The sequence below is a fragment of the Variovorax saccharolyticus genome, from assembly GCF_030316765.1.
GTDB classification, from domain to species: domain Bacteria; phylum Pseudomonadota; class Gammaproteobacteria; order Burkholderiales; family Burkholderiaceae_C; genus Variovorax; species Variovorax saccharolyticus.
The window spans coordinates 1-56,167 of sequence record NZ_JASZYT010000013.1 but is presented as its reverse complement, the minus strand read 5'-3'; the positions used below and the strand labels follow the sequence as shown (position 1 = coordinate 56,167).

The window sequence follows — 56,167 nt, the reverse complement described above, 5'->3', positions numbered from 1 at the left end:
CCCGGGCCCGCAAAAGGCCATGGCAACCGCCGCGTACCCCTGGAAGGGCACGGCGATCATCATGATCCAGAGGACGAGCAGGCGAAGCCGATGCATGCGGCGCATTCTAGATGCAGCGCCCAGATGCAGCGCCGCAAGCAGGGTCTTGCGTCGCGGCGTCCTGGTCCGCTGCGGCTCGCCTGACAATCTTCAGCGTTGCACCTCAGGGGATGACCGTGCCAGCTTCTCTCCGTCTTCGGCTTCTTGCCTGCCTGCCGCTGCTGGCCCTCGCGCTGGCGGGCTGCGCGACCGACCCGTCGCGGCTGCCTCTGGGCAGCTCTCGCGCGCAGGCCCTGCAGCAGCTCGGCCAGCCCACCGCCACCTACCCGATGCCCGGCGGCGGCGAGCGGCTGCAGTACTCGCGCCAGCCTTCGGGCTACCAGGTCAACAACGTCGACCTGGACAGCGGGGGGCACGTGGTGGCGATCGTCCAGGCGCTCGACGATCCGGTCTTCAACAGTCCGATCGTGATCGGCAAGTGGCGCGAGGCCGATGTGCTGCGCGCCTACGGCAAGCCCTACCAGGTCACCCGCGTCACCTCTTTCGACGGGCCCGTCTGGAGCTGGCAGTTCATGGACTTGAGCACGCCGCGGCTGTTCTATGTCTTCTTCGACCCGGATGGCGTCGTGGCCCGCTTCTTCGCCGGCGACAACCCCAACATCCTGAACGTCTACTGAGCGCCTGGTGGCGCTACAGTCTGCGTCACCATGAAACGGCTCACATTTCCCATCTTCCTCGCGGCGGCGCTGGCAGGCTGCGGCGCCCCTTCCCATGAAGTCGTCCGCATGAACGACGGCGTGATGCGGGCGACCACCTCGGCCGAGGCCGCCGCCTACTGCCAGAAGGACCGGTCGAGCCTGCGCATGATCGGCAAGGCGCCGGCGGAAACCGGCGTCCTGTTCCGCTGCGAACGCTGAAAGCGCGCTGACCGGAGCGCCCGATCGAAGGCCCGGCTCTTGCTTGCAGGCCTCTGGCGAGGCAAGCTCAGGCATCGCGAGTCCATGACCACCCACGAAGGAGCTCCCATGTTCGGATTGACACCGCTCGGAACCATTCATACGGCCATCAGCTTGGTGGCGCTGGTCGCGGGCTTCGCATCGCTGATCCGCTTCGGCGAGATCGCGGCCCGCCACCCGCTCGGCCGCACTTACGTGTGGGCCACGGTGCTGACCTGCCTGACCGGCTTCGGCATCTTTCAGCGCGGCGGTTTCGGTGCGCCGCACGCGCTGGGCATCCTGACGCTGGCGGTGCTCGCGATCGCGGCTCTGGCCGGGCGCGGAAAGCTCTTCGGACGCGCCTCCCGCGCGATCGAGATGATCGCCTACTCGACCACGCTGTTCTTCCACATGATTCCCGGACTGACCGAGACCTTCACGCGGGTTCCGGTCGGGGCACCGTGGTTCACGGGGCCCGAAGACCCGAGCCTGCAGAAGGCGGTGGGCGTCCTGTTCGTGGTGCTGGTGATCGGCTGCGTGTTGCAGGTGCGCGGACTGGCGAAGCGGTCGCCGGCGCCCCTGCCGGGCGGCGTGGGCGGGTAGCCCGACACCGTCCGGCTCAACGGCCGGTGTCTTCCGACCGCTTCCTGGCCGCGGCGAACAGCCGCGTGCGGACCAGCTGGACCGCCTGGCCCCGGCGCTGGCTCTCGGCCGAGACGGTCGAGCTGACCGCGATCACCAGGTCCAGGGGCGGATAGACCCAGATCAACTGCCCGCCGTAGCCGCTGGCCATGAAACCCCGGCGCGGCGTTTCCGTGCGCAGCACCCACCACATGTAGCCGTAGGGCATCGACACCGGCGGCCCGCCTGCGTTCTGCGGCCGCGTGGCGTCGATGACGAAGGCCTCGGGCACCAGTTGCCTGCCGTCCCAGACGCCCTTCTGCAGGAACAGCTGGCCGAGCCGGGCCATGTCCTCGGTGCGCATCTGCACGCCGCGCCGGTACGAAGGCTCGCGCATCGCCAGGGGCGTCACGAGCGCCTGCCTGGCGTAGTCGGCCAGCGGCATCCCGCAGGCCTTCTCGAGCACGGCCGCCAGCATCGGGACCAAGGCGTTGTCGTAGGCGAAGGTCTGGCCCGGCGCGCTGCCCAGCGGCCGGGCCCAGGCGTCCTGCGGGCGTCCGGCGGGCGCCGTGCCGGCGGCGTCGTCGACCGCGAAGCCCGCGGTCATCGTCAGCAGGTGGCGCAGCGTGATGGCGGCGGCTCGCGGGTCGGGATTCAGGGCGGCCCACTCGGGCATCAACGCGACCACCGGCTGGTCGAGGCTCGCCAGCCGGCCTTGTCCCAGGGCGATGCCGACCAGGGTCGAGAGCGCGCTCTTGGCTGCCGATTGCACATCGTGCAGCGTGTCGGGGTTGCCGTCGCGGTGCCAGGTGTAGACCCGCCGGCCGCCGAGCACGGCCACCACGCTCTTGACGTCCGGGAACTGCTCGGCCATGGCCGCATCCATGCCCTGGAAGGCAGCGGCGTCCAGGGCCTGCTCGGCCGGCGATGGGTCGCGCACCTGCGCCCACCCGTGGAGCGGCGCCAGCAGCGCCGGCAGCATCAGCAGTGCCAGCGAGCCGGTACGGAGCGCTTGTCGTGCGAGGCAGGTCATCGGGTCTCCTTCTTGGGGTCTGCGGCGCCGTGGGCCGGCAGCCGCCCTCTTCTCGCCAAGCCTTCGCGCAGCATGAACTCGACCTGCGCGTTCGCGCTTCGCAGCTCCTGCGCGGCGAGCCGCTCGATCTCGGCCCAGAGCACCGGATCGATGCGCAGCGGAAAGGACTTCTTGCCGGGACTGGCCATCGAAAGAATCTGCCGGCCCGGCGCTCAGGTGTAGAGCGTGCCGGTGTTGATCACGGGTTGGGCGTCGTTGTCCGAGCACAGCACGACCAGCAGGTTGGACACCATTGCGGCCTTGCGCTCGTCGTCGAGCGTCACCAGGTTGCGATCGGACAGGCCCTTGAGCGCGGCCTCGACCATGCCCACCGCACCCGCCACGATCTGGTGCCGCGCGCTGACGATGGCCGTGGCCTGCTGGCGCCGCAGCATCACCTGCGCGATCTCGGGCGCGTAGGCCAGGTGCGTGAGCTTGGCGTCAAGCACCTCGACGCCGGCGCTGGCGAAGCGCTGGTTGAGTTCCGCCTTCAGGGCATCGGCGACCGTGTCGAGTCCGGCGCGCAGGGTGGTTTCGTCCTCGTCGAGATCCTCGCCGCTGTCGTAGGCGTAGAGCGTCGCCAGGTGGCGGATCGCCGCCTCGGCCTGGATGCTGACGAACTTGGTGTAGTCGTCGATCTCGAAGATCGCCTGTGCCGTGTCGTGCACCCGCCAGACTACCGCGGCGCCGATCTCGACCGGATTGCCGCGCTTGTCGTTGACCTTGAGCGGCGGCGTGTTGAGGTTGCGCGCGCGCAGGGAAATCTTCTGGCCGCTCAGCAGAGGGTTGGTCCAGCGCAGCCCTTCGGAACGGTCGGTTCCCTTGTACTCGCCGAACAGCGTGAAGATGATGCCCTCGTTGGGCTTGAGCATGTAGAAGCCCGGAACCAGTACGCCTCCGGCGAGCACCAGCGCCACGCCGACGGCCGGGTACGCCAGATGGCGAGCAATCACCAGTGCGCCGAAGGCGAACAGCAGCAGCGCGGCCAGGACCATCGCATAGCCGCTGATGGACTGGTAGCGGCGTTCGCTGCGGACGACGCGCTGGTGGACGGGGGGCGCTGCTTCGGTCATTCGGTCTCCTCCGGAAAAGTGATATCACTTTAATATCTTATGGAGGCGCAGTCAACGCGTCCTGGTCCGGCGCAGATGCATCGCGCCGGGTCAATTTGCCATCGACGGTCGCACCGGCGTCCATGCGCAGCTGCTGGTAGTCGATGTTGCCCGTGACATGCGCGTTCGCCTGCAGTTCGACGAAGTGGTCTGCCACCACGTCGCCGATGATCTTCCCGTTGATCACGATGTCATGTCCGTGGACGTTGCCCGTGACCGAGCCGCGATCGCTCAGCACCAGCAGCGTCTGGCTGCCGGCCTTGCCTCTGATGTTGCCCTGCACGTGGCCGTCGAGGCGCAGGCCCTCGCTGAACTCGAGGTGGCCGGAGAGCTGCACATCGTGTGCGATCAGGGTCGCGAACTTCGCTTGGCGGATGCCCGCCGATTTCTTCTTGCCGAACATGGACGATTTTCTTCGCTGGGTGATGGGATGGAGGGTGCGGCGCCGCAGCGCGCGGCAGCCGGGCCGGGTGGCGGCTCAGCGCCGCTTCGCCCCCTGCCCGCGCAGGAAGCGCAGTTCGGTGCTGAGGCGGGTGACTTCGGCGGCCGCCTCGTCGGCGGTCTTCTGCAGGGCGCGGCGCGTGGCCTCTTCCTGTGCCAGTGCGAGACGGGTGCGTGCCAGTTCGGCCTGCACGAGGTCTTCGGAAGGCGGTGGCGCCATGCAGGGCGCGGGCGGCGTCGCATCGTGCCGTGCTTGCCAGGCCGCCGCCGCCGCGCCGACCGCCAGGCAGGACGCGCACACGAGGATCCAGCTTGCCGCCCGGGCCGGCCCGGAGCGCACCGGGCGCGGTGCATAGCTGCGCGTCGCGAGTCGGCCCGTGCGGCCGGCGCCGCGCTGCTCAGCCATGGGATTTCGCCGCGAACAGGCTCAGATAGAGCGCCGGATCGATAGCGTCGCCGTTCTCGAGCACCTCGAAGTGCAGATGCGGGCCGGTCGAGCGGCCGGTCGAGCCGACGTCCGCGATGTGCTGCCGCGGCAGCACCAGGTCGCCCTCGCGCACGAGCAGGCGCGAGGCGTGGCCGTAGCGGGTCGCGAGGCGGTTGCCGTGGTCGATCTCGACCACGTTGCCGTAGCCGGGCTTTTGTCCGGAGAAGACCACGCGGCCGCCTGCCGTGGCGAAGATCGGCGTGCCGGTCGGCGCGGCGAAATCGACGCCCGAATGAAAGCTCAGGCGGCGGTCGAAGGGATCGAGGCGGTTGCCGAAGGGCGAGCCGAGGTTGGCCCCGGAGACCGGCATGCGTCCCGGCAATGCGGCCCAGGCGACCGAGTGCGAGACGGCCTCCTGTTCGAGCCGGGTCAGCAGCTCGGTCATGCATTCGAGCTGGCGGCGGGTGCTGTGGACCTCGGTCCCGACGGGCGCCGCCGCGGCGTCGGTGCAGCGTCGCGGCGGCAGCGCCGGGCCGCCCTCGCCGGCGCGGGAGCCTGTGTCCGCGGCGGCGCTCGACGGCGGCCGCGGCGAGGCGGGTTTGGGCGCCTTGAGGCGGGCCTGAAGGCCGCGCAGTTCGCCTACATGTTCTGCCAGGCGCGCGATGCGCGGTTCGATCTGCGCGACCGATGCGTTCAGCTTGCCGAGTTCGTCGACGACGTACTCGCGCTCGACGCCGTTCGACTGGCGGCCCGCGGCTTCGCGTTCGGCCCACTGCATGCCGATGAGGGCGCCGAGCGAGATCGCGACCACCGAAGCCAGCGTCGCGCAGGCCAGCGCGACCGTGACCGCCGTGCGGCGCGTGACGAAGCGAATCGAGCCGTTGCTGAGGTGGAAGTCGCGGCCGAAGGGGAGCAAGGGGCGTATTCGCATGAAAAGAAGGTTCGAGGTCGCAGGCCTGCGCCACCGCCGTGCGCGAGACGGCATCCGGAGGACGGGGTGTTGCTGGACCGGGGGAAGACCAGGTGCGATTCAGGTGTTCGGCCGCCGGGCAGTCCGAGCGGCGCAGCCACCAGGGCGCGATGGCGCCGCGAGTGATCGAGCCGGAATTGTCCCAGCGCGGCCGGGCCTGGCCTATGGGAAATATCTGAAAGAGCCGTCAACGCATCCGAGGCGCAAGGGGGATGGCGGGCTGGGTTGCTGCGTTCAGGATGCCGGCGGCGCCAGCCCGCCACGCCGCGCCGCCCAGGCCTCGAGCCAGCCCCCCACCTGCTCGGCCGGCATCGGTCGGCCGACGAAATAGCCCTGGGCCAGGTCGCAGCCGACCTCCTGCAGCAGCCGCCAGTCGTCCTCGGTCTCCACACCCTCGGCCACCGACTGCATCCCGAGCCCCCTGGCGATCTCGATGCTGCCTTCCAGCAGCGGCCGGGTGACCGGGTTGGAGCGCGCCCCGCGCACGAATCCGCGATCGACCTTCAGTTCGGTGAACGGGATGTCCCGCAACTGGGCCAGCGACGAGTGCCCGGTGCCGAAGTCGTCGATCGACAGGCCGAAGCGCTGCACGCGCAGCCGAACCAGGTTCTCCAGCGGCGTCGCGGAGGGCGCGATCAAGCGGCTTTCGGTGATCTCCAGGATCAGGTCCTCGGGCCGCATCGAGGCCTCGCGCACGATCTCGCCGAAGCGGCTCGCGAAGTCGGGGGCGTCGAGGCTGAGCATCGACACGTTCAGCGCGACCCGCGTGTGCAGGCCGGCGCCTTGCCAGCGGGCGATCTGCGCCAGCGCCTCGCGCAGGATCCATTCCGTCATCCCGACGATCAGGCCGCTGGTTTCGGCCAGCTCGATGAACCGGTTCGGCATCACCAGTCCCTGTTCGGGATGCGCCCAGCGAATGAGGGCCTCGAGGCTGGCGAGCGACCCGTCCCGAAGGCTCACCTTCGGCTGATAGTGCAGGACCCACTGGCCCCGGTCGTGCGCCGTCCGCAGCTCGTCTTCGCTGAATGGCGCTGGTTCGGGCGCCGCGGGCGTCGCAGCGACCGACGGCTCCCAGCCCGCGAGCAGTTCGTCCAGTCGCTCCCGGCTGGCCGGCTTCTGCAGCGCCCCGAGCAAGGCCAGCCGGCCATGTCCGAGCAGCCGCTGCACGGTCTGCAGCACGCGCTCGCCCTCCCCGCTCAACAGGATCACGCCGCCTTCGAATCCCTCGCTGTCGAGGATGCGCAGGAACTCGATGCCGTCCATGCCCGGCATGTTGAGGTCGCAGATCACCACGTCCACCGCGCTGGGGTCGGCGCGCATCAGGCGCAGGGCGGCCTCGGCGCTGGCGGCAGTGCCGATGCGCCGGTAGCCCATGCTGGCCAGGAGCAGGGCCTCGGTGGCGAGCGCGAAAGGATGGTCGTCGACCAGCAGGATGGCGGGGCCCCGGCTGCCGTCGTCGCCGGCGTCGAGGCGTCGGGGCAAGTGGTCGTCAGGATTCGACAGGGTGCTCATGGAGACTCCTGGCTGCGAAAGCTCGCGCAGCATCGGCAGAGACATAGTGTAGGGGGCTCGAATTGGGAGGGGGGCCGAATTCCAGTCTGTCAAGAGACGGTTAAAATCCACCTCACATGCCCCGCTGGCTCTTTCCCGCTGTTCTCGCCTTCGTGCTTTGCTGCCTCGGCTTTGCGGCCGCCGCACAGGTCCACGCGGGTGTCCGCCAGCACGGATGCGACGCCACGTCGCTGAGCCAGACCCAGTGGGTGACGGCCTCTCACGCGGTCGACGCCGGAGCCCCGGCCGAAAGCGGTGACGAGACGCCCGGCAATGACGAGCAGCGTCACGATTGCAGCGAGATCCTGATCGGCCTGCCGGACCCCTTCGTTCCGGTCGCCATGGTGGGGAGCGCAGCGCCACCGCCGCCCGCGCTCGGGGCCTCGCCCTTCCTCGAGCATCCGAAGCGCCCGCCCCGGGCCTAGGCCTTCACGCCCACAAGGCCCGCTGCCGGCGGGAGCCCGTTCTCCCGCACGCCAGCGCTCCGCAGCACGACGTCTTGCACGTCGGCCTGCAACCCCCTCGGCGGCGCCGGATCGCCCCAACACAGAAAGAATCATCGATGCGTCTCACCACCAAAGGCCGCTTCGCAGTCATCGCCATGATCGACGTGGCACTCAACGGCCGCAATGGCCCGGTCAACCTTTCGTCCATCCACCAGCGCCAGCGGATCTCGCTGTCCTACCTGGAGCAACTCTTCGGCAAGCTGCGGCGCCAGGGCCTGGTCGAATCGACCCGCGGCCCGGGCGGCGGCTATTCGCTCGGGCGCAGCGCGACCGAGATCAACGTGGCCGACATCATCCTGTCGATCGACGACGAGGCCGAGCTCAAGTCCAGGCCGCAGCGTCCCGACGCACCGGGCGCGGTGCACCGGTGCACCACCGACGAACTTTGGGATTCGGTGAACCGCCGGGCGGTCGAGTTCCTGCAGTCGGTCAGCCTCCAGAGCCTGGTCGACGAACAGATCAGCAAGGGCATCACGGCGGCACGCAAGATCAGCGTGCCGGTGGTCCCGGGCCGGGTCAAGTCGCCGCCGGTCAATGCGCCGAACTCGGTGTTCGCGATGGGCGCCTTGCTGGCCAAGAGAGGCTGAGCACGCCGGCGAGGCGGCTGCAACGCCCCCTCGCCGGGGACTTTCAGCCGCCGGCCGCGAAGCGTGCCAGCGCGATCAGCCCGGCGACCAGCAGCAGCACGAGCACCAGCGCGATCACGATGGTCGGGATCACGCCGGCTTGGCCGACCCGCTGGTCGGCATCGGCACGCCGGCCGCCCAGGCCGATGAAGCCCCACAGGACGGCGCGCAGGTAGCGAAGGTATTTGGACATGGCCCACTGTGGCGCATCGTCCCGCGCGCGTAAAGAAGCAGTTCGCGCCGATCCGACCGTGGCAGATGTCGCCGAGCCGATGAGATAACCTGCGGGCCCGTTCATGATCGACGACGCCCGCCCCGACCCCGACGCCCTGCTCGCCCAATGGCGCGCCGACCCCGCGCGCGTGCAGCGCGGCAAGCTGCGCATCTACCTCGGCGCCAGCGCCGGGGTCGGCAAGACCTGGGCGATGCTCAGTGCCGCGCAGCGCGAGCACGCGGCCGGGCGCGATCTGATGGTCGGCGTGGTCGAGACCCATGGCCGCAGCGAGACCGCGGCCCTGCTCGCCGGGCTCGGGGTACTGCCCTTGCGCCAGATTTCCCATCGCGGCCGCACGCTCGGCGAACTGGACCTCGATGCCGCCCTGGCGCGCCGGCCGGCGGTGCTGCTGGTCGACGAGCTGGCGCATGCCAATGCGCCGGGCTCGCGCCATGCCAAGCGCTGGCAGGACGTGCAGGAGCTGCAGGCCGCCGGCATCGAGGTCTGGTCGGCGCTCAACGTGCAGCATCTGGAAAGCCTCAACGGCACGGTGGGTGCGATCACCGGCGTGCGGGTGCACGAGACCGTGCCCGACACGGTGTTCGACGAGGCCGAGGAGGTCGTGCTGGTCGATGTCACGCCCGATGAACTGATGGCACGGCTGGCGGCCGGCAAGGTCCATCTGCCGCAGCAGGCCGAGCGGGCGGCGCAGGATTTCTTCCGCAAGGGCAACCTGATCGCGCTGCGCGAGATCGCGCTGCGGCGCACCGCCGAGCATGTGGAGGACGACGTGCGCGGCTGGCGGATCGAGCAGTCCGGACCGCAGGGCGACGCCGGACCACCGGCCTGGAACACCTCGGGCGCCCTCCTCGCGGCCGGGCGCGCCGAACCGCGACGGGGCTGGGCGCGCTGGTGGCCGTCGGCGGGCGTGGTGCGCGAACTCGCTCGCCAGGCGCCGGCGGTCAACCTCGTCGAGGTCGCGCGGGCCGACAGCGAGCAGGCCGAAGAGGCCGACCCGCGCCGGCCGCGCTGGCCCGGCTACGCCTGGGCGGCAGCGGCCGCCTGCGCGATCACGCTGCTGGCCACGCCGCTGGCGGGCGTGCTCGAGCCGAGCAACATCGTGATGCTGTTCCTGCTCGGCGTGGTCGGCGTGGCGATGCGCTTCGGCCGCGGGCCGGCCGCCTTCTCCGCGCTGCTCAACGTGGCGGCCTTCGACTTCTTCTTCGTCTCGCCGCGCCTCTCGCTGGCCGTCAGCGACGTGCAGTACCTGGTGACTTTCGGCGTCATGCTCGGCGTCGGCCTGCTGGTGGGACAGCTGACGGCGGGCCTGCGCTTCGCCGCGGGCGTCTCGACCAGCCGCGAGCGGCGCGCCCGCTCCCTGTTCGAGCTCACGCGCGAGTTGTCCGCGGCGCTCGAGAGCGCGCAGGTGGCCGCCCTCGGCGCGGCCGCGGTGAAGGGTCATTTCGGCGGCAGTGCGCTGGTGCTGCTGGCCGATGCCTCCGACCGGCTGGTCGTGCCCGAGACGGCCCCACCGGGTTTCGATGCCAGCGTGGCCGACTGGTGCTTTCGCCAGGGCCAGCCGGCCGGCCTCGGGACCGCCACGCTGGCAGCGCAAGCCTGGCACTACGTGCCGCTGCGCGCGCCGATGCGCGTGCGTGGCGTGCTGGCGCTCGCGCCGGCCGAGCCGCGCTGGCTGCTGATTCCCGAGCAGGCCCAGCAACTCGACACGCTGGCCCGGCAGATCGCTATCGCGCTGGAACGCGTGCACTACGTCGAGGTGGCGCAGAACGCGGTGGTCGAGATCGAATCGGAACGCCTGCGCAACGCGCTGCTGGGCGCGATCTCGCACGATGTGCGCACACCGCTGACGGCGCTGATCGCGCTGGCCGAGTCCTTGCAAGCCCTTCCCGAGGGGACGCAGGCGCAGCATGCCGCGGCGCGTGCGATCGTCGCGCAGGCTCACCAGCTGCACGCGCTGGTCAGCAACCTGCTGGACATGGCGCGGCTCGAAAGCGGCATCGGCGGCGGGTCGGTCAAGCTGAGGCGCGACTGGCAATCGGTCGAGGAAGTGGTCGGCTCGGCCATCCGGGCGGCGCGGCCGGCGCTCGGCGACCGGGAGGTGCGGGCCCTGCTGCCGGCCGACCTGCCGCTGGTCGAGTTCGATGCGGTGCTGATCGAGCGCGTGCTGGTCAATCTGCTCGAAAACGCCGCCAAGTACGGCGCGGCGCCGATCGAGCTTGCTGCCCATGCCACGGGAAGCGCACTGGTGCTGCGGGTGCGCGACCACGGCCCGGGGCTGCCGGCCGCGCTGCGGGGACGCGAGCAGACGCTGTTCGACAAGTTCACGCGCGGCCAATCCGAATCGGCAACGCCAGGGGTCGGGCTCGGGCTGGCGATCTGCAAGGCGGTGGTCAGCGCCCATGGGGGCGAGATCACGGCCGCGAACGCGCCGGGCGGCGGGGCAGAATTCACGGTCACGCTGCCGCGGCGCGAACCGCCGGACCCGGCCGAAGCGATCGTTTGAACCCTGAACCTGAAGAACCATGCCCACTCCCGTTGCCATCGTGATCGAGGACGAGCCGCAGATCCGCCGTTTCGTGCGCGGAGCGCTCGAAGCCGAAGGCTGGCAGGTGCACGAGGCCGGGACCCTGCGCGACGGCCTCGCCGCCGCCGGCACGCGCCAGCCCGACCTGCTGGTGCTCGACCTCGGGCTGCCCGACGGCGATGGCGTTTCGCTGATCCGCGACGTGCGCGGCTGGTCGGCGGTGCCGATCATCGTGCTGTCGGCGCGCGTCGACGAGGCCGACAAGATCGCCGCGCTGGACGCCGGCGCAGACGACTACCTGACCAAGCCTTTCGGCACCGGCGAGTTGCTGGCGCGGGTGCGCGCCAACCTTCGGCGGCCGCGGGCCGCCGCGGGCGGCGAAGAGCCCGAGCCGGTGTTCCGCTTCGGCGAGATCGAGATCGACCGCGGGGCTCGGCTGGTGCGCCGCGCCGGGACCGAGGTGCACCTGACGCCCACCGAGTACCGGCTGCTGTCGGTGCTGGTGGCCAACGCCGGCAGGGTCCTGACCCAGCGCCAGCTGTTGCGCGAGGTCTGGGGGCCGTCGCATGGCGAGCAAGGCCACTACCTGCGCATCTACATGGGCCACCTGCGGCAGAAGCTCGAGCGCGATCCGGCGCAGCCGAGGCACCTGATCACCGAGATCGCGGTGGGGTACCGGCTCGTGCCCTGAGAGGGCGGAGCCGGCCCGCCGCGCGATTGACGAAGCTCAATGAGCGGTCGCCCGCCGGCGCGCATGCTGGCGATGCATTCCACCCCTGGCCGGAGTTGATCGATGACACAGCAAGCGGAAGAAGCTGCGCGCGCTCCGGTGGCCGACCCTGGCGTGCGCGGCTGGCGCGCCGCCTTTCCGCCGGCGCAGTGGCTGGCCGGCTATCAGCCCCGGTGGCTGGCGAAGGACGCGATCGCGGGCGTGACCCTGGCCGCCTACGGCATCCCCGTGTCGCTCGCCTATGCCTCGCTGGCAGGCCTGCCGCCGCAGTACGGCATCTACGGCTACCTGGTCGGCGGCCTGTTCTATGCGCTGTTCGGCTCGTCGCGCCAACTGGCGATCGGGCCGACCTCCGCGATCTCGATGCTGGTCGGCGTGACGGTCGCCGGCATGGCGCAGGGCGACGCCGAACGCTGGGCCAGCATCGCCGCGCTGACCGCCCTGCTCATCGCGGTCATGTGCGTGCTGGCGTGGCTGCTGCGGCTGAGTTCGCTGGTCAATTTCATCAGCGAGACCATCCTGCTCGGCTTCAAGGCCGGCGCGGCCCTGACGATCGCGCTGACCCAGTTGCCCAAGCTGTTCGGCGTCCAGGGCGGCGGCGAGGGCTTCTTCGAGCGCCTGTTCATCCTCGGCGGCCAGATCCCTGAAACCAATCTCGCGGTACTGAGCTTCGGCCTGGTCGCGCTGGCCCTCCTGCTGCTGGCGGAGAAGTTCCTGCCGGGGCGTCCCGCCGCGCTGTTCGTGGTCGTCGCCTCGATCCTCGTGCTGTCGCTGACCTCCCTCGGCGAACTTGGCTTCAAGGTCGTCGGTGCCCTGCCGCAAGGCCTGCCGGACTTCAAGCTGCCCGGCTTGAGGGCGCGCGACGTGGAAGGCGTGGTGCCGCTCGCCTTCGCCTGCCTGCTGCTGTCCTATGTCGAGAGTGTCTCGGCCGCGCGGGCCCTGGCCGAAGCGCACAAGTACGAGATCGACCCGCGCCAGGAATTCCTGGGCCTGGGTGCGGCCAACCTCGGCGCGGCGCTGTTCCAGGCCTATCCGGTGGCCGGCGGGCTTTCGCAGTCGTCGGTCAACGACAAGGCCGGCGCCAGGACGCCGCTGGCGCTGGTGTTCGCCTCCATCACCATCGGCCTGTGCCTGATGTTCCTGACCGGAGGTTTGAAGAACCTTCCGAACGTGGTCCTCGCCGCCATCGTCCTGGTGGCCGTCAAGGGGCTGGTCGACATCGGCGGCATGAAGCGGCTGTGGCGGGTCAGCCGCTACGAGTTCCTGGTCTCGATGATCGCCTTCGTCGCCGTGCTGCTGCTGGGCATCCTGAACGGCGTGATCGTCGCGGTGCTGGCCTCGCTGGCGTTGCTGATCCGGCGCGTGGCGAACCCGCACGTGGCCCTGCTCGGCCGGATTCCCGGCACCCGCAGCTTCTCCGATATCGAGCGCAACCCCGACAACACGCCGGTGCCGGGCGTGCTGGCCTTCCGTGTCGATGCCGCCTTGCTCTACTTCAACGCCGAGCAGGTGCGCGACGCCGTGCGCGCGATGCAGCGCGCCGCCACTGGACCGCTGAAACTGGTGATCTGCGACCTCTCGACCTCGCCCCAGGTCGACCTGGCGGGCGCCAGGATGCTGACCAAGCTGCAGCAGGAACTGGCGGCGGCGGGCATCCGGATGCGGCTGGTCGCTGCGCATGCCCCGGTGCGCGACATCCTGCGCGCCGAAGGCCTGGAAGAAAGCGTGGGCTATTTCGGGCGCCGGATCTCGGTGGCCGACGCCATCGACGAGTTCGAGGGGCGCGACCCGGCTCGGGCGGGGGGCTGAGGCCTGTGCGCGCTAGCGGTAGATCACCGCCCGGCGATAGCCCCGGCGCGCGGCGCCGGCATAGGACAGCGGCGTCAGCGGCATGCCGATGACATCGATGAACACGGAGACGTCGGCACCCTTGGCAGGCATGTTGCCCTGGATCACCTTGACCGTGTAGTTGAGGGCGTTGCCTTTCAGCACTGGCGTCTGCAGCACCACCACCACCTGCCGAAGCGACTCGTCGTCGACGATGGAGATGTCGGCATTGGGCGGGTCCGACAAAAAACTCTGCCTGCCCCGGCTCCAGAACGGAACGAAGGCCGCGGTCTTCATGTTCCCGGCGATGCGCTCGGGACGGTCTGAGAAGAACACCGTGATCGGGCTCACCCTTTGCAGCGTCAGCTTGCCGGTGGCCTTGTCGTAGGTCATGCCGCTGGCCGTCTGGACGAACAGGAAATCGGCCTGCTTCGCGCCCGGACCGGCCTCCTGTGCCCGGGCGGGTTCGAGCAGCGGCGCCGACGCCACCAGGGTGGCGGAGCTGACGAAGGCACGTCGATCGATCATGAGACTCTCCTCATGGCGCGAGTGTTCGCTGCACCGCCCGGGCAGGGAATACCACCAAGGAGCTATGCCTGGACGCGATGGCGGCGGTTCTGGCGGCGGCCGTGCTGGCGCAGAAGCGGCAAAAGCCCGGGAGCCGCTTCGCGACCGATTTCTCGCTGGACGACGCCCTGCTCGGCGCCGTACGATGAACATCGCAAATGCTCGTGAACCAGCGAGCGGATCGTGAGGAAGAATGCGGACCTTTTATTGTTCAGTAGTCAGTGCGTCTGCCATCTGGATGCTGGCGGCATGCCAGCATCCGGCGCCAAGTCCATCGATCGGCGTCGGCAATCCGTACCCAGTCAGCCACTACGTCTGCGACGGAACGCGCCTGGCCGTGCGCTTGATGGGAGAGCGCGCCTCGGTCTCCGTTGACGGGGCGGCCGCCGTCGATCTCCCGGCGATGGGCCAGTCGGGGACCAGGTTCTCCAATGGACGCCAGACGCTGCTCATCGAGCAGGGTCGCACGTCGTGGGCCGTGGGGCGGGCCATGCCGGTTGCGTGCACCGGCGGATGAAGCGGGAGCACGCATCCGGGGACCTTCGTGAAGGGCTTGGCGAACGCGACATGACCCTCGTCGGGCGCGTCCAGCGCAAGCACGTTCGAGCCTCACGAGAGGGACAGCGACGGCCGCCTAGCCAAGCTCGAAGCTCGTGATGCCGTAGACGAGCCTCAGTTCGCAGGCTGGCGCCGGGCCCGCGTACATGCGCGCTGTCTCGAAGACGCTGCGCAGGCCCTGCGCCTGCGCGAGGGCCACGGCGGAAGCGTTGGGCAATGGCACGTCAAGGTACACGGTGTTGCCGTCCGGCACGGCTGCGCACAGCGCGGCGTACAGCGCGTTCGCGATCTCTGGCGTGTCGGCGACCAGCGGGCCGATCTTGTGCCCCTCGCGGCAGCGGCGGATCAGACCCCATCCCGCCAGCTTTCCATCCGCGAGCCAGGCCAGTCCGGTGGCGTCTGGCATCGCGGTCCAGCAGTGTAGGAAGGCGTCGCGCGGGGCCGGGAAGACGCGACGGTCGTCGTCGCACAGCGCGGCGAAGTCGACGTCGGCGAGTGGCACGATGGGCGCGTACGCGTCGAGCATTGCGGCACCGGCCGTACCGGCGAAGCGGACGTTGTTCCAGGCCAGCACGAAACCGCTCTTGCGATAGTTGTCCTGCTGCGCGGGCACGCCGTCCAGGCCCACGACCTGGCCCGACAGCCGCTGCATCCCTGCCGTCCAGAGGCGAAGCCCGATGCCGCGCCCGCGCCAGCCGGGGCGCACGATGTACAGGCCGATGAAGCCGAAGCGGCCGGCATACGAGACGGCGGAGATGCAGCCGACCGCTTTGCCGTCGCATTCGGCGACCAGGAAGCCATCGGGGTCGGCGGCGTGGAAGCAGGCGTCGTCGTGCAGGCCGGGATTCCAGCCTTCGTCCGCGGCCCATTCGATGGCCATCGCGACTTCGTCGCGGCTCATGCTGCGGATGGTGCATTCCATGCGCGTCATTGTCGCGCGGCTTGCGTTCGCCGTACCCGGGAGCTGCCGCGTGGGGCCAACGACGGAGTGCCCAGGATTGCGCCGCCATCGTGAATTCCACCCCCTCGCCCTCTACTTCGCCATCATGGGAAGGTCAAATCCAAACCGAGCATCCAGCTGCCCGAAGGTCAGGAGCAAGAGGCCCAGGAGCGCGTCGGTCGCGTTCGTCTTCACTCAGTACATCGCGAGCATGAACTTTCTCGTCACACTCGACTCTCTACGCACAGTCGAAATTGATACCCGATCCGCGACAATACCTGCCATGCCACCCACCAAGCAATCCGCACTCCTTTCATCCCTCTCCCTGGTCTTCACCATCGCCACGGCGGCACTGCTGCCGTACGCTGCGTCCCAGGCGGCCGAACACCACGCCCCCAAGCAGGCTGCCCAGAAGAAGCCCGCGGCCAAAGCGCCTGCCGCGGCGCCAGCAGCCGCACCGACCGCTGTGGCTGGCGGCGCACCGGTACTGCCCGCCAAGGCATGGCTGCTGATGGATTTCGACTCCGGTCAGGTGCTCGCCTCGGAAAATCCCGATGAGCCGCTGCCGCCGGCGTCGCTGACCAAGATGATGACCAGCTTCCTGGTCGAGCAAGCGCTGCGCTCGGGCAAGCTCAAGAAGAACGACCTTGTCTCGGTCAGTCAGAACGCCTGGTGCCGGGGATCGAGTACCGAGTCGTGCATGTACCTGCCACTCAACGGCCAGGCGACGGTGATCGACATCCTTCGCGGCATCATCGTCCAGTCGGGCAACGACGCGTCCAAGGCGATCGCCGAACATATGGCCGGCACCGAAGAGAACTTCGCCAAGCTCATGAACGCCGAGGCCCAGCGCCTCGGCATGACGCACACGCGTTTCGTGAACGCCACGGGCCTGCCCGACCCGGGGCACCAGTCGTCGGCGCGCGACCTCGCGATCCTGGCGCGAGCCATCATCCGCGACAGCTCCGAGTTCTATCCGATCTACGCGGAGCGCGAATTCAAGTACAACGGCATCAAGCAGGGAAACCGCAACGCCCTGCTCTACACGGATCCCTCGGTCGACGGACTGAAGACCGGCCACACCCAGGAAGCGGGCTACTGTCTCGTCACGTCATCGACGCGAAACGGGATGCGCCTCATCACGGTGATCCTCAACACCAACAGCGCGCAGGCGCGTGCCGACCAGACGCGCACCTTGCTGGGGTGGGGCTTCAGCAACTTCGAGAAAGCCACGCCCGTTCAGCCGAACACGGTGGTGGCCGCGGCCAAGGTCAGCTTCGGCAAGGCCGACACGGTTCCCGCAGTTCTGGGATCGTCATGGGCGGTGACCGTCCCGCGCGGCCAGCAGGTGCAGACCTCGGTGCAGATCAAGCCTGACCTCCAGGCCCCGGTGGCCAAGGGTGCGGTGATCGGCAAGGTGGTCGCGAGCTCGAATGGCAAGCCGGTGGGAGAAGCCCCTCTGGTCGCCCAGGCCGATGTGGAGCGCTCGGGCTTCATGCTGCGTTCATGGCAGCACGTGACCAAGCTGTTCGGCAAATAAGACTGGCCGGTGGCGTCGGCGAAGGGGCGAAAGCCTGCCTTCGGCCGGCCGCACCGGACCGCGTGACCGAGACACACAGCCGCGTCATCTGAGTCGCTGCCCTCAGGGCAGGTTCTCGCGGAAGATGACCTGGCTGCGCGTGTTCTCCACGCCGCTCGAACTCTCGCGCCCATCGCGCAGGTTGGTGAAGATGCGCACGCAATTCATCAAGGTGGTGTGCGGGCTTTGCGTGATCACCGCGTCCATGCTGCCGTCGATCAGCAGGGCCCGGGTGTCCGGCGTGAGCCCGTGGCCGATGAAGACCACCTTCTGGTCTCGGCCCGCTTCCTTCAAGGCGCGCGCCACGCCGTCGGACGCGCCGCCGATGTTGTAGATGCCTCCGAGCTCGGGATGCTGGTCCAGCAGGGCGCGCGTCTGCCGGTAGTTCTGTTCGGCGTCGTCGTGGCCCTCGCGCAGGCCGACCACCGACAGCTGCGGGAACATCTCGTCGACCACGTGCAGGAAGCCGGCTTCGCGCTCCTCGTGCGCGCGGTAGCTCAGGCTGCCGGCGATGAGCGCGACCTTGGCGCTGCGCGCGCCGATGAAGCGGCCGATGAGGTAGCCCGCGGTGCGGCCTGCCGCGCGGTTGTCCAGGCCGATGTAGGCGGCGCGCGGCGAGTTCGAGAGGTCGGAGATCAAGGTGATCACCGGCACGCCGCGCTCGGCCAGCTCGGCGACCGCCTCGCGCACCGCCGGGTGCTCCAGCGCCATCACCGCGATGCCGTCGCTGCGCTTGCCGTGGCGGCGCAGCGCGGCAGCGAGTTCATGGGCATCGAAGCTGGCGATGAACTCGATGCGGCAACGCACGTTGAACGGTGCCCACTGTTCCTGCGAGTAGCCGACCATGTCGCCGAGCATGCGGATGAAGCGGTTGTGTCCCGCGGGCAGCAGGAAGCTCAGCCGCATCGGCGGCGGCGGCGACACCGACGGGCCCGCCACATCGGCTTCCGAGGCCACGTAGCCCAGCTCGACGGCCGCCCGCAGCACGCGCTGGACCGTGGCGGCGCGAACGCCGGGGCGCTGGTTCAGGACCCGATCCACCGTGGCCGTGGAGACATCGGCAACGCGAGCGATGTCGGGGATGCGGGGGGATTTCGTCATGGGCTCAAATACATCAAAAACCATCAGAAATCTGATTAGTGAATCTGAGGTCGACGGGATACTATCACTCGAAATTCGGTGATGCAAAACATCAAATCGAATCAAGCATAACTTTCGATCGAGCCGGTTCGAACCGGCCGCAAGGAGACAGATCCATGCCTTTCGCCGGCGCGCTGCGCGCATTGCATCCATGAGCTACGAGTTCGACTTCGCCAGCGTGCTGGCCAGCTGGCCACAGTTCCTGGCGGGCGCCTGGCTCACCATCCAGCTTTCGGTCCCGGCCACGCTGATCGGGTTCGTGGCGGGCACCTTGCTCGCCATCGCGCGGCGCAGCTCGGTGCCGTGGCTGGTGCGCGGCGCCGGCATCTATGTCGAGGTGATCCGCAACACGCCGCTGCTGGTGCAGGTGTTCCTGGTGTTCTTCGGTCTTTCCAGCATGGGCTGGAAGGTGTCGGCGTTCAGCGCGGCGCTGCTGTCGCTGGTCATCAACGTGGCCGCCTACTCGTGCGAGATCATGCGTGCCGGCATGGACTCGGTGCACAAGGGCCAGCTCGAGGCGGCCGAATGCCTGGGCCTGACCCGGCGGCAGGTCTACTGGCACGTGATCCTGCGTCCGGCCATGGAGAAGGTGTACCCGGCGCTCACCAGCCAGTTCGTGCTGCTGATGCTGGCGTCGTCGATCACCTCGCAGATCTCGGTCGAGGAACTCACCGCCGCCGCAGCGCGGGTGCAGTCCGAGACCTTCCGTCCTTTCGAGGCCTACATCTTCGTGGCGGTGGCGTACCTGGGCCTGTCGCTGCTGATGCGGGCCGGGCTCTGGGCCTTCGGGCAGATGATCTTCACGCGGCGGCGCCGCCTCGGTGCGCAGGGGGCGGGGCGATGATCTCCGGCGGGCTGAACCTTCATCACCTGTACTTCCTGCTGATCGGCGCGGGCTGGACGATCTGCCTCTCGCTGATCGCCTTCATCGGCGGCGGCATCGGCGGCGGCATCATCGCGCTCGCCCGCATCAGCCCGCTGCGGTGGGTGCGCTGGCTGGCCATCGCGTACATCCAGCTGATCCAGGGCACGCCCTTGCTGGTGGTGCTGTTCGTCTGCTACTTCGGCATCAGCATCCTCGGCTTCTCGCTGCCCGGCATCATCGCGGCCGGCGTGGCCATGGTGATCTACGTCAGCGCCTACCTGGGCGAGATCTGGCGCGGCTGCATCGAGTCGGTCGCCAAGACGCAGTGGGAGGCCGCCGAGTGCCTGGCGCTCTCGCGCACGCAGCGCATGCGGCTGGTGATCCTGCCGCAGGCGGTGCGCATCGCGACGCCGTCGACCGTGGGCTTCATGGTGCAGATCGTCAAGAACACCTCGCTGGCGTCGATCGTGGGCTTCGTCGAGCTGGTGCGGGCCGGCCAGCTCATCAACAACTCGATCTTCCAGCCCTTCGTGGTGTACGTGCTGATCGCCGTCGTCTATTTCGCCATGTGCTACCCGCTCTCGGCGTGGAGCCGAAAGCTCGAACGCCGGATGCAGTTCGGCGCGCGTCCGGTGGTCGAAGTCTGATGCGGCCTGAAGGAAAACAATGAACGCAGTCGTCGAACTCCGGGATGTCCACAAAAGCTTCGGCAGCAATGTCGTGCTCAAGGGCGTGTCCTTCTCCATTCCCAAGGGCCAGGTGGTGGCCATCATCGGCCGCAGCGGCTCGGGCAAGAGCACCGCGCTGCGCTGCATGAACCACCTCGAGGTCATCGACAGCGGCACGATCCATGTCTGCGGCCATGCGATCCACTCGCCCGACATCGACCTGCGCCGCCTGCGCATGGATGTCGGCATCGTCTTCCAGAGCTACAACCTGTTCCCGCACCTGACGGTGGAAGAGAACATCACGCTCGCGCCGGTGGCGGTCAAGAAGAAGTCCGCCGCCCAGGCGCGCGAGATCGCGGAGCGAACGCTGCACCAGGTAGGCCTGGCGGACAAGGCCAAGGCCTATCCGGAACAGCTCTCGGGCGGCCAGCAACAGCGCGTTGCCATCGCGCGTTCGCTGGCGATGGAGCCGCAGGTGATGCTGTTCGACGAGGTCACGTCGGCGCTCGACCCGCAGCTCACCGGCGAAGTGCTGCGCGTGATCGAGACCCTGGCGGCCGACGGCATGACCATGGTGCTGGTGACGCACGAGATGGAGTTCGCCGCCCGCGTGGCCGACACCATCATCTTCATGCACCACGGGAAGGTCTGGGAGACCGGCCCCGGCACCATGCTGCGCGACCCGCAGACCCCCGAGCTGCGCGAATTCCTGGCCCACGGCCTCTGACCGAAGACCCTTCACATCACACCAAGGAGACATAGACCATGACCATTTCCCTGATCCTGCGCCGAACCCTGCTGGCCGCCAGCCTCGGTGCCCTGTCGTTCACCGCCGCGGCCGACGCGCTGTCGGACATCAAGGCCGCCAAGAAGATCCGCGTCGGCATCGACCTCGGCGCGCCGTTCTACGGCTATCTCGACGAGAAGATGACGCCGGTCGGCTCCGACGTGGACGCAGCCCGCCTGCTGGCCAAGGACCTCGGCGTGGAACTCGAGATCGTGAACACCACGAACTCGGCGCGCATCCCCAACCTGCTGTCGAACAAGGCCGACCTGATCATCTCGTCGCTGTCGATCACGCCCGAGCGCCAGAAGGCCGTGGACTTCTCGATTCCCTACGGCGCCATCCAGGCGGCCGTGGGCGCGCCCAAGAGCCTCAAGCTGACCGGCATCGAAGACCTCGCCGGCAAGACCGTGGCCGTCACGCGCGGGGGCCCGCAGGACAAGATCGTGACCGAGCGCGCGCCGCAGGCCAAGGTCGTGCGCTTCGATGACGAAGCCGCCTCCATCACGGCGGCAGCCACCGGCCAGGCCGACATCGTCGCCATCACGCCGCCGATCATCGCGGCCATTGCCAAGCGCAATCCGTCGCGCGAATTCGAGGTGAAGTTCATTCTGCAGTCCTACCAGCTCGGCGTGGCGATGCGCAAGGGCGAGCCGGCGCTGATGGCCGCGGTCAACGGCTGGATCAAGACCAACCTGGCCAACGGCAAGCTCAATGAAATCCACGTGAAGCACGCGGGCGTGCCGATCCCCAAGGAAATCGTCGAAGGGGCGAACTGACCATGAGCCGCCATTTCGGAGAGATCAGGCAGCTGGGCTATGTCGTGCACGACATCGAAGCCGCCATGGACTACTGGAGCACGACACTGGGCGTCGGCCCCTGGTACTACAACCCGAAGGTGCCGATCGTCAACTACCAGTACGACGGCGTGGGCTACGAGCCGCACAACTCGGTGGCGCTGGCCAACTCGGGCTTCGTGCAGGTGGAGCTGATCCAGACGCGCAACGACGTGCCCTCGATGTACCGCGACTTCCTCCAAGCCGGCCGCACCGGGCTGCAGCACGTCGCCTACTGGACGGAATCGTACGACGCCGATGTCGAGCGCCTGCTCGCGCAGGGCTTCAAGCCGAAGATGAGCGGCGAGGTGGGCGCGCGCGGGCGCTTCATCTACTTCGACACCGAGTACCACCCCGGCACGGTGATCGAGCTGTCCGAGGTCGCCGGCCCGAAGGGCAGGATGTTCGACCTGATCCGCGAGAGCTCGAAAGTCTGGGACGGCAGTACCGACCCGGTGCGGCCCTTTCCCGATCTTTCGAAGCTGTAGACGCGATGGCCACCGACCGCATCCTCGCCAGCTACCTGATCGAGACCCCCGAGCCGCCGGAGAAGGTGGCCGAGGTGATGGCCGGAGAGCAATCCTGCGGCACCTTCACGCGCGTCGAGGGCGAGACCGATGCGCTGCGGGCGCGGGCCCGCGCGACGGTCGAGTCGATCGTCGAGCTCGCGCCGGCAACGTCGCCCAGCCTTCCCAATGCGCTGCTGGAGCGCAAGGGCACGCAGGGCCCATGGCGGCGGGCGCGCATCGAAATCTCCTTTCCGGTCGCCAACATCGGTGCCAACCTGCCGACACTGGCGGCCACGGTGGCGGGCAATCTCTATGACCTCGGCGAGGTCAGCGGCCTTCGACTGGAAACGGTGCACGTGCCCGCGGCGTACCGGGCGCGCTTCGAACTGCCGCGCGTCGGCATCGCCGGCACGCGCCGTCTCACCGGCGTGGCGAGCGGCGCGCTGGTGGGCACCATCATCAAGCCCAATGTCGGCTTCTCCGCAGCCGAGACTGCCGAACTGGTCGCTCGGCTGTGCGCCGCGGGCGTCGACTTCATCAAGGACGACGAGGTCTGCGCCGACCCCGACCATGCACCGCTGGCCGAACGCGTGCCGGCCGTGATGGCGGTGGTGCGCGCGCACGAGGAGCGCACCGGCAAGCACGTGATGGTGGCCTTCAACATCACCGACGAGACCGATGCCATGAAGCGCCACGCCGACCTGGTCGAGCGGGAAGGCGGCTCCTGCGTGATGGCCAGCCTCAACTGGTGCGGCCATTCGGGCATCCAGACGCTGCGACGCCACACGCCCCTGGCGCTGCACGGTCACCGCAATGGCTTCGGCGCGCTGTCGCGCCATCCGCTGCTGGGCATCTCCTTCCAGGCCTACCAGACCTTGTGGCGGCTGGCCGGCGTCGACCACATGCACGTGCACGGTTTGCAAGGCAAGTTCTCTCAACCCGACGAAGAGGTGATCGCCTCGGCGCAGGATTGCTTCACGCCGCTGGCCGAAGGCATCGACGACCGCGTGATGCCGGCGTTCTCGTCCGGGCAATGGGCCGGCACCGTGCCTGCCACCTGGACGGCCATCGGCAGCGACGACCTGCTGTTCATGTCGGGCGGCGGCATCCTGGCGCATCCCCAAGGCCCGGCCGCGGGCGTGGCGAGCATCCGTCAGGCCTGGGCGGCCGCGCGCGCCGGCACGCCGCTGGACGAGGCCGCGCGCAGCGCGCCCGAACTCGCCGCGGCGCTGGCCTTCTTCGGCAAGCGATGAGCCAGCCAGCGAGCCCGGCGCCGGCCATCGTCTACTACGGCGACGACTTCACCGGCGCGACCGACACGCTGGCCACCGGCGCGCGGGCGGGCCTACGCACGCTGCTGTTCCTGAAGGTGCCGACCCTGGCGCAGATGGCCGCGGCCGGACCGCTCGACTGCCTGGGGATTGCGGGCGCCGCCCGTTCGATGGCACCCGACGAGATGCGTGCCGAGCTGGCGCCGGTGGCCGCGCTGTTCCGCCGCCTGGGTGCCCGCGTGCTGCACTACAAGACCTGCTCCACCTTCGACAGCGCGCCCGACGTCGGCAGCATCGGCGTCGCCGTCGATGCCTTGCGGCCGGCGGTCGATACACCGTGGGCCGCGATCGTCGGCGGCCAGCCCGACCTGGAGCGCTACTGCCTCTTCGGCAACCTCTTCGCCGCCGCCGGCAGCGGCGGTGCCGTGCATCGTCTTGATCGCCACCCGACCATGAGCCGGCATCCGGTGACGCCCATGCACGAGGCCGATCTGCGCCTGCACCTCGCGGGACAGGGCATGGTCGACGTGCTTACGCTGCCCTACCCCGCGTACGCCAACGGCGGGCCGGCGCTGCAAGGCGCCTTCGACGCGCGGGTGGCGGCGGCGCCCGCAGCGCTGCTCTTCGATGTCGCGGAGAACGCACACCTGCAGGCGATCGGTGGCTTGCTCGGCCCGCGGGCCGAAGGGGCATCGTTGCTGGCGGTCGGCCCGAGCAGCGTGGTGCAGGCCTTCGCCCCGCGCTACGCCAGCGGGCCGCCCGCACCTCGAACGGTAGCCGCCGCGCGCGGCCCGGTGCTGGCGCTGGCCGGAAGCCTCTCGCCGGTCACGGCCGGGCAAGTGGCGGCGGCACGGTCCTTCCAGACGGTGTGGCTCGATCCGCAACAGCTGGTGGCTTCGACGCGCGCCCGCGCCGAAGCCGTGGCCCGTGTCTCCGCCCTGCTGGCACAGGGCCTGCACGTGCTGGCCTGCACCGTGCAGCCCGGTTCGGTACCGGCGAGCGACAGCGGCGTGCCGGCGCGTGCGCTGGCGCGGGCTGGCGGCGAAGTGCTGGCCGGCGTTCTGGCGGCGGTCCCGCTGTCGCGCGTAGGCATCGCCGGCGGCGACACCTCCAGCCATGCGGTGCAGGCACTCGATGCCTGGGGACTGTCGTATGAGGCGGCGCTGGCCCCGGGCGTCGCATTGTGTCGCCTGCACAGCGAATCGCCGGCGCTCGACGGCCTGGAGATCGCATTGAAGGGCGGGCAGATGGGCGGCGAGGACTTCTTCGAGCGCCTGGTGCACGGCACGCCACGGGGCGAACCTGCAACCGGCTGACGGCCTCGCGCAGCCTTGAACTCGATGCAGTAGTCTTGGCGTCCGATCAGAGCCCCCCGAAAGCTGCAGTGATGAAGATGCCTTGGTTGCCGGGCCTGCTCGCCGGCCTGGCCACGCCGATGGCGCTGGCCCAGCCCAACCCTGCCCTGCTGGGCAACAAAGGTGCGTTCATCGCCGATGTGCTGCGGCAGATGACACTCGATGAAAAGATTGGCCAGCTTCGCCTCATCAGCTTCGGCCCGGAGATGTCGGCGCCGCAGCTGGCCGAGGAAGTGGCCGCCGGCCGCGTCGGTGGGTCCTTCGGCGTCGTCAGCCGCCCGGAGCAGCGTCCGCTTCAGGAAGCGGCCATGCAACAGAGCCGGATGAAGATCCCCATGCTCTTTGCCTACGACGTGATCCATGGCCACCGCACCACTTTCCCGATCGGCCTCGGCCTCGCGTCGAGCTGGGATCCGGAAGCGGTTCGGCTGAGCGCGCGCGTCGCCGCACAAGAGGCCAGCGCCGACGGCATCGATTTCACGTTTGCGCCGACGGTCGACATCGCCCGCGACCCCCGCTGGGGCCGAACTTCGGAAGGTTTCGGTGAAGACCCGTACCTCGTGTCGCAGATGGCGCGCGCGATGGTCGAGGGCTTCCAGAACGATTCGGCCGCCAAGCCGGACAGCCTCATGGCGTCGGTCAAGCACTTCGCGCTGTACGGCGCGGTCGAAGGCGGGCGCGACTACAACGTCGTCGACATGAGCCCGATGCGCATGTACAACGACTACCTGCCGCCGTACCGCGCGGCCATCGACGCGGGTTCGGGCGGTGTGATGATCGCGCTGAACGCCATCAACGGCGTCCCGGCTGCCGCGAACACCTGGCTGCTGCAGGACCTGCTGCGCAAGGACTGGGGCTTCAAGGGCGTGACGGTCAGCGACCACGGTGCGATCTCCGAACTGCTGCGCCACGGGGTGGCGCGTGACGAGGCCGAAGCCGCCAAGCTCGCAATCAAGGCCGGCGTCGACATGAGCATGGCCGACGAGATCTACATCAAGGAGCTGCCCGGTCTGGTGCGGTCGGGCCAGGTCAGCCAAGGCGAGATCGACAACGCAGTGCGTGAGGTGCTGGGCGCCAAGTACGACCTGGGCCTTTTCCGCGACCCGTTCCTGCGCATCGGCAAGCCCGAGGACGACCCGGCAGATCTCAAGGCCGACAGCCGCCTGAATCGCGCGCCGGCCCGTGACGTCGCCCGCAAGTCGATGGTTCTCCTCGAGAACCGCAACCGCACGCTGCCGTTGCGCAAGACCGGAACGATCGCGCTGGTCGGACCGCTCGCAGATTCGCAGGTCGACATGCTGGGCGCGTGGTCGGCCCAGGGCGTGCCGGCCCTGGCAGTGAGCTTGCGTCATGGCATGGCGGCGGCAATTGGCGACAAGGCGAGGCTGCTCTTCGCACGCGGCGCGAACGTCACCGAAGACAGTCGGGTGGTCGACTACATGAACTATCCGAACGGGGAGGCGCGGGAGATCGTGCAGGATGGCCGCAAGCCGCAAGAGATGATCGACGAGGCCGTGGCCGCGGCGAAGCAGGCGGACGTGGTCGTGGCGGCCGTCGGCGAATCCCGCGGCATGTCGCATGAGTCGTCGAGCCGCACGCGCCTCGATCTGCCGGAGAGCCAGCAGGCCTTGTTGAAAGCGCTCAAGGCAACGGGCAAGCCATTGGTGCTGGTGCTGATGAACGGCCGGCCACTGACGCTGGTCTGGGAGAAAGCCAACGCCGACGCGATGCTGGAGACCTGGTTCACCGGCACCGAAGGCGGCAACGCCATCGCCGATGTGCTCTTCGGCGACGCCAATCCCTCGGGGAAACTGCCGATCTCGCTGCCTCGCTCGGTGGGGCAGATCCCGACGTACTACAACGTCCCGCGCCTTGGCCGGCCTTTCACGCCGGGCAAGCCCGGCAACTACACCTCGCAGTATTTCGACGAACCGCAAGGCGCGCTGTACCCCTTCGGCCATGGCCTGAGCTACACCGACTTCGCACTGTCGAACCTGGCGCTGTCGTCGCGCACCCTGCGAAAAGGCCGGACGGTCGAGGCGAGCGTCACCGTTGGGAACACCGGCGACCGCGCCGGCGAAGCGGTGGTGCAGCTCTACATCCAGGACCTGTCCGCGTCGGTCGTGCGCCCGGTCAAGGAACTCAAGGGCTTCCGCAAGCTGATGCTGCAACCGGGCGAGACACAGGTGGTGCGCTTCCCGATCGGCGAATCGCTGCTGAGCTTCTACAACCAGCAACTCGAGCGCGTCGCGGAACCCGGCACTTTCACCGTGCAGGTGGGGCTCGACTCACGCGATGTGCTGCAGCAGAGTTTCGAACTGCTTCCCTGACGGTCGTCAAGGCCCAGCTGGCCCGCCCCCCAGCGTGACGTAGAGAGACACCGTGCGCGGCCGCCGACACGAACCCGTTGACAAAGTCGCGGCATCGCCCGGCCTGGATTGGGGCGCGATTGACACCGGGCCGCCTCTATGCCGGGCTGCTCGGAGCCGGTCTCAGCAGCCCGCTGGCTGCACGAGCGCCGAGTGTCATTTCGGTCATCCACGACACCAGCAGCATGCCGTACGCCTGGCGGCTTCGTTCGTCCGAAAGCGCATGGTCGGCGCCTGCGATGCAGCGATAGGTCACCGATTTGACGTGCTTGAAAGCCCCCAGATAGCTCTCGATCACCGGATGCGGCACTGTCTTGTCGTTCTCGGATTCGACGATGAGCGCATCGCCGCTGAACCGGGCGCAGGCGGCCAAGGCACGGTTGTCGGGCGCCGCCACGATGGAGTTTCTGTATTCGGCCAGTTCGCTGCGGCTCAGTTTGCCCTTGGGAATCTCCCACTGGGCGTCGGGATAGAGGGCGGGAACGCGAAGCGCCAGCCAGCGAACGGGGCGAAGGGTCGTGGCGATCGCGGCCAGGTAGCCGCCGTAACTGCTGCCGACGATCGCTATCGACTCGGGATCCACCGTCGGATGATGGACGAGGACATCGTAGGCCGCGAGCACGTCGCGCAGGTTGTCTTCACGACTCACCGATTGACGCTGCCCGGCGTGGCGGGCGTGGCCGCGCAGGTCGAAGGTGAGGCAGACGCAGCCGAGCGCGGCGATCTCGTAGGCGCGCGCCTTGTACTGCTCCTGGCTGCCATCCCAGCCATGCACGAGCAACACACCGGGCACGGCGTGGGAGGCCGCGACCAGCGTCCCGTCGATGTGCTGCCCGTCGACCGCGATCTCGACCTGCTTATGCCGCGTCGACATGGGCATCGACAAAGCTGTACTTGGTCAGGCGACCCACCTCCGGGTCGTCGCCGCTGTAGTTGACACAGGCTCCCGGTGGAAGCTCGGTCTCGCCGAACACCTCGAAGCAGGAGGCTCGCACGAGCGAGCGCTCCGGCTGGCTCTTGAAGACTTCCAGCGCAGCGACTTCAGCGCCGGTCGCGCCGCCGACGCGCCAGGATTGCTCGAGCACGCCCGAGTGCCGGAGGCCTGACCGGTCCTGTCCCTGCGCCACGTCATAGTTGATGCGCGAGGCGAGGAAACCGGGGAAGCTCTCGACGACCGCGGCGTGAAACACCGCCGCCTGGTCGATCGCCAGCCGCAGGGACGGCTTGAGCGCCAAGCGGGTGAGCGCGTCGAAGGGGCCGCGCACGGCCGTCAGGTCGGAGCCTCCGTAAACCCACTCGCCTCGATGGTTCTGCGTGGTTCGCTGCAGGCCGTAGTAGCTCATCGTCAGTGGGCCCACCTTGACCTGGCCAATGCTCAGCGTGCGCGGCGCCCGGAGATTGCGTTCGAGGACCACGCCCTCGCTGGCGATGTCGGGAACCCGGGCGAGCGTGTCATCGAGCGACACTTCATCCTGCACAACCGTCTGGCCGTTTCCGCCAGTGGCCCGCACCGGCTTGATCCGCACATCGCCCCCTCGCAACAGGTCGCGACCCGCTCGGCGCGCGTCGGCCTCGCTGAACGCCGTCGTGCCTGGCAGGACGCAGCGGGCGACGCGCGGGGCGAAGGACTCGACCCACTCGTGCGGCCTCTCGGCCTGAGCGTCGTGCAAGGGATGGCTGATGGCCTTGGTGGCGACATAGGGGAACGGCACCGCCCCGCCGAAGAAATCCTGCTCGCTGCGAATGCCGATGGCCTGTGCCCGATGGCCCTCGACGGTATCGCTCGGAATGAAATACAAGGGCCCACGCGGCGGTGGGCGACGGCTGACCGCGCCGAAGTACTGCATGCCCTGCAAGGCAGCGATGCGCTCGGCCAGGGCGCGACGCGTGACGCGCTCGTGCGCGGCGCAATAGTGCGCTGGATCGATGACCCACTCCATGACGTAGCCGGCCTGGCCCAGGCCCGGCGTGTTCATTGCCTCGAAAGGGGATGCCGCGTTCTGGAGGCTTTTCATTGGGCTCCCTCCTGAGGAGTAGGCGTTGCGCAACTTTCCGAGGCACTCAAGGTGCGCGCCGATGGAGGGCGATCGTGTCGGATGAATGCGCGTGATGCTGAGCGAAATAACCTGAGGTAGACGGATCAGCGCCTCTGCCCCGGACGCATTCAGCCGCCCTCTGCCGCAAGGTTTTGCGCTAAGGTTTGGTCGTGAAGCTATGCGGATCGGAGGCAAAGATGGACGCGATGGACACCCTCGAGTACCTGGGATGGCAGTTCTTGTGCAGCGGCGAACGGCTGCCATCAGGAAGCTACCAGGCAACAGTGCGCTACAAGGCGCCGCCATGCGACGACATCCGGACCCTGGTTCTCGACCCTGAGAACTTCGGTACGGCGCAGCAGGCGCTTGAACGCGCGAAAGAGCTCGCGATGAAATGGGCCGACGAGCGAGGGGGCGACGGACGCGGAGACGCTTGAGTCCGGGCGGGAAATCCGCGCCTCGCGCCTCGGCAGCGTCGTGGTGTTGACATGGCCTACAGCAAATATGCGGCCGAGGACTACGTGCGCCGCGCGTGCAGTCCCTAGAGTCCATCGGACAACTCATCCCGGAAGGAGTCCATGGCCAACAGCAGCATTCCTGAGCGCAAGGCCAGGGCACCGGACGAGGCGCAGGTGCGCAAGGTCTTCGGCTTGCGCCTGATGCGCGAAGGGCAACGTGAAGTCATCGCCCGGGTTCTCGAAGGCGATTCGATGCTGGCCGTGATGCCGACGGGCGCCGGCAAATCCCGAGGACGGTTCCGCACAGATCGTCCTGACCACGCCCGAGCGGCTCGCCGAGAAGGATTTTCTTGCCTTGCTGCAAACCGGGCCCACCGCGCTGCTGGTCGTTGACGAGGCGCACTGCATCTCGCAATGGGGACACGACTTTCGCCCCGCTTTCCTGGAGATCGACCTGGCCCGGCGGGCACTGGGCAATCCTCCCGTGCTGGCGCTCACCGCCACCGCCAACGACGAAGTGGCGCGCGACATCATGACCCGCCTGGGCATCCCGCGCTCCGGCCTGCTCGACACGGGCAGCTACCGTCCCAATCTGCGCTACGCGGTCGAGCAGATCGACACCGACGCACGCAAGCGCGAGCGCACGCTGGCTGTGGTCCAGGCGATCGCCGGCAGCGGCATTGTCTACACGGCGACGGCCAGGACCGCCAAGGCGGTGCATGCGGCGCTCGCCGACGCCGGCGAGTCGGTGGGTTTGTACAGCGGCCGGCTCACCGTCGGGCAGCGGCGGCAGGCCCAGGACGCCTTCATGGCCGGCGAGGTGCGGGTGATGGTGGCGACCCATGCGTTCGGCCTGGGCATCGACAAGCCGGACATCCGCTTCGTCCTCCACTACCACATGCCGTCGGGGCTCGACAGCTACTACCAGGAGTCGGGCCGCGCGGGGCGCGATGGTGCGCCGGCCGATTGCATCCTGCTGTTCCATCCGCGCGACCGGGCGGTGCAGCAGTTCTTCCTCGCCGGTCGCTACCCCGAGGCGAAGGAACTGGATGCGGTCTATGCCGCCCTGCGCTCGCCACCGCCCGAGACCGGCGGATGGCGCCTGGAGGCCCTGCAACGCAAGCTGGATGCGCCCGCCAACAAGGTGCAGGTGGCCTTGGCGGTGTTGCGTGAGCGGCGCATCGTGCGGCAGGACTCGGACGGCCGCCTCTCGGTCCGGCGCCCGGGCGTCGCGGCCGACGCGCTGGTCGCGATGCTCGAGTTGTACCGCGAGAAACGCGAGCAGGATCAGGCGACGCTGGAGCGGATGGTGTTCTATGCACAGACCGGCCTGTGCCGATGGGAAGTGCTGCTGTCACAACTGGAGGGCGAAGCGCCAGCACTGCGTTGCGGCACCTGCGACAACTGCAGGCGCATCGCGATGCAGACGGCACAGGTCGAGGCGTCCGCGGCAGTCGAGACCGCACCGCAAGCGGAGAGCCCGACACCCGGCTTCGCGCCCGAGGCCGAGGCCGACACCCGGCCCGCGCCGGGTCAGTTGACGAGGCCGAAGTGCATGTACCCCGCGCCATTGTTGCCACGCGCGCCGACAGCGACCGAAAGCGCGCTGTTCTGCATGAAGAAGTAGGCGTTGGGTGAGGCGCCTGCGCTTTGAAGACCCGCAGGGTAGCCCAGGTTGCTGAAGGCGAGACTCTGAATGTCGGAGCTGCCGTCGGCCTTGGTCACCGTCCAGGACGCATTGACCGGATCGAAGCCCAGTGCGCCCCAGCCGCCGTCGGTGGTGCCGCCCCGCGCGGTGTTGGCCGTCGGCGCCGTCGCGATCACACCGATGCGAAACACGCGTTGGGATCCGGTCTGATCCAAGCCGGACGCCAGCATGACGCGTTGACCGCCGACGTAGGCGACGGTGAATGCGGCCTTGTCGACGGGATTCGCCACGTTCACGTAGCTCCAACCATTGTTGGGCGCCGGGGTCACGGCGTAGGTGATGAGATTGGCCGGCGTGCAGTTGGCCATGTCGACGACTGCGGCATCGTTGCATTGCTGGAAGACGGTACCGCCGGCCGACAACTGCACGCGACGAATCTGGGAGTCCCGCAGCCCGGGGCCGTAGTTCACGCCGAGCCGCGTATAGGTTCCGTCCAGATCTGCCTGGGCGGTCAGCGGCGCGCGGGAGGCGACGAAGGGCTGTACCGTGGCGGTGCTTGCAAGTTGGGGGTCGTCGAACGGAAAGGAACCGACCACGGCGTCGCCGGTCGCACGGAACCTGGCGGCGTTGTAGGCGGCCTTGAGCCTGGCGCTCTTGAGAACGTAGGTGCCTTGCTCGCTGGGGTCCGCGGCAAACGAGTCCGAAGACACCTGGCCCGCCGAGTCCGTCATGTCGTAGGTCCCGGTATCGAAGTTGAGCGCCAGTTGCGACTGCGTCCCGTTGGTCGCCCAGACCCGGTAGGAGCCATTCTGGCTGTTGCCGCCGGAGACCTTGAACACCGCGTCCTTTGTGATCGACGCGGCGCTGCCCTGCTTGGCAGTCACCGTATAGACCACCGGCGCGGTCGTGTTGTTCACCAGTTGCGCGGACCACTTGGTGCTGGAACTGCTGGCCGATCTCAGGGTGATCGCGCTGGGGTCAGCGGCCGATGGGGCCCAGTCGGCCCCGATGCTCGGCGTGATCTCGATGGTGTCGCCGGGCTTGGCAGCGTACTGGCCCGCACCGTCCGGCGCAGCCGTCTTCCCGTTGATGGCCACGGACAGGTTCATTGCCTGGGCCGGAAGAATGGGCGTCACGCCACCGCCACCGCCACCGCCACCGCCACACGCCGCCAATCCTGCCAGGGCTACCGCCGTGACGGCCGAACACCAGAACCGCATCAGAAACTCCTTGAGTTGAAACGGCGTGCCCAGCGCACGCCGCGTCAAGAGTAACTGAATGTGACTTGTTGTAACATGGGGATCTCCCGTGGGTCTTTTGTCACTCGATGAGTTCGTCCGCACCGACCAGCACGTTCTTCGGGATCGGGATGCCCAGGTCCTTCGCGGTGGTTCGGTTCACCACCAGGTTGAGCTGGGTTGCCTGCTCGAAGGCGATGTCGCCCGGCTTCGCGCCCTTGAGGATCTTGTCGACCAGCGCCGCCGAGCGTTTGAACATCGCGACGAAGTCGCCCTGGTACGACATCAGGCCACCGGCCTCGACATAGCTCTTGTGCCCCCAGACCGCCGGCAGGCGGTGCTGCGCACACAACGCGATCAGCTTCGCATGGTGTGTCCAGAAGGTGGCATCCGCGAGGATCGCGATGGCAGCCACACGGTCCCTGGCGATCGAGGCGAACGCGGCGTCGAAGTCATCGGATCCGCGGGCTTCGACCAGCGCGACCGGCACCCCGAGCGTGTGCCCATAGCTCGCGATGTCCTTGGCGATGTCGGACCCCTTCGCAGTCGATGGGTTGTGGAGCACCGCGAACTGGCGCGCCGAGGGCACGAAGTCCTTCAGGAGCTGGAGGCGCTTGGCGAGGATCCCGGAGAAGGCGGCGGAAACCCCGGTGAAATTGCGCCCCGGATGCGAGAAGCTGTCGGCCAATCCCATTTGGACCGGGTCATCCACGAGGACGGCGACCACGGGCAGGGAACGGGTGGCATCCCTGGCCGCCAACGCCGGGCCTGGACCGACGGTCACGAGCACATCAGGCGCGAGCTGGATCAGTTCGGCTGCCAGCACCGGCAGCCGTTGCGGCTGACCCTCGGCCCAGCGGAACTCGATGGCCAGATTCCGGCCCTCGACATAGCCCAGTTCGCGCAGGCCGAGACGCAACGGGGCGACTTGGCCGGTCATGGCGCCCGCGTCGGGGCTGATGCCGCCCAGGAAGGCCAGCCGGGCCTTGCGCACCGGGGACTGTGCGAACACCCCGCATGCGGTTGCTGCGAGCACTGCGGCCGTCGCGATCGAGGATCGCCGTGAAGGTTCGAAGCGCGCTTTCGTCCAGAGCTGGTGCGACATGGGGAAACTCCGTCGATCTCGCCCGCAGGCTGGTCGCCGCGTCCGGGGACGCGCCGGGCCTGGCCGTGCGGGACACGCGCATGACACTACGCCGATTTGAGGCGTGTTGGCAGGGCCGATCGGCGGGCGGCGGCCGCGCGGCTCCGGGACTGGTGAAGCGCGGGCACGGCGTGCCCTCGATGCGATGGACGCCTTCCGGGACTTCATCCTCCGCGAGAAGCTGCACCGCACCCACGCAATCCCGTCCATTCGTAATGCACATCAATTGCCAATACTCGCTTGGCGCATTTTTTGCGGGTATGCCCCGCATCATTGCGACCAGCCGACGCGTCGCCCAAGGATGTCACCCAATGAAGAATGAGTTGCCGACACTCATTCAATTGAATGAACGTGGGCAATGGGCAATGGGCAATGAAATGGACATCCACAAGGAGTAAGCTGCGCGTCTCGACAATTCCAATTCAACAAGCAATGGCACAAACCTACAAGCAGATCCAGAAGCAGATCGAACAGTTGCAAAAGCAGGCAGACGCCCTGCGCAACACCGAAGTCAAGGGCGTCATCGAACGCATCAAGGTCGCGATCGCCCACTATGGATTGACTGCTGCGCACCTCGGACTCGAGTCCCGCGCTTCGGCTTCGAAGAAGACACGCGCAGCGGGATCGAAAGGCCCCAAGGCCCATTCCGCGTTCGCGGACGGGACTGGCAATTCGTGGTCGGGCCGCGGTCCGCGCCCGCGCTGGCTGCGCGAAGCGCTGGCATCGGGCCGGTCGCTCGAGGAGTTCCGCGCCGGCGCGGGCACCGGCGCAGCGGACGCAACCCAGGGCAATGCCTCCGCCAAGGCAGCCAAGCCCGCGCGCAAGATCAAGCGCGCGCCCTCGAAGATCAGCTACCGCGACGATGCCGGCCACTCCTGGACCGGCCGCGGCCCGAAGCCCGGCTGGCTCAAGGCCGAACTCGACGCCGGGAAGTCCCTGCAGGACTTCTTGAAATAGTCGCGGCTTCCCAGTCCCGCGGCGCACCAGCGCCTTGGGTCGGCAAGGGCCGGACATGAAGCGGCCCGGCGGGTCGCCCCGCCGGGCCGAGGTTCCCGCGTCGTGCTGCGTCTGCCTGCGAGAGGCTGCGTTGCCTACGTGAGAGGCGCACCGGGGAACCTGGGTGGAATATGGACCAACCATGGCGGTCCGCTTGTCGGACGCGGCCGCGTCTCGCAAATCGTCGTGCCTGGTGACGACCGCAGTCCTATGAGCCAGGCCATCGTTGCGGGACCTTCCTGAGGTCCCGCGTCGCATAGCCCAGTGCCTGCAGCCGTCGCACGGCAGCCGCATAGTCCTGCTCGGAGATCTGCGGCGTCCGCGCCATGATCCATGCATGGTCGCGCCGGCTGCGACCGATGACCGTGATGCTGTAGGCGGGATCCAGATCGACGATCACGTACTCGGCATCGATCGGCCAGACGAATTGCATGTCCCACACCGCGTTGCGGGTTCCGGGCCGCACCCGGCCGACCGGGCGCATCGTCCTGACCGGCGCCTCGAAGCTGCCGTCGCGGTATTCGAAGGTGGTCTGGATCGCGCCGTCGGCGCGCAGGGCGTAAGACTCGCGCGCGTTGAACGCATCGCGCTCGATCAGGGTCGGAATGTTCGCGATCACGTACCAGTCGCCCATGAAGCGATCCAGGTCGACATCGGCCACCGGCGCTATCGTCGGCGGCCGGCTCGAGCAGGCGGCCAATCCCGCGGCCAGCACGAGCGAACCCAGCGTCGCTGCCGCCACCCACTTCCATCGATTCATAGAGCGCTCCGGTGTCCCAGTCCCCGGTATACGCAGCTGCGCGCCCTCTGGATCAGCGCGTCAGGAGGCGAACACCGAGAACCGGCCCTGGATCTCGGCCAGCAGCTTGCTGGCTGCGATGGCCAGCGGCCGGCCGTGGCGCACGATCAGCCGCACCTGCGCCGTCCGGCAAAGAGGATCGGCAAGGTTCAGTGCGACCAGTTCGCCGGATTCGATCTCCGCCGACGCCGCCATGCCGGCGCCGACGAAGGTCAGGCCGTTGGTGGACTTCACGAATCTCTTGAGACTCACCACGGAGTTGCTCCGGAACGAAGGGTGCAGCTTCAGGTGTTCCGCGTACTCGAGCAGTTCGACGACGCGCTCGACGCCATAGCCCGGCGGCATCAGCGCGATCGGGAATCCGACGAGCTGCTTGAGGCGCAGGGCACCGGTGAGCCGGGTCAGCGGGTGGCCCGCCCGGACCAGCACCTGGGTCGGAGCGGCCGCGCTGGCGACGAACTGCAGCAGCGGATCGGGCTGCGGGTTGTAGGCCAGGCCGATGTGGGCCGAATCGTCTGCCAGAGCGCCGATCAGTTCGTTCACGGGCAATGCATCCAGCTCGACCGTGAGCTTCGGATAGGTCTCGCAGAACGGGGCCAGGATCTGCGTCACCAGGCCCTCCACGAAGCCCTCGCTGGCGACGATCCGCACCGTCCCCGTTTCCATCGAGTCGATCGCCTGGAGCCGCTCGACCAGCCGCTCCTGATGCGCCTGGCAGCCTCGCCAGTACTCGAGCAGGTGGTAGGCGTTGTCGGTCGGCACGACGCCGCGGGCCTGCCGCTCGAAGAGTGCGAACCCGACCTCCTCTTCCAGCAGCGCGACCTGGCGCGTGATCACCGACGGTGCCGTGTTGAGGGCATCGGCAGCACCGCGCATGGACCCCCGCACCAGCACTTCCTGGAAGTACCTGAGTCGCTTCTGGTTGATTTCGCGCACCGTGCGGGCCTCCCGTTTGTGTTGCTCAACAGGCAACGCTTACGCCTCGAAATTGCTGTTGCTCGAACGGATGCTACATCAAACAATCGCCTCACCCCCCCAACCCGCCGCCATGCGGCGCTGAACGAAAGAGGATGAAATGCAACGCAGAACCTTCAACGCCTTCGGCCGCCTGATCGCCATGAATGCCGCCCTGCTGGGCATCGCGACGGCGGCGGGCGCCGCCGCTGCGGCGGATGCCTTTCCCTCGAAGCCGGTCACCATGCTCGTTGCCTTCCCTCCGGGCGGGCCGGCGGATGTGCTGGCGCGCGCGATGCAGCCCGAGATGGCCAAGGCCCTCGGGCAGCCTTTCATCATCGAGAACCTTCCGGGCGCCGGCGGTGCGCTGGCGGCACAGCGGCTGCTGAGCCGTCCGGCCGATGGCTACACGCTGATCATGGGTTCGCCCAACGAGGCGATCCTGGCGCCGCTGTCCAACGCATCCGCGAAGTACAAGCCCGAGGAGTTCGCGGTGCTGGCACCGATCTCGACGCACCCGCTGGTGGTCATGGCGCGCAACGACCTCCCCTATTCATCGCTCGAGCAGGTGATCGCCGCCGGCAGGAAGAGCGGCAGCCAGAGCCTCACCTTCGGCAGCCCCGGCCACGGCTCGATGTACCACATCGTCTCGGAGTACATCGCGCAGACGACCGGCGCCAAGCTGCTCCACGTGCCGTACAAGGGCGCCACGCCCATGATGCAGGACCTCGTCGGCCAGCAGATCGACATCACGATCCTGCCGAATCTGGGGGCATCGACGCAACTGCTCGAGAGCCACAAGATCAAGGCGATCGACGTGCTGGACACGCAGCGCATGCCGACCTTGCCCGGGGTGCCCGCCATCACCGAGGGCAAGCTCGCGCAGAAGAAGGAACTGGTCTACGCCGTATGGCTGGCCGTCATGGCCAAGGGCGGCATGCCGGCCGACCGCGCGGACGTGCTGCTCGCGGCCTCGCAGAAAGCCATCGCATCGCCCGAGATGACCAAGGCGCTGGCGCTGTCCGGCGTCGAGGCGATGAAGCCGCAATCGCTTGCCGACTCGGCGAAGTTCTACGCCAACGAGACGGACAAGTTCAGAAAGATGGCGCGCTCCATCCAGCTGACGCCCCAGTGAGCCGGCCGCGCAGCCTTCCCCCCGCCCTCATCATCCGAAAGAACCCCATGAACATCCTCGTCGCCGGTTTCCAGCATGAGACCAACACCTTCGCCCCCACGGTGGCCAGCTACGACAGCTTTGTCCGGGGAGAGGATTTTCCGGGCCTCGTGCGCGGCGAAGCGATGTTCGGACTGCTCAACGTGAACCTGCCCGCCAGCGGCTTCATCAACTTCGTGCGGGCCGAGGGGCACAGCGTCACGCCGGTCATCTGGGCCGGTGCGGGCGCCTCCGCCCATGTGACCACCCACGCGTACGAACTCATCGCGTCCGAGATCGTCGAGGCGGCGAGGAGCGCGTCCTTCGATGCCATCTACCTGGATCTGCATGGCGCGATGGTCGCGCAGCACCTGGACGACGGCGAGGGCGAACTGCTGTCGCGTATCCGGGCCGTCACACGGCCCGGCATGAAGATCGTGGTCTCCCTCGATTCGCATGCCAACGTCACACGACAGATGCTCGGTCTGGCGGATGGCGTGGTCGCCTATCGCACCTATCCGCACATCGACATGGCGGACACGGGCCGGCGCGCCGGCGAACTGCTGCTGGCCTTGATGCGTGCCGAGCACCCCGCTCACCTCGCGATCCGGCGCGTACCCTTCCTGATCCCCGTGAACAGCATGTCGACCATGATGCAGCCCGCGCGCGGTGTCTACGATCTGCTCGAAGAACTCGAGCCCACGGTGCTGTCCCTGTCTTTCGCGCCTGGCTTTCCGGCCGCGGACTTTCCGGAATGCGGCCCGGTGATCTGGGGCTACGGCTTCGACGAAGCACAAACCGAGCGCGCCCTCGACACCCTCTTCGATCGCGTCTGCAAGCCGGAAGCCCAGTGGGCCGTCGAGTTCGAGGAGCCCGACGCCGCGGTGCAGCACGCGATGCAGGTGGCCGCCACCGCGCACCGGCCGGTGATCATCGCCGACACGCAGGACAACCCGGGAGTCGGCGGCGATTCGAACACCACCGGCATGCTGCGCGCCTTGCTGCGCCACGGTGCACAGGACGCCGCGATCGGCTTGATCTGCGATCCGCTGGCCGCGGCGGCGGCGCACGAGGCCGGCGTGGGCGCGACGATCAGCATCGGACTGGGCGGCTGTCCGCAGATCGAAGGCGATCCGCCGCTCCAGGCGAAGTTCCAGGTGGAGGCACTGTCCGACGGGAAGTTCGTCTACGGCGGCCCGATGATGAACGCCAAGGCCAGCGACCTCGGCCCGATGGCTCGCCTGCGCATCGGCGGTGTGCGGATCGCGGTGAGTTCGGCGAAGGCGCAGCTGCTCGACCGGAACATGTACCGGGCGGTCGGCATCGAACCCGAGCGCATGAAGATCCTCGTCAACAAGAGCTCGGTGCATTTCCGAGCCGATTTCGCGCCCATCGCCGAAGAGATCCTGGTCGTGCGCGCTCCGGGGCCCTTCATTGCCGACCCCGCGGATCTGCCGTGGACGAAGCTGGGTCCCGGCATGCGCACGAGGCCCGACGGCCCGGCCTTCGCCGGCGCCGCCGATGTCTATTCCAGGCTCGCCCTGCTTGGAATCGAGCTGCCTCGAGCGGCTGCAGCCGCCGCCTCCTATGCCCCCTTCCGGCAAAGCGGCGACCTGGTGCATCTGTCGGGCCACCTGTCGCGCCACCAGGGGCAAGTACAAACCGGCCGGCTCGGCAGGGACCTGACGACCGAGCAGGGCAAGGAGGCCGCACGCGCGATCGCCATCGATCTGCTGGCCACGCTGCAGGCCGCCATCGGAAACCTCAACGAGGTGACCCGGATCGTCAAGCTCGGCTGCATGGTGAACTCCACCGAGAGCTTCACCGAACAGCACCTGGTGGCGAACGGCGCCAGCGAACTGCTGACCGCGGTCTTCGGTCCGGCGACGGGAATCCATGCACGTTCCGCCTTCGGCGTCGCCCAACTGCCCCTGGGCGCGTGCGTGGAGATCGAGCTCGTCGTCCAGACGGCCGCTGCAGCCGTTACGACCGCTGCGGCGCGTCCGCACCTTCCTTGATCACGCCGTTGACCTCGGCGCCGAAGATCAGCGTGGCAGCGCTGATGTAGAGGAACACCAGGGTGGCCACCAGGCCGGCGAAGCTGCCATAGACCAAGGCGAGCTTGCCGGCGGTGCGCAGCGTATAAGACAGCGTCGCAGCCGCCGCGATCCACAGCGCTGCGCCCACCACGGCGCCGGGGATCACCGTCGACAGCCGCTGCCGAACGTCCGGCAGCCAGCCGTACAGCACCGCATACAGGCAGCTCAGCACGAGAAAAGCCGAGCCGTAGCGAACGCTGTTGCGCAGCCACGGAAGTTCCGGGCCCACGCCCACCTTCGCTTCCAGCACCCGCCACACCACCGGCAAGACGATCACCGAGCTGAAGACGACGAGCACACCGGCACCGACGATCACGGTGAACAGGGTGACCTTGATGCGCGCCTTCCAGAAAGGGAGGCCGCGCTGGATGCCATACGAGCGATTGAGGGCCGTACGCACGGCCTGCAGTCCCGAGGAAGCGGTCCAGAGCGTGGCGATGAAACCCACCGCCAGCAAGGCCTGGTTGCGTTGGGCGAGCACCTGGTCGATCACCGGCTGCACCGCATCTCGCACCACCTGCGGCGCGAACTCCATGACACGGCCAGCCAGGGCCGCCGCATCACCGGGTTGGCCGAAGAATCCAGCGGCAGCGGACACCAGGATCAGCAGCGGAAACATCGCCAGCACAGACGAGAACGCGAGGCTGCCGGCCTGATTCGCGCTCTGGTGCAGGATGTAGTTGCGCAGGGCCCGCAGAAGGACGCCATTGCCGAGTCGGCCGTGGCCTGTCGCCATGTCATCTCCCAGGGTGGGGACTGCTTCGTCGAAGCGTCTCAAGGAAGACATTGGGCATCGGCCGAACGCCACGCGAGGTCATCGCAGGCATGGACTGGCTGTCAGCCGATGCCTCTAAACCATCACTCCCTCGGGGACCGTGACGGAATGCCCAGGAAGCCGCTCGCGTGTCCGCCGTGCCGGCCATCGAGTGGCCCTGGCCGCGCTATCATCCGACGCACTTCGGCGTGGGCTCGTTCTCGTGGCCACACCTGAGGCGCGTCAACGGCCTGGCGTGCACACCCCCACGGTCTTCCGTGGGTCGCCGGCGGCACTCTCGGGTGCGCCCCTCTCTGCAGCCGCAGCACTCCAAGACGAAAGCATGGCCAAGGTACTTCGAACGTGGACATTCTGGATCAAGGCGGCGCTCGAAGGCGAGTGCCGCGAGTATCTCGAGCAGCATGTCTTGAGCGGCTTGCGGGTGCAGCCTGGCAATCTGCGTGCATCCGCGCTCTTTCGCGGGCTCGGCGACGGCACGGCCCAAGTGGTGGTGGCTTCGGTCTGGGAGTCCATGGACTGCATCCGCGCCTACGATGGCGGTGCCACCTCGCGGCCCGCGATCCCTCCGGACATCCGCTCGAAGATCCTCGATCGCGATTCCAGGCTTCGCTATTTCGCGATCGATTCACTCGATGACATCGTCCCGGCCAAGCTCTGGGACGATGCAATGGAAACGGATTCCCCGGCTCAGCCCGGGTGACGGTGCGATCTACCGGCAGCTGAAGCTCTCGGCCTTCTCGACGTCGCCGCTGCCCTTGTAGCGTGCCACCTTCGGATAGGCGCACAACGGACGGGTGCGATCGACCGCCCAGCCGGCCGGCAAGTCCGCATTCACGCCGCCGGCATTGCCCGTGCCGCGCGCCGAGGCCACGACCGATTCCGCTGGCTGGCCCTTCTCGACCCAGTTGACGAGCGGCGTGAGCATGTCGAACTGGTCGACGGCCGGTCCACCGCCGCAATGGTTCATGCCGGGCACGCGGTAGAAGCGCGCGAAGTTCGAGGCATCGCCCCCGTTGGCCGCGGCCAGCGCGTCGTACCACTGTTGGGTGTCGTCGCTCGAGAAGATCGGATCGCTGGTGCCGTGGTAGGCCATCACCTTCGCGCCACGCTTCTTCAGGCGGCTCAGATCGGTGGAATTCGGCGGGGTCATGAACGACAGCGAGGACTCGGTGTACAGCACGCTCGTCGCCGTGATCTTCGCGAGGATCGAATCGATGCTGGTGGTCAGCGTGAAGCTGGGGCCATTGAAGCCGGCCTGGGTCTCCGGCGGCACCTGCCAGATGAAGCCCACCGCACCCGAGTCGAGGTTCAGCGAATTGGAGAATTTCCAGCTCGCCCATCCATTGGTTCCCAAGCCGGCGTCATACGGGAAGCTGGTGTAGAACTTCTGCCCATGGCCATCGAGCGCACCGGCAAAGAGTTGCCCGATGCGCTGCTTCTGATCTGCGGACAGGCAGCTGCCGTCGCGCGCGCCGCTGCAAGTCGGCACATCCCGATCGAGATCGAAGGCGGCCTGGCATGCGCCGGTGTCCTGCACGAGTCCATCGGTCGCGCCATCGAGCGCGTCGCACCTGGCCAGCACCGCTTGCGAGACCAGGGTTCGCTCGGCCTGCGTGAAGCCGGTGCCTGGGCTGCCCGGCGTCGTCGCCAAGGCGTTGTAGTTCTGGGCGCCGACGATGTTCGCCGCGGCCGCCAGAGGCAGGCGAAAGCCCGGGTTTCCGACCAGGAAACCGTCGTAGTCGTCGGGGTAGCGCGACATCGCGACCATGGTGTGTCGGCCCCCGTTGGAGCAGCCGCCGAAATAGGAACGCTCCGGGCCCTTGCCGTAGCCCGAGGCGATCAGTGCCTTCGCCATCGGCGTGAGCTTGGCCACCGCCTGATAGCCGTAGTCCAGGCGCGCCTGCGGGTCGATGCCGAAGAACGGGGTCGGTGCCTGATGCCCGGCATCGGAGCTGATCACCGCGAAGCCCATGTTCAGCGCGTTGTCCAGACTGCCGCCGCCACCGACTGCGCCGGTCGCGGTCGCGACGCTGCCGTCGACACCGCCGTTGGCCTGGTAGAAGAAGCGCCCGTTCCAGTTCACCGGCAGGCGCATCTCGAATCCGATGGCATAGCTCTGGCCGTCGACGGGGCCGGTGCGCGAATACATCGACCCGCGCACCTGACAGTGCGCCCCCACGGGCTTGCCTGCCACGGCGAGCGTACCGGCGGCGATCGGATTGGCCGCGGTGACGGTGGTGTTGGCGAAGCTGAAGCCGGCGAGCGATGCGCAATCGCCGAGCGTCGCGCCGGTCGCCGCCGCGAGGACCGGCAGTGTCTCGACCGGCGTCGTCGGCCCCGCCGGCGGGGCGACCTGGCTGCTCGACCCGCCCTGGGGCGCGCTGGTCGACGAGGTGCCCGTCGTCGACGCGCCGTTCGAGGCGACTGGCGGGATGAACCCGCTGCTGCCTCCGCCGCCGCAGGCGGCAGCCAGACAGCTGACGAGGATCAGGGCTATGGATGTTCTCATGCATGTCTCCTTCGACGTCGGAACGCGCCGTGCTCGTGAATCTATTTAATTATCTTTAGTAACCATATATGGTTTTCCACTAGCTATTGGCTGATGCAATGAAGCGCCAAGAGTCATCATGCTTCAGTCGATGAAGTACCTTGGGACAGCCTGACAATCGGAGCGATGTCGAAATCCGCTCCACCCGATGCCACGCCCATGGGCCGGCTCAGCGAAGCCTCACTCCACCTGGTGCTCGGCTATCAGCTGGCCCAGGCGACCATCGTGACCAACGCGGTCTTCGCGCAGCAGGTGGGCGAGCCCTTCGAGCTTCGCCCGGTCGAGTACACGGTCCTGACCCTGGTCCACGAGAACCCGGACGTCTCGGCCACCCGCCTGGCGAAGGCGCTGGCGGTCTCGGCACCGAACATCGCGGCGTGGGTGGATCGGCTTGAAACGCGGGGCTTGGTCCGGCGAAGCCCGCATGCGACCGACCGGAGGGCGCAGCACCTGCGCGTGACCGCGGAAGGCGCCCGGTTGGCGAACCGGGCCACACGCGCCGTGCTCGACGGTGAAGCCGGCGCGCTCGGCGCGCTCAGCAAGGGCGAGCGCATGATCCTGATCGAGCTGCTTCACAAGGTCGCCGGCAAGCGCGGCGCCTGAGGGGTGCCTGAGCGGTGCCTCAGCGCGGACGAATGTTCTGGTTCACCCGGAACAGGTTGTCCGGATCGTAGCGGCGCTTCACCTCGACCAGGCGGGCGTAGTTGCCGCGGTAGGACGCGCGGATGCGTTCCTCGCCCTCGTCCATCATCATGTTCACGTAGGCGCCGCCCGCCGAGTGCGGATGGAGGGCCTCCCAGTAGCGCTTGGTCCAATCGGTGATCGCGGCACGCTCTTGCGCGTCCGGACTCACGCCGACGATGACTTCAGCCCAGCGGGCGTCGCGGTACGCGAAAGCCGTGTCGGCCGGGGCGACGCGGTGCGCCGCACCGTCGATCGGGTACAGGTGCATGGTGGACTGCATCGTGGGCATGCGGGCCGCAAAACCTTCGTGCGCCTTGATCGCCGCATCCGACAGTTCGTTCACGAAGTCGGCGCGCCAGTACCACTGATGCCCTGGCGGATAGAGGGCATCGAATGCACCCTGCAATGCCGGCAAGGGCATGGGCTGCACTCCGTGCAGCAGAGGCTCGGAGAACGCGCGCACTGGTTCGAAGGCCGCATCGGCCCCCTCGAGCGGGCCGGTGTAGCACCACACCACGCCGCACACCGCCTGGCCGCGGAGTTCGGCCGGGTAAGGGTCCACCGGCGGCACGGTGAGAAAGGCTAAGAATCCGTTCAGGTCTTCCGGCGCTGCGACGATGAAGTCGCGATACCAGCGCATCACCTCGCCGGCCTTCTCCAGCGGCCAGAAAGTCGGCCCGGCCACCACGGTGGAGATCGGGTGCAGGCGGAACAGGAAGGACGTCACCACGCCGAAGTTGCCCCCGCCCCCACGAAGGCCCCAGAACAGATCCGCGTTCTCGTCGGCACTCGCGCTGACCAGCCGGCCATCGGCGAGCACCACGTCCGCCTGCAGCAGGTTGTCGACGGTCAGCCCGCACTTGCGCGTGAGGTGGCCGAGGCCGCCGCCGAGAGTCAGGCCACCGACGCCGGTACTGCCGATGATGCCGCTCGGCGTGGCCATGCCGAAGGCATGGGTCGCATGGTCCACGTCGCCCCAGGTACAGCCGCCCTCGACCCGCACGCTGCGGGCCTGGGCGTCGACGCGGATCCCCTTGAGGCCCGACAGGTCGATCACCAGGCCGTCGTCGCAGGTCCCGAGGCCGCCGCCGTTGTGGCCGCCGCCCCGCACGGCCAGCAGCAGCGAATGCTCGCGAGCGAAATCGACGCTCCGGATCACGTCGGCCACATCGCGGCATTGCACGATGAACTTCGGGAAGCGATCGATCATCGCGTTGTAGACCCGGCGCGAATCGTCGTAGCCGGCCTCGCCGGCCTGAACGACGCGACCCCGCAAGGAGGCAGCAAACTGGGCAAGGGTGTCTGAAGTCAACATGGCGCTTCTCCTGCAGGTGGTGCGTCCGACCGAACGCGGATCGACACTGCAGTTGTACGCATCCACCCGACGGCGCGACATAGTCAGATCTGACTACCCGCCCTCCACGCTCCCTCGGCTAGGCGGCCGCGGCAAGAACCAACTCGGGACGCACCTGGGACACCTCGATGATCACGTCGGCCGGGAGATTGGCCCGGCGGGCCGCCTCTCGGATGGCCTCGGGGTCCTTCGCTTCGTAGAGGCAATAGGACTTGCGCTTGTCCGCGCTCAGGAAAGAGAACAACCAGTTGACGCCGATGTCACCATTGATCTTCGACACCGCCGAGACACCGTCGACGGTGAGCTCGAGCTTTTCCGCATAGTTGCGCTCGATGAGAAACAGCGGCATGGGCGCCTCCTTGATCTGGTCCGCAATCGAAAATGCTGGCTGCAAGCCACTCTACTCCTTCAGCAAGCCCTCGCGGCGCGCGAAGGCTGCGGCCTCGGTCCGGTTGGCGGTGTAGGTCTTTTCAAGAATGCTGCGCACGTGGTTGGCCACCGTGTTCGGGCTGATGGTCAGGATCTGGCCGATCTCGCGGTTGTTGCGTCCGATCGCCATCAGGCGCAGCACATCGGCTTCACGCTCCGTCAGGCCCCCGGGCAGCGAGGGCGCCGGCGCACCGACGGCCTCGGCCAGCGCCTCGATGCGGGGCGCCAGGCTGTTCATGCCCAGCGCCTTGGCCTCTTCCAGCGCGCCCGCAAGCAGCGACCGGGCCCGATCGAGGTCGCCCGCCAGCGCGCGCCGATGCAGCATCGCGGCGTACTCATGGCGGCTGTGCGCCAGCCACACGCGCGATCCGGTCTGGAGATCCATCGCCAGGGCGGCCTCGAAATGTCGCTGGGCGACCACCCATTGCCGCGTCACCGCCGCCAGGCTGCCGAGCAAGCGGTCGGCCGAGCCCAGGCAAGGCCCGCCCGAGTCGGCCACCAGATTGGCCCCGGCATGGCCTCTGAACAGCGAATACAGCAAGGGTGCGCGTGCGGTATCGCCCAGATAGACACACACCTCCGCCGCGAACATCAGGACCGTCATGGTGCTGGCGTCCCTGGGCGGGGCCGCACGGCTCCATGGGAGACCCAGGTACTGCGCTTCGGCTTCGGCCCGCATGTCCAGCTCGGCGTACAACAACGCCAGCCCCGGCGCCCAGGTCTGCGCCTGGGGGGTGGTCCGGACGAAGTGCTCCAGCACCGGCATGGTCTCGCGCAGGCGGCCCTGCTCGCGCCGAAGGCAGAACATCTGCATGCCGTAGACGCCGACCGCCCGCTCCTCGGCCACGCGCTGTCCGACCTGCAAGGCCCGGGTGGCGCTGGCTTCGGCGTCCGCGAAACGTCCTTCGTTGATCGCGACCACGCCCTCGACGCAGTGGCTGATGGCCTGGTAGTGCAGCCAGCCGGTGCGCTCCACCAACGCGAGTCCCTCGCCCCTGACCCGGGCCAGCGACACGGCATCGCCAAGCCGGATCAGATCGAAGAGGTAGTACGGCAGCACGACGGCGACGAACTGCTCGTTGGCGAGCGACTGCGCGATGCCCCACGCTTCCTTCGCGGCTGCCAGGCGCTCGCCCAGCAGTTCGGGCCAATAGACCGCCGATGCGAGCGCGGCCAGCGCCATCCCGAGGCCACGCACATCGCCGGTCTTGCGCGCCAGCGCCACAGCGCGGCGATGGGCGTCCTTGGCCTCCTCGGAGCGGTCGCAGTAGACGTACGCCCGACACAGGCGGGCCAGCAACTCCACGCGCAGCGCATCGTCGGTTCGATGCTGCGCGATGGCCTCCAGCAGCATCGCCACGGCCGGCTCACCCGAACGGGTGGCCGCGGCCGTACTGGCTTCGAAGCCCATGGCGGCCCGCGCGAAGAGGAGATGCATGCCCTGCTGGCGCGCCAGTTCGGCCGCTTCGGCATAGGCCGCACTCGCCAGCTCGCCGGCCCCGAGCAGCACCTCCACCTCCCCGAGATGGATCAGCAGCTCGCAGCGCTCGGACAGGTCCCGGGCGAAGTGCAGGCGCTGCAGGTGAAGGGCCAGGCGGTACAGGCGCAAGGCCTCCTCCAGGGCCAGCACGCGTGACGCATAGCGCGCCGACTCCTTCGCGTAGGCCAGCGCCTTGGCTGCGGCTTCGCCCGACCCCGCCTCGCTGAAATGGTAGGCGAGCTGCGACAGCGCCGTGGGATCGTCGCCCCCCGGACGGCGCTCGAGCAACTCGCCGATCCGCAAGTGCAGCCGGGCCCGACGCAAGCCCAGGATCTCGTCGTAGATGCATTCGCGGATCAGGGTATGGCTGAAGCGGAACTGATTCGCCTGCGCCGCCTGTTCGACCAGGCGCACGGCCAGTGCTTCCTCGAGAGCTTCCAGCAGTTCGTCCTCGGACCGGTCCACCGCCAGTTGCGCCAGCAGCTCGAGGTCGAAGGTCCGGCCGATGCAGGACGCGATCGAGAGCACCCCATAGGTGGCCATCGAGAGGCGGTTCAGACGCCTGCCGATCACTTCGCGCACACCGGCCGGTATCTTGGTCAGCAGGCCCGCCACGTCGGCCAGGGCGCCTGGCAGATGTCTGGGGTCGATTTCCATCATCAGGCGCAGCGTCTCCTCGAGGAAGAGCGGATGTCCTTCGGTCCGCGCATGGATCGCATTGACCAGATGGCCGCTCGCAGCGCCACCTCCCACTGCCTGGATGAAGGTCTCCGTCTCGCGCTCGCTCAGGCCCGCGAGCTCGATCCGGCTGAACGCGGACGAGCGGCCGAGTTCAGCCAGGGTCTCGGTCAGCGGATGCTGCCGCGAGAGTTCCGCCTCGCGGTAGGTTCCGACCATCAAGACCGCGCTGTCTTCCAGCTCCGCCGCCAGAAATGCAAGCAGGCGCAGCGACGTGGGATCGGCCCAATGCAGGTCCTCGAAGATCAGGACCTGCAGGGTCCGTTGCGCGGCGCGCCGCCAGAACCCGGCGATCGCATCGAACAAGCGGAAGCGGGACTGCGCGGTGTCAAGGGTTCCGCTGTCCGGCGGCAGCGTCGGCGGCGCGAAGGCTTCGCCGACCTCGGGAACGACACTCGCGATCTCGGCCAGGCCCGTGCCGAAGGTGCGCGCCGGATCGGGGTCCCCACTGCTGCGCAGGTAGTGGCGGATCAACTGCCGCCACGGCCAATAGGGCGGTGCGCCCGGCTCCTCGAGGCAGCGCCCCCATAGCACGGGGACGCCATCGCGTTCTGCCCGCGCGGCCAACTCCTGCGCCAGGCGCGTCTTGCCCATGCCTCCCGACCCGGACAGCAGCACCACCCGTCCGCGACCCTGGCGCGCGCTGTCGAGCACGCCAAGCAGCTGCGTCAATTCCTGCTGGCGCCCCACGAACACGCCGGAGGGACGCGCCGCCGCGGCGCGGGAGACGGTGGGGCCAGGCCGCGCGGAGGCGTTGCCGGACGCGTCGGCTTGCTCGATGGCGAAGGCACGAACCGGAACGGCGATGTTCTTGAGATGGCGCTCCCCGCGATCCACGAAGGTCACGCCGCCCAGGCTCCTGACGACGCCACGCACGGCGTCCGACACGATGATCCCTCCGGGTTCCGCCAAGGCCTGGAGCCGGGCCGCGACATTGACGCCGTCGCCATACACCGAGCCGTCCGGCTTCTCGATCACCTCGCCGAGATGCACACCGATGCGGAATCGCATGGCCAGCCGGTCGTCAGGCGCTTCCCGGGCCGCCGCATGGAGGGCTCGCTGGATCGCCAGAGATGCCGTGACAGCGCCCGTCGCCGTTTCGAAAACCGCCAGCACCGAATCGCCGGCCATGTCGATGACGCGGCCCTGGTGGGTCTCGATGTGCGCCCCGAACACGCGGCGCGCCGCGTCGAGTGCCGTGACGGTGGCATCCTCGTCGACGGCCATGAGGCGCGAGAACCCGGCGGCGTCAGCCGCGAGGATCGCCGTGAGCCTGTGTTTGACGCTCGTTTCGTTCACCGGCAGCAGTCCCTGGTGGGCAGGCGCAAGGCCAGCCGGCCAGTATCCGTGCCAGTCTGCGTCAGGTCAACGCGCAGCCAGCAGAACGCCGAGCTGCGAGGCCGTGTAGGACGGTCGAGTCATCGGCTCTATCCCGTTTGCCCGCTTGAAGTCCCTGCGCATCCTGGCTACCGTGGTGACGCGCCGGCCGAGGCGCCGCGCGGAACAGATCGGGAATCCGAATGGGAGGGCCCATGAACTCCGATGCAGGCAAGGACGCAAACCCCGTCGGCTATCACATCACCGGGCCGCGGGGCTGGGTGTTCGTGCTGACGCGCGAGGAGGTCGAGCCGGCGTGCGAGGCGCTTTGCAAGATCACGGGCGATCTCACCGACGACTGCGTGGCCCGCGAGGGTCGGCAGCTCGATCGGCCGGCTTCAGGGGCGGAGGCCGACACGCCCGGGGCGTTCAAGCCGGATACCCGCGCCTTCAGGCGAAGGCACCTGCTGATCGCCGCCGGCGTCGGTGCAGGCGTCGTCATCCTGGCCGTTGCACCGGTGATCTCCGACCGCTATGCGCACATCACCTCCGCGGTCACCCCGTCGGACATCTTCACCCGGGCCTGCGCGCCCGATCGCTTCGAGGTCGGCAACCTGACGGATCGGATGGAGGGCGACTACCGCGTACTCGCCGGAAGCATCCGGAACGGCAACCCGATCGCCTGCGGCGTGCAGATCGCCGTCGACGTCCACGACGCCGGCGGGCAGCTGGTGGCCAGCGAGAAGCCCTGGCCTTTCAGCGTGCGCAATCTGGCTCCCGGGTCCACGGAGGAATTTCAGACGACGCTGCGACCCGAGATCGCGAGCCGGGGCGCCACCTATGCGGTGAGGCCGGTCGATACGCGGGTCTGGCCGTCCAGGTGACGAGCCTTCACCCGCGGACGCGGCAGCGGCTACTGAGGAACGACCCGCGCGCCTTCGCCATTGCCCTGGATGAAGACGCGCTGGCCGACCTGCAGGCCCGGCGTCACCGGCTGGGTCACGACCACCAGCACGCCGGACTGGGTCCGGACGAAGATCTGCTGGCCCTGGACCGGGCGGTCGTAGCGGCGGGCCACTTGCGAGCCGGCCACGGTGCCGCCGATGGCGCCGACCACCATCGCCACGTCGCGGCCGGTGCCGCCGCCGATCAGGCTGCCGAGGCCGACGCCGGCGAGGCCGCCCAGCACGGCGCCGACGCCAGCGTGGCTGTCGGAATCGATCGAGGCCGGCTGGATCTGTTCGATCCTGCCCATGCGGATCTCGGGCGGTGCCGAAGCCGGTGTCGCGCAAGCGGCGAGCACGAGGGCCATCAGGATGCCAGCGAGGCGGGTCAGCAAATTGACTGTCATGGGATCTCCTCAATCGATGTTGGAAGGCGGCTGTTCAGGGTTTTATTCTGCGCTCACATCGGCCTGCGGGCCGAGCATGCCTTCGCCGTGGCCCCGGCGCCACCTTCCGTTTGGGCAGTAGACGCGCGCGTCGAGAACGGTGTAGGCCTCCTCGAGAACAGGAGATTACGCTGGAGACCACGGATGCACCAGCCTGGGCGCAGCGGACACGCAACGGTCGCACGTGCATTTGTGCCGCGCCGGGACGTGGATTTTCGGTCGGGACGATCCCCGGCCGGAAGCTCCGCAAGAATACCGGGGGTCCCTCCAGCCGACTGAGCCCCCTTGCCCCACTTCTCTTCCACACTTCGCCCAGATCTCGACGGGGACCGTCTTTCCAGCGAAGCAGCCCGCAGCGCCCCCAGGGAGGTGACGGCGACCCCCGTGCGATTCGATGCCTGGACGGGTCTCGACGCCGACCTGATGGCGCCGGCGCGACTGGAAGCCGTCCACCGGTCGCTCTTCGACAGCTTCCTCGAGGACACCGTCTTCCGTCAGCTTCTCAGCGCGGGCATGATGGTGCTGCTCGCGGTCTTCTGCTGGCGCTATGAGTCGTCCGGCCTCCTGATCGTGTGGCTCCTGATCGGCCTGGGCACCGTGAGCTATCGCTCGTGGTGCGAGCGCGCATACCGGATCGCGACGGCACGGCGGCGGGATACCCTGGACAACCGGGTCGGCTTCGTTCGCCGCATGGAGCCCGTCTACATGCTCCAGGGTACCGTCTGGGGCGCGTCGCTGCTGTTCTTCTTCGACCGCATCGAGCCCTACAACCAGCTCGCGTGCTGGCTGATCATCGCCTGCGTGGCATCCGCTCCACTCACCAGCGTGGCGCTGGTGCCACGGCTGCTGCGTGCGTACACGAACCTGCTCTTCGCCGTCCTGCTCGCCTGCCTGGCCGTGACGATCGCCCTCAAGCCGGGCCCGGTTCGGGACATGAACCTGCTGTTCCTGGTGCTGCCCGTCCTGCACTGGTGCCTGCTGGCCCGCTATGGCCGCTTCATCTTCCGTCGGCAGGCGAACCAGTTCGGCGACCAGTACGACCTGGCGCTCCGGGAGCAGGAAGCCCAGGCGGTGATCCGCATGAAGAATCGCTTCCTCGCGGCAGCCGCGCACGATCTGCGCCAGCCGGTGAGCGCGCTGTCGCTGTACACCGAGTTCCTGCTGGAAAACCCTGAGTCGCACCTGGAACTGGCACCCAAGATCGCCAGCGCCACGCTGGCGGTGAAGAATCTCTTCGAATCGCTCTTCGACCTCGCCTCCCTGGACAGCGGCCAGATCTCCCTCCACGTTGAAAAGGTTGAACTCAGGGCCGTGCTGGAAGGACTGCGCGTGCAGTTCGAGCCGCTCGCCGCGGCGAGCCAGGTCGAGTTGCGCGTCTGCCATTCGGATCTCACCATCGCCACCGACGTGGTCCGCCTGCGAAGGATGGTGGGGAACGTGCTGTCGAACGCGATCAAGTTCAGCCCGCCCGGGAAGAAAGTGCTTCTCGCCGCACGCGCGCACGGGGGCCGGGCGCGGATCGAGGTGTGGGACCAGGGACACGGCATCCGGCCCGACGAACTCGGCAAGATCTTCGAGGAGTTCTACCGGGCAGACCGCGCCGACCTTCCGACCGTGGACGGTGTCGGCTTGGGGCTGTCGATCGTCTCCAGGCTGTCGCGCATCCTGAAGACGCGCATCCGCGTCGACTCCCGCGTGAACCGGGGCACCCGCTTTCGACTGGAACTCTGCGACCTGCACGTCGGCCACGCCCGGCCCATGGCCTCGCGCGACGTCGGCTGAGTCGCTGTCACGGTGCGGCACGCGTGGCGCGACTGATCGCGCCACGGCTGCAGATCAGCATGGATCAACAATCATTGTATTGTTAACAATGCTAATGTAGGATACGATAAGGCATCCACATCGGAGGAACGAAGTCATGACCAGTGCAGCGCTGATGCCGCGTACGGCTGAGGCACCATCGAACAAGCAGCGTCTTTTCGTTCGCTACTTCACGGCGATCCTCATCGACCTCGTGGTCCTGAACCTGTTCGTCGAGCATTCGGACAACGTGCGGATCGACTCATTCAGCACCTCGTTGCTGGCTGCCGTTCTGCTGCAGGTGCTGATGCAGCTGACGATCGCTGTCGAGCAGCGGGTCGCGGCGGTCTTCAAGGTGAATCCCGGCGGCCTCATGACCTTCCTTCGCTTCTTCTGTGCCTGGCTGGTGCTGTTCGGGTCGAAGTTCGTGATCCTGGAAGCACTCAGTTTCGCCTTCGGAGACAAGGTTCGATTCGAGGGTGCGTTCAACGGGATCGTGGCGCTTGTCGCCGTGATCGTCACGATGCTGGTTGCAGAAGAAGGCATGGTCCTGGTCTTTCGGAGGCTTGGGAACAAGTCCGATTGAGTCCAGCGCCTCTGTTCCGGGCCAGAATTGCCCGGCAAACGGGATCAGCCCCCCTTCGGAAGAGGAAAGCAAACCATGCCTACGCCCCATGAAGTCAACGCCGATCTGGAACAGCGCCTGTCCAGGAAGCTGCTCGATGTCTTCATCCGGGCCGGCCTGATCCTGGCCTTGACCCTGCTGTGCTACAGGATCTTTTCGCCGTTCCTGTCGTTGATGGTCTGGGCCTTGATCCTGGCCGTCATCCTTTATCCGTTGCACCAGAAGCTCGCCGGGAGCCTCGGGGGCAAGCAAGGGCTCGCGGCCACGCTGCTGGTGCTTGCCGGCATCGTGCTGGTCGTCGTGCCCACCGGCGTGCTGCTGGCCTCCATGGGCGATTCGATTCATGAACTGATCGCCAGCGTGCGCGACGACACCCTGCAGGTTCCCGCGCCCCCACCCGGCGTGGCCGAGTGGCCGGTTGTCGGGACCGCGATCCACGGCCTGTGGTCGCAGGCCCATGAAGATCTGCCGAGTGTCGTCCAGCGCATGCAGCCGCAGGTCGGCGACTTGGCCCGGAACGCGCTGGAGATGGTGGCGAACATCGCCGGCACGGTGCTGCTGTTCCTGGCGTCATTCATCATCGCCGGGATCATCATGGCCTTCGGCCAGTCCGGCGCCGCGAGCACCCGGAGGATCTTCGACCGCATCGTGGGCCCGCTGCGCGGTGAAGGCTTTGCAAGACTCTCGACCGCCACCATCCGCGCGGTGGCCCTTGGCGTCCTCGGTGTCGCCTTCATTCAAGCCATCGTGGTCGGCCTCGTCATGATCGTCGCCGGGGTTCCGTTCGCAGGCGTCCTGGCCATGGTCGTGCTGGTGCTGGGTGTCGCGCAGGCGCCCGCGGTCATCGTCACCTTGCCGGTCATCGCCTGGATCTGGATGAGCGGCGAGTACGGCACGGCGTCGGCCGTCCTCTTCAGCGTGCTGCTGTTCGTGGCGGGGATGCTCGACAACGTGCTGAAGCCGCTGCTGCTGGGCCGCGGTGTCGATGCGCCGATGCCGGTCATCCTGCTGGGAGCGCTGGGCGGCCTGGCAGGTGCCGGCATCGTCGGAATGTTCGTCGGCGCGACCCTGTTGGCCCTGGGTTATCAGATCTTCATGTGGTGGGTTGCAAGCTCGCCGGACGCCGTGCCGGCGGAAAGTAGCTCGCCCGGTGCCGACTGAGCCCGTCAACGGCGGATCGATGGTCAGCTTCGTTCTGCCGGCGCTGGCGCTGGCCGGCGCATTGCTGCTCGGCGCCTGCACGACCGTGGGGCCCGAGTTCCAGCGTCCCGCGGTGCCTTGGCTTTCCGACTGGAAGGGTGGCTCGCTCGAGGCCGCGGCCACCGACCCGCGCCTTGCGAGCGGCGTACAGCTTCAGAGCTGGTGGCGAAGCTTCAACGACCCCGTGCTCGATCAGCTGATCGCCGAGGCCCAGCGTGTGAATCCCGGCGTACGCACCGCCGGCATGCGCATCATGGAGGCGCGCGCGCAACTCGGAATCGCAGGCAGCACGCTGTATCCCCAGGTGCAGCAGGCCACCGGCGAACTGTTGAACGTCGGCACAAGGCGAGCTGGAGGGCCGGACAGCAGCGCTGCATCGTTCGGCCTGGGTGCGCGCATCAGCTGGGAACTCGACTTCTGGGGCAAGTTCCGGCGCAGCATCGAAGCCGCGGACGCCGGCTACCTCGCCAGCATCGCGCAGTACGACGACCTGCAGGTGCTGATGGCGGCACAGGTGGCGGGGCTCTACGCCGCGATCCGCACTGTGGAGGTACGGCTGCGAATCGCCCGCGAGAACGCCGCGATCCAGAAGCGCAGCCTCGACATCACCGAGTTGCTGTTCAAGAGCGGCGGCGACTCCGAGCTGGATGTGCAACAGGCCAAGGCCCAGTACCTGGGCACCCTGGCCACGATTCCTCAGCTGGAGATCGCCCTGCGCCAGAACCAGAATGCGCTGAGCACCTTGCTGGCCCGCCCGCCCGGGCCGCTGCCCGAGATGGCCGTGGGCAAGGCGTCGATTCCGCAGGCCGGGCTGGAGGTGATCGTCGACCTTCCGGCCGATCTGCTGCGCCGCCGTCCGGATGTCAGGGCCGTGGAAATGCAGCTGGCCGCCCAGTCGGCCTTGATCGGCGTGAGCGTCGCCGATCTCTATCCATCCATCTCGCTGCTGGGGTCCCTGGGCTTGTCGACCACTTCGTTGAGCGGGGCGCCCAATGCCTTGAACTGGGCGGTGGGACCGGGCCTGGTCTGGAACGTCTTCGATCATGGCCGTCTCACCAACACCGTGCTGGTCCAGGATGCGCGGTTCCAGCAGATTCATGAACAGTATCAGGGGGTCGTCCTCAGCGCGGCGCGCGAGGTCGACGACGCGGCCGTGAGCTTCGCCAGGACGAAGGAGCAGATCGTGCTGCTTGCTGAATCGGTGAAGGCCGCGCAGCGCTCGCTGGAGATCGCGACCCTCCAGTATCGCGAAGGGCTGACCGACTTCCAGCGCGTCCTCGACTCGCAGCGGACTTTCTTCAGCCAGCAGGAACTGCTCGTGACCACGCGCGGCGGCCTGGCGCAAAGCCTGATTGCCATCTACAAGGGCATGGGCGGCGGTTGGGAGGAGGCGCGCAGCCGGCCGGTGCTGGATGACGCGACCCGCGAGACCATGGGCTTGCGCAGCGACTGGAAAGACCTGCTGGCCGCCCCCCTGCCCGCCCCCGGCCCCGACGCGACATCCACCTCTGCTGGAACCCCACGACCATGAGTCCAGAACCTGTCTCCGCGGCACCATCGCCGCCACCCGGCAAAGGCAAGGGCGCCCGCCTGGGTGCCTTCATCGTGCTGGCACTGATCCTCATCAGCCTGCTCTGGTACTTCGTCTCGGACCGACTGACCCCGTACACCAACCAGGCCCGGGTGCAGGCCTTCGTGTTGCCGGTGGCGGCCGAGGTCACGGGCAAGGTTCTGAAGGTGTACGTCAAGAACAACGACGAAGTGCAAGGCGGCGCCCCGCTGTTCGACATCGACCCGAGCTCGTACCGCATCGCGCTGCAGCGCAGCCGTTCGGACTACGAGTCGGTGCGGCGTTCGGTGAATGCCTCCACCTCGGGCGTGGAGGCGGCGAGGGCCAGCCTGCAGGCGACCGTGGCCAACCATGTCTATGCCCGCCAGGATGCAAGCCGGCTGGAGCAGATCTTCAAGGAGGACCCCGGCGCGATCTCGGTTCGCCGCGTAGAAACCGCGCAGGCCAGCCTCATCAAGGCCCAGAGCCAGGTGAAGGCGGCGGAGGCCGACCTGCGACGCGCCCAGGAGACCGCGGGTGACAGCGGTGAAGCCAACGCGCAGTTGATCAGTGCCCGCTCGGCGATCGAGAAGGCCGAACTCGACCTCCAGCGCACCCGCGTGGTCGCACCCGCCCGCGGCCGGGTCACCGACCTGCGCACGGATGCCGGCCAGTTCGCGCAGGCCGGCACGCCCG

The 56,167-nt window shown here is 68.1% G+C and carries 55 protein-coding genes (1 of these 55 cut by a window edge); 31 read left to right on the top strand and 24 right to left on the bottom strand.

The window, feature by feature from the left end:
* Positions 1–96, bottom strand: partial view of a hypothetical protein gene (locus QTI45_RS30715; protein WP_286657032.1) — the start only. It extends 318 nt beyond the left edge of the window; only the first 96 of its 414 coding nucleotides appear in the window; its start codon is at positions 94–96; its stop codon lies beyond the left edge, outside the window.
* A 119-nt stretch (positions 97–215) separates the two neighbouring features.
* Between QTI45_RS30715 and QTI45_RS30710 the strand changes: the two genes are divergently transcribed.
* The 3 genes from QTI45_RS30710 to QTI45_RS30700 all read left to right on the top strand — a co-directional run bounded on the left by QTI45_RS30710 (position 216) and on the right by QTI45_RS30700 (position 1,577).
* Positions 216–716, top strand: a complete 501-nt coding sequence (locus QTI45_RS30710) for a hypothetical protein (RefSeq protein WP_286657031.1) — start codon at positions 216–218, stop codon at positions 714–716.
* Positions 717–746: 30 nt separating this feature from the next.
* Positions 747–956 (top strand): lipoprotein, encoded by a 210-nt coding sequence (locus QTI45_RS30705; protein ID WP_286657030.1) that lies wholly within the window; start codon positions 747–749, stop codon positions 954–956.
* Positions 957–1,064: 108 nt separating this feature from the next.
* A complete protein-coding gene (locus QTI45_RS30700) occupies positions 1,065–1,577 on the top strand; it encodes a hypothetical protein (protein ID WP_286657029.1) in 513 nt (170 codons plus the stop codon).
* Positions 1,578–1,593: 16 nt separating this feature from the next.
* On the opposite strand, the gene QTI45_RS30695 is transcribed toward QTI45_RS30700, so the two are convergent.
* From QTI45_RS30695 to QTI45_RS30665, 7 genes are all read right to left on the bottom strand, one after another.
* A complete protein-coding gene (locus tag QTI45_RS30695) occupies positions 1,594–2,628 on the bottom strand; it encodes a serine hydrolase domain-containing protein (RefSeq protein WP_286657028.1) in 1,035 nt (344 codons plus the stop codon).
* Positions 2,625–2,816: a type II toxin-antitoxin system antitoxin gene (locus tag QTI45_RS30690; protein ID WP_286657027.1), complete on the bottom strand. Its 192-nt coding sequence runs from the start codon at positions 2,814–2,816 to the stop codon at positions 2,625–2,627. The genes QTI45_RS30695 and QTI45_RS30690 overlap by 4 nt, the downstream gene beginning before the upstream one ends.
* Positions 2,817–2,840: 24 nt before the next feature.
* Entirely contained in the window at positions 2,841–3,740 is a 900-nt protein-coding gene (locus tag QTI45_RS30685) for an SPFH domain-containing protein (RefSeq protein ID WP_286657026.1), read from the bottom strand.
* A gap of 37 nt (positions 3,741–3,777) precedes the next feature.
* Positions 3,778–4,182, bottom strand: coding sequence for a bactofilin family protein (locus QTI45_RS30680; protein ID WP_286657025.1), 405 nt, complete (start codon positions 4,180–4,182; stop codon positions 3,778–3,780).
* A 75-nt stretch (positions 4,183–4,257) separates the two neighbouring features.
* Complete coding sequence (locus QTI45_RS30675) at positions 4,258–4,626, bottom strand: hypothetical protein (RefSeq protein ID WP_286657024.1); 369 nt, start codon at positions 4,624–4,626, stop codon at positions 4,258–4,260.
* Complete coding sequence (locus tag QTI45_RS30670; RefSeq protein ID WP_444813328.1) at positions 4,619–5,578, bottom strand: M23 family metallopeptidase; 960 nt, start codon at positions 5,576–5,578, stop codon at positions 4,619–4,621. The genes QTI45_RS30675 and QTI45_RS30670 overlap by 8 nt, the downstream gene beginning before the upstream one ends.
* Positions 5,579–5,851: 273 nt before the next feature.
* The gene (locus QTI45_RS30665) at positions 5,852–7,129 is read right to left on the bottom strand and encodes an EAL domain-containing response regulator (protein ID WP_286657022.1); all 1,278 of its coding nucleotides are present in this window, start codon (positions 7,127–7,129) and stop codon (positions 5,852–5,854) included.
* Positions 7,130–7,245: 116 nt separating this feature from the next.
* Here QTI45_RS30665 and QTI45_RS30660 point away from each other — a divergent pair, with 116 nt between their 5' ends.
* Both QTI45_RS30660 and QTI45_RS30655 read left to right on the top strand, forming a co-directional pair.
* Positions 7,246–7,593 (top strand): hypothetical protein, encoded by a 348-nt coding sequence (locus QTI45_RS30660; protein ID WP_286657021.1) that lies wholly within the window; start codon positions 7,246–7,248, stop codon positions 7,591–7,593.
* Positions 7,594–7,730: 137 nt separating this feature from the next.
* On the top strand, positions 7,731–8,261 hold the full coding sequence (locus tag QTI45_RS30655; RefSeq protein WP_286373104.1) for an Rrf2 family transcriptional regulator: 531 nt from the start codon (positions 7,731–7,733) through the stop codon (positions 8,259–8,261).
* Positions 8,262–8,304: 43 nt separating this feature from the next.
* On the opposite strand, the gene QTI45_RS30650 is transcribed toward QTI45_RS30655, so the two are convergent.
* The gene (locus QTI45_RS30650; protein WP_286657020.1) at positions 8,305–8,493 is read right to left on the bottom strand and encodes a DUF2970 domain-containing protein; all 189 of its coding nucleotides are present in this window, start codon (positions 8,491–8,493) and stop codon (positions 8,305–8,307) included.
* 103 nt (positions 8,494–8,596) lie between these two features.
* Here QTI45_RS30650 and QTI45_RS30645 point away from each other — a divergent pair, with 103 nt between their 5' ends.
* The 3 genes from QTI45_RS30645 to QTI45_RS30635 all read left to right on the top strand — a co-directional run bounded on the left by QTI45_RS30645 (position 8,597) and on the right by QTI45_RS30635 (position 13,598).
* Positions 8,597–11,038, top strand: coding sequence for a DUF4118 domain-containing protein (locus QTI45_RS30645; RefSeq protein WP_286657019.1), 2,442 nt, complete (start codon positions 8,597–8,599; stop codon positions 11,036–11,038).
* A gap of 19 nt (positions 11,039–11,057) precedes the next feature.
* Positions 11,058–11,750: a two-component system response regulator KdpE gene (gene kdpE, locus QTI45_RS30640; RefSeq protein WP_286657018.1), complete on the top strand. Its 693-nt coding sequence runs from the start codon at positions 11,058–11,060 to the stop codon at positions 11,748–11,750.
* 102 nt (positions 11,751–11,852) lie between these two features.
* Complete coding sequence (locus QTI45_RS30635) at positions 11,853–13,598, top strand: SulP family inorganic anion transporter (protein ID WP_286657017.1); 1,746 nt, start codon at positions 11,853–11,855, stop codon at positions 13,596–13,598.
* A gap of 12 nt (positions 13,599–13,610) precedes the next feature.
* Here the strand turns inward: QTI45_RS30635 and QTI45_RS30630 are convergent, their stop codons facing one another.
* Both QTI45_RS30630 and QTI45_RS30625 read right to left on the bottom strand, forming a co-directional pair.
* Entirely contained in the window at positions 13,611–14,144 is a 534-nt protein-coding gene (locus QTI45_RS30630) for a hypothetical protein (RefSeq protein ID WP_286657016.1), read from the bottom strand.
* Between the two features lie 673 nt (positions 14,145–14,817).
* Positions 14,818–15,663: a GNAT family N-acetyltransferase gene (locus QTI45_RS30625; RefSeq protein WP_286657015.1), complete on the bottom strand. Its 846-nt coding sequence runs from the start codon at positions 15,661–15,663 to the stop codon at positions 14,818–14,820.
* A gap of 76 nt (positions 15,664–15,739) precedes the next feature.
* On the opposite strand from QTI45_RS30625, the gene QTI45_RS30620 reads away from it, so the two are divergent.
* Entirely contained in the window at positions 15,740–17,221 is a 1,482-nt protein-coding gene (locus QTI45_RS30620) for a D-alanyl-D-alanine carboxypeptidase family protein (protein ID WP_286657014.1), read from the top strand.
* Positions 17,222–17,323: 102 nt separating this feature from the next.
* Here the strand turns inward: QTI45_RS30620 and QTI45_RS30615 are convergent, their stop codons facing one another.
* Complete coding sequence (locus tag QTI45_RS30615) at positions 17,324–18,361, bottom strand: LacI family DNA-binding transcriptional regulator (RefSeq protein WP_286373115.1); 1,038 nt, start codon at positions 18,359–18,361, stop codon at positions 17,324–17,326.
* Positions 18,362–18,551: 190 nt separating this feature from the next.
* On the opposite strand from QTI45_RS30615, the gene QTI45_RS30610 reads away from it, so the two are divergent.
* The 8 genes from QTI45_RS30610 to bglX all read left to right on the top strand — a co-directional run bounded on the left by QTI45_RS30610 (position 18,552) and on the right by bglX (position 27,018).
* A complete protein-coding gene (locus QTI45_RS30610) occupies positions 18,552–19,244 on the top strand; it encodes an amino acid ABC transporter permease (RefSeq protein ID WP_286373116.1) in 693 nt (230 codons plus the stop codon).
* Positions 19,241–19,912, top strand: a complete 672-nt coding sequence (locus QTI45_RS30605) for an amino acid ABC transporter permease (RefSeq protein ID WP_286373117.1) — start codon at positions 19,241–19,243, stop codon at positions 19,910–19,912. Before QTI45_RS30610 ends, QTI45_RS30605 begins: the two co-directional genes overlap by 4 nt.
* A gap of 19 nt (positions 19,913–19,931) precedes the next feature.
* Positions 19,932–20,660, top strand: coding sequence for an amino acid ABC transporter ATP-binding protein (locus QTI45_RS30600; RefSeq protein ID WP_286657013.1), 729 nt, complete (start codon positions 19,932–19,934; stop codon positions 20,658–20,660).
* A gap of 38 nt (positions 20,661–20,698) precedes the next feature.
* On the top strand, positions 20,699–21,496 hold the full coding sequence (locus QTI45_RS30595) for a transporter substrate-binding domain-containing protein (protein WP_286373119.1): 798 nt from the start codon (positions 20,699–20,701) through the stop codon (positions 21,494–21,496).
* 2 nt (positions 21,497–21,498) lie between these two features.
* Positions 21,499–22,041 (top strand): VOC family protein, encoded by a 543-nt coding sequence (locus QTI45_RS30590; RefSeq protein ID WP_286373120.1) that lies wholly within the window; start codon positions 21,499–21,501, stop codon positions 22,039–22,041.
* 5 nt (positions 22,042–22,046) lie between these two features.
* Complete coding sequence (locus QTI45_RS30585) at positions 22,047–23,315, top strand: ribulose-bisphosphate carboxylase large subunit family protein (RefSeq protein WP_286657012.1); 1,269 nt, start codon at positions 22,047–22,049, stop codon at positions 23,313–23,315.
* Positions 23,312–24,649, top strand: coding sequence for a four-carbon acid sugar kinase family protein (locus QTI45_RS30580; protein WP_286657011.1), 1,338 nt, complete (start codon positions 23,312–23,314; stop codon positions 24,647–24,649). The genes QTI45_RS30585 and QTI45_RS30580 overlap by 4 nt, the downstream gene beginning before the upstream one ends.
* Before the next feature lie 71 nt (positions 24,650–24,720).
* Entirely contained in the window at positions 24,721–27,018 is a 2,298-nt protein-coding gene (gene bglX / locus QTI45_RS30575) for a beta-glucosidase BglX (RefSeq protein ID WP_444813327.1), read from the top strand.
* A gap of 136 nt (positions 27,019–27,154) precedes the next feature.
* Here the strand turns inward: bglX and QTI45_RS30570 are convergent, their stop codons facing one another.
* Entirely contained in the window at positions 27,155–27,931 is a 777-nt protein-coding gene (locus QTI45_RS30570) for an alpha/beta hydrolase family protein (protein ID WP_286373126.1), read from the bottom strand.
* On the bottom strand, positions 27,915–29,072 hold the full coding sequence (locus tag QTI45_RS30565) for a DUF3182 family protein (protein WP_286657010.1): 1,158 nt from the start codon (positions 29,070–29,072) through the stop codon (positions 27,915–27,917). Before QTI45_RS30565 ends, QTI45_RS30570 begins: the two co-directional genes overlap by 17 nt.
* A gap of 218 nt (positions 29,073–29,290) precedes the next feature.
* On the opposite strand from QTI45_RS30565, the gene QTI45_RS30560 reads away from it, so the two are divergent.
* From QTI45_RS30560 to QTI45_RS30550, 3 genes are all read left to right on the top strand, one after another.
* Entirely contained in the window at positions 29,291–29,530 is a 240-nt protein-coding gene (locus tag QTI45_RS30560; protein ID WP_286373128.1) for a hypothetical protein, read from the top strand.
* 141 nt (positions 29,531–29,671) lie between these two features.
* A complete protein-coding gene (locus tag QTI45_RS30555) occupies positions 29,672–29,944 on the top strand; it encodes a hypothetical protein (RefSeq protein WP_286657009.1) in 273 nt (90 codons plus the stop codon).
* Positions 29,859–31,178 carry a RecQ family ATP-dependent DNA helicase gene (locus tag QTI45_RS30550; RefSeq protein WP_353621350.1) on the top strand — a complete coding sequence of 440 codons (1,320 nt, stop codon included), beginning with the start codon at positions 29,859–29,861 and terminating at the stop codon, positions 31,176–31,178. Before QTI45_RS30555 ends, QTI45_RS30550 begins: the two co-directional genes overlap by 86 nt.
* Here QTI45_RS30550 and QTI45_RS30545 read toward each other — a convergent pair.
* Together QTI45_RS30545 and QTI45_RS30540 are read right to left on the bottom strand one after the other, a co-directional pair.
* Positions 31,085–32,467, bottom strand: coding sequence for a hypothetical protein (locus tag QTI45_RS30545; RefSeq protein WP_286657008.1), 1,383 nt, complete (start codon positions 32,465–32,467; stop codon positions 31,085–31,087). The two genes, QTI45_RS30550 and QTI45_RS30545, sit on opposite strands and share 94 nt — an antisense overlap.
* A gap of 52 nt (positions 32,468–32,519) precedes the next feature.
* The gene (locus QTI45_RS30540; protein ID WP_286657007.1) at positions 32,520–33,449 is read right to left on the bottom strand and encodes an ABC transporter substrate-binding protein; all 930 of its coding nucleotides are present in this window, start codon (positions 33,447–33,449) and stop codon (positions 32,520–32,522) included.
* Positions 33,450–33,926: 477 nt separating this feature from the next.
* Between QTI45_RS30540 and QTI45_RS30535 the strand changes: the two genes are divergently transcribed.
* Positions 33,927–34,538 carry an H-NS family nucleoid-associated regulatory protein gene (locus QTI45_RS30535; RefSeq protein ID WP_286657006.1) on the top strand — a complete coding sequence of 204 codons (612 nt, stop codon included), beginning with the start codon at positions 33,927–33,929 and terminating at the stop codon, positions 34,536–34,538.
* 247 nt (positions 34,539–34,785) lie between these two features.
* Here QTI45_RS30535 and QTI45_RS30530 read toward each other — a convergent pair whose 3' ends face one another.
* Both QTI45_RS30530 and QTI45_RS30525 read right to left on the bottom strand, forming a co-directional pair.
* Positions 34,786–35,337 (bottom strand): lipocalin family protein, encoded by a 552-nt coding sequence (locus QTI45_RS30530; protein ID WP_286373132.1) that lies wholly within the window; start codon positions 35,335–35,337, stop codon positions 34,786–34,788.
* 60 nt (positions 35,338–35,397) lie between these two features.
* Positions 35,398–36,312, bottom strand: coding sequence for a LysR family transcriptional regulator (locus QTI45_RS30525; protein WP_286373133.1), 915 nt, complete (start codon positions 36,310–36,312; stop codon positions 35,398–35,400).
* A 139-nt stretch (positions 36,313–36,451) separates the two neighbouring features.
* Between QTI45_RS30525 and QTI45_RS30520 the strand changes: the two genes are divergently transcribed.
* Complete coding sequence (locus tag QTI45_RS30520) at positions 36,452–37,465, top strand: tripartite tricarboxylate transporter substrate binding protein (RefSeq protein ID WP_286657005.1); 1,014 nt, start codon at positions 36,452–36,454, stop codon at positions 37,463–37,465.
* 47 nt (positions 37,466–37,512) lie between these two features.
* Complete coding sequence (locus QTI45_RS30515) at positions 37,513–39,501, top strand: Atu1372/SO_1960 family protein (RefSeq protein ID WP_286657004.1); 1,989 nt, start codon at positions 37,513–37,515, stop codon at positions 39,499–39,501.
* Here QTI45_RS30515 and QTI45_RS30510 read toward each other — a convergent pair.
* A complete protein-coding gene (locus QTI45_RS30510; RefSeq protein ID WP_286657003.1) occupies positions 39,467–40,318 on the bottom strand; it encodes a YihY/virulence factor BrkB family protein in 852 nt (283 codons plus the stop codon). The two genes, QTI45_RS30515 and QTI45_RS30510, sit on opposite strands and share 35 nt — an antisense overlap.
* A gap of 361 nt (positions 40,319–40,679) precedes the next feature.
* On the opposite strand from QTI45_RS30510, the gene QTI45_RS30505 reads away from it, so the two are divergent.
* Complete coding sequence (locus QTI45_RS30505) at positions 40,680–41,057, top strand: hypothetical protein (RefSeq protein WP_286657002.1); 378 nt, start codon at positions 40,680–40,682, stop codon at positions 41,055–41,057.
* 9 nt (positions 41,058–41,066) lie between these two features.
* Here the strand turns inward: QTI45_RS30505 and QTI45_RS30500 are convergent, their stop codons facing one another.
* Positions 41,067–42,866, bottom strand: a complete 1,800-nt coding sequence (locus QTI45_RS30500; RefSeq protein WP_286657001.1) for a tannase/feruloyl esterase family alpha/beta hydrolase — start codon at positions 42,864–42,866, stop codon at positions 41,067–41,069.
* A 165-nt stretch (positions 42,867–43,031) separates the two neighbouring features.
* Here QTI45_RS30500 and QTI45_RS30495 point away from each other — a divergent pair, with 165 nt between their 5' ends.
* Positions 43,032–43,508, top strand: coding sequence for a MarR family winged helix-turn-helix transcriptional regulator (locus QTI45_RS30495; protein WP_286657000.1), 477 nt, complete (start codon positions 43,032–43,034; stop codon positions 43,506–43,508).
* 19 nt (positions 43,509–43,527) lie between these two features.
* On the opposite strand, the gene QTI45_RS30490 is transcribed toward QTI45_RS30495, so the two are convergent.
* The 3 genes from QTI45_RS30490 to QTI45_RS30480 form a co-directional block, all read right to left on the bottom strand.
* Entirely contained in the window at positions 43,528–44,904 is a 1,377-nt protein-coding gene (locus QTI45_RS30490; protein ID WP_286656999.1) for an FAD-binding oxidoreductase, read from the bottom strand.
* Positions 44,905–45,022: 118 nt separating this feature from the next.
* On the bottom strand, positions 45,023–45,292 hold the full coding sequence (locus tag QTI45_RS30485) for a DUF4242 domain-containing protein (RefSeq protein ID WP_286373141.1): 270 nt from the start codon (positions 45,290–45,292) through the stop codon (positions 45,023–45,025).
* Positions 45,293–45,343: 51 nt separating this feature from the next.
* Positions 45,344–48,889 carry a helix-turn-helix transcriptional regulator gene (locus tag QTI45_RS30480; protein WP_286656998.1) on the bottom strand — a complete coding sequence of 1,182 codons (3,546 nt, stop codon included), beginning with the start codon at positions 48,887–48,889 and terminating at the stop codon, positions 45,344–45,346.
* 233 nt (positions 48,890–49,122) lie between these two features.
* Here QTI45_RS30480 and QTI45_RS30475 point away from each other — a divergent pair, with 233 nt between their 5' ends.
* Entirely contained in the window at positions 49,123–49,791 is a 669-nt protein-coding gene (locus QTI45_RS30475; RefSeq protein ID WP_286656997.1) for a hypothetical protein, read from the top strand.
* 29 nt (positions 49,792–49,820) lie between these two features.
* On the opposite strand, the gene QTI45_RS30470 is transcribed toward QTI45_RS30475, so the two are convergent.
* Entirely contained in the window at positions 49,821–50,258 is a 438-nt protein-coding gene (locus tag QTI45_RS30470) for an outer membrane lipoprotein (protein ID WP_286373144.1), read from the bottom strand.
* Positions 50,259–50,681: 423 nt separating this feature from the next.
* Between QTI45_RS30470 and QTI45_RS30465 the strand changes: the two genes are divergently transcribed.
* The 5 genes from QTI45_RS30465 to QTI45_RS30445 all read left to right on the top strand — a co-directional run.
* On the top strand, positions 50,682–52,079 hold the full coding sequence (locus tag QTI45_RS30465) for a sensor histidine kinase (RefSeq protein WP_286656996.1): 1,398 nt from the start codon (positions 50,682–50,684) through the stop codon (positions 52,077–52,079).
* 136 nt (positions 52,080–52,215) lie between these two features.
* Positions 52,216–52,683, top strand: coding sequence for a hypothetical protein (locus tag QTI45_RS30460; RefSeq protein WP_286373146.1), 468 nt, complete (start codon positions 52,216–52,218; stop codon positions 52,681–52,683).
* Between the two features lie 75 nt (positions 52,684–52,758).
* Entirely contained in the window at positions 52,759–53,883 is a 1,125-nt protein-coding gene (locus QTI45_RS30455; protein ID WP_286656995.1) for an AI-2E family transporter, read from the top strand.
* Positions 53,884–53,944: 61 nt separating this feature from the next.
* Positions 53,945–55,453, top strand: coding sequence for an efflux transporter outer membrane subunit (locus QTI45_RS30450; protein ID WP_353621348.1), 1,509 nt, complete (start codon positions 53,945–53,947; stop codon positions 55,451–55,453).
* Positions 55,450–56,167, top strand: a 718-nt coding sequence (locus QTI45_RS30445; RefSeq protein ID WP_286656994.1) for an HlyD family secretion protein, incomplete at its 3' end; no start/stop codon positions are given. The genes QTI45_RS30450 and QTI45_RS30445, both read left to right, overlap by 4 nt.

Coding starts and splice junctions, on each gene's coding strand:
- QTI45_RS30695 (WP_286657028.1), bottom strand. CDS start 2,628: ATGACCTGCCTCGCACGACAAGCGCTCCGTACCGGCTCGCTGGCACTG.
- QTI45_RS30505 (WP_286657002.1), top strand. CDS start 40,680: ATGGCCAAGGTACTTCGAACGTGGACATTCTGGATCAAGGCGGCGCTC.
- QTI45_RS30680 (WP_286657025.1), bottom strand. CDS start 4,182: ATGTTCGGCAAGAAGAAATCGGCGGGCATCCGCCAAGCGAAGTTCGCG.
- bglX (WP_444813327.1), top strand. CDS start 24,721: ATGAAGATGCCTTGGTTGCCGGGCCTGCTCGCCGGCCTGGCCACGCCG.
- QTI45_RS30685 (WP_286657026.1), bottom strand. CDS start 3,740: ATGACCGAAGCAGCGCCCCCCGTCCACCAGCGCGTCGTCCGCAGCGAA.
- QTI45_RS30520 (WP_286657005.1), top strand. CDS start 36,452: ATGCAACGCAGAACCTTCAACGCCTTCGGCCGCCTGATCGCCATGAAT.
- QTI45_RS30585 (WP_286657012.1), top strand. CDS start 22,047: ATGGCCACCGACCGCATCCTCGCCAGCTACCTGATCGAGACCCCCGAG.
- QTI45_RS30610 (WP_286373116.1), top strand. CDS start 18,552: ATGAGCTACGAGTTCGACTTCGCCAGCGTGCTGGCCAGCTGGCCACAG.
- QTI45_RS30600 (WP_286657013.1), top strand. CDS start 19,932: ATGAACGCAGTCGTCGAACTCCGGGATGTCCACAAAAGCTTCGGCAGC.
- QTI45_RS30490 (WP_286656999.1), bottom strand. CDS start 44,904: ATGTTGACTTCAGACACCCTTGCCCAGTTTGCTGCCTCCTTGCGGGGT.
- QTI45_RS30650 (WP_286657020.1), bottom strand. CDS start 8,493: ATGTCCAAATACCTTCGCTACCTGCGCGCCGTCCTGTGGGGCTTCATC.
- QTI45_RS30670 (WP_444813328.1), bottom strand. CDS start 5,578: ATGCGAATACGCCCCTTGCTCCCCTTCGGCCGCGACTTCCACCTCAGC.
- QTI45_RS30500 (WP_286657001.1), bottom strand. CDS start 42,866: ATGAGAACATCCATAGCCCTGATCCTCGTCAGCTGTCTGGCTGCCGCC.
- QTI45_RS30700 (WP_286657029.1), top strand. CDS start 1,065: ATGTTCGGATTGACACCGCTCGGAACCATTCATACGGCCATCAGCTTG.
- QTI45_RS30630 (WP_286657016.1), bottom strand. CDS start 14,144: ATGATCGATCGACGTGCCTTCGTCAGCTCCGCCACCCTGGTGGCGTCG.
- QTI45_RS30560 (WP_286373128.1), top strand. CDS start 29,291: ATGGACGCGATGGACACCCTCGAGTACCTGGGATGGCAGTTCTTGTGC.
- QTI45_RS30690 (WP_286657027.1), bottom strand. CDS start 2,816: ATGGCCAGTCCCGGCAAGAAGTCCTTTCCGCTGCGCATCGATCCGGTG.
- QTI45_RS30705 (WP_286657030.1), top strand. CDS start 747: ATGAAACGGCTCACATTTCCCATCTTCCTCGCGGCGGCGCTGGCAGGC.
- QTI45_RS30455 (WP_286656995.1), top strand. CDS start 52,759: ATGCCTACGCCCCATGAAGTCAACGCCGATCTGGAACAGCGCCTGTCC.
- QTI45_RS30590 (WP_286373120.1), top strand. CDS start 21,499: ATGAGCCGCCATTTCGGAGAGATCAGGCAGCTGGGCTATGTCGTGCAC.
- QTI45_RS30485 (WP_286373141.1), bottom strand. CDS start 45,292: ATGCCGCTGTTTCTCATCGAGCGCAACTATGCGGAAAAGCTCGAGCTC.
- QTI45_RS30580 (WP_286657011.1), top strand. CDS start 23,312: ATGAGCCAGCCAGCGAGCCCGGCGCCGGCCATCGTCTACTACGGCGAC.
- QTI45_RS30475 (WP_286656997.1), top strand. CDS start 49,123: ATGAACTCCGATGCAGGCAAGGACGCAAACCCCGTCGGCTATCACATC.
- QTI45_RS30665 (WP_286657022.1), bottom strand. CDS start 7,129: ATGAGCACCCTGTCGAATCCTGACGACCACTTGCCCCGACGCCTCGAC.
- QTI45_RS30570 (WP_286373126.1), bottom strand. CDS start 27,931: ATGTCGACGCGGCATAAGCAGGTCGAGATCGCGGTCGACGGGCAGCAC.
- QTI45_RS30675 (WP_286657024.1), bottom strand. CDS start 4,626: ATGGCTGAGCAGCGCGGCGCCGGCCGCACGGGCCGACTCGCGACGCGC.
- QTI45_RS30555 (WP_286657009.1), top strand. CDS start 29,672: ATGGCCAACAGCAGCATTCCTGAGCGCAAGGCCAGGGCACCGGACGAG.
- QTI45_RS30565 (WP_286657010.1), bottom strand. CDS start 29,072: ATGAAAAGCCTCCAGAACGCGGCATCCCCTTTCGAGGCAATGAACACG.
- QTI45_RS30535 (WP_286657006.1), top strand. CDS start 33,927: ATGAACGTGGGCAATGGGCAATGGGCAATGAAATGGACATCCACAAGG.
- QTI45_RS30470 (WP_286373144.1), bottom strand. CDS start 50,258: ATGACAGTCAATTTGCTGACCCGCCTCGCTGGCATCCTGATGGCCCTC.
- QTI45_RS30515 (WP_286657004.1), top strand. CDS start 37,513: ATGAACATCCTCGTCGCCGGTTTCCAGCATGAGACCAACACCTTCGCC.
- QTI45_RS30660 (WP_286657021.1), top strand. CDS start 7,246: ATGCCCCGCTGGCTCTTTCCCGCTGTTCTCGCCTTCGTGCTTTGCTGC.
- QTI45_RS30495 (WP_286657000.1), top strand. CDS start 43,032: ATGTCGAAATCCGCTCCACCCGATGCCACGCCCATGGGCCGGCTCAGC.
- QTI45_RS30605 (WP_286373117.1), top strand. CDS start 19,241: ATGATCTCCGGCGGGCTGAACCTTCATCACCTGTACTTCCTGCTGATC.
- QTI45_RS30625 (WP_286657015.1), bottom strand. CDS start 15,663: ATGGAATGCACCATCCGCAGCATGAGCCGCGACGAAGTCGCGATGGCC.
- kdpE (WP_286657018.1), top strand. CDS start 11,058: ATGCCCACTCCCGTTGCCATCGTGATCGAGGACGAGCCGCAGATCCGC.
- QTI45_RS30655 (WP_286373104.1), top strand. CDS start 7,731: ATGCGTCTCACCACCAAAGGCCGCTTCGCAGTCATCGCCATGATCGAC.
- QTI45_RS30635 (WP_286657017.1), top strand. CDS start 11,853: ATGACACAGCAAGCGGAAGAAGCTGCGCGCGCTCCGGTGGCCGACCCT.
- QTI45_RS30615 (WP_286373115.1), bottom strand. CDS start 18,361: ATGACGAAATCCCCCCGCATCCCCGACATCGCTCGCGTTGCCGATGTC.
- QTI45_RS30595 (WP_286373119.1), top strand. CDS start 20,699: ATGACCATTTCCCTGATCCTGCGCCGAACCCTGCTGGCCGCCAGCCTC.
- QTI45_RS30460 (WP_286373146.1), top strand. CDS start 52,216: ATGACCAGTGCAGCGCTGATGCCGCGTACGGCTGAGGCACCATCGAAC.
- QTI45_RS30530 (WP_286373132.1), bottom strand. CDS start 35,337: ATGAATCGATGGAAGTGGGTGGCGGCAGCGACGCTGGGTTCGCTCGTG.
- QTI45_RS30510 (WP_286657003.1), bottom strand. CDS start 40,318: ATGGCGACAGGCCACGGCCGACTCGGCAATGGCGTCCTTCTGCGGGCC.
- QTI45_RS30645 (WP_286657019.1), top strand. CDS start 8,597: ATGATCGACGACGCCCGCCCCGACCCCGACGCCCTGCTCGCCCAATGG.